The sequence below is a fragment of the Nonomuraea marmarensis genome (assembly GCF_043197025.1).
In the GTDB taxonomy this organism is placed as follows: Bacteria; Actinomycetota; Actinomycetes; order Streptosporangiales; family Streptosporangiaceae; genus Nonomuraea; species Nonomuraea marmarensis.
Genome location: NZ_JBICRM010000026.1, coordinates 1 through 55550 on the forward strand (window position 1 = coordinate 1; position 55550 = coordinate 55550).

General features: G+C 68.8%; 54 protein-coding genes and 2 pseudogenes (1 of these 56 running past the window's edge). 27 read left to right on the top strand and 29 right to left on the bottom strand.

Annotated elements, in window-relative coordinates:
- Window positions 1-122: 122 nt before the first annotated feature.
- Together ACFLIM_RS33535 and ACFLIM_RS33540 are read right to left on the bottom strand one after the other, a co-directional pair.
- Window positions 123-833 (bottom strand): dioxygenase family protein, encoded by a 711-nt coding sequence (locus ACFLIM_RS33535; protein WP_393172382.1) that lies wholly within the window; start codon window positions 831-833, stop codon window positions 123-125.
- Window positions 758-1096, bottom strand: a pseudogene (locus ACFLIM_RS33540) (dioxygenase); the annotation flags it as partial. The pseudogene ACFLIM_RS33540 and the gene ACFLIM_RS33535, both read right to left, overlap by 76 nt.
- Window positions 1097-1306: 210 nt before the next feature.
- On the opposite strand from ACFLIM_RS33540, the gene ACFLIM_RS33545 reads away from it, so the two are divergent.
- The 4 genes from ACFLIM_RS33545 (at window position 1307) to ACFLIM_RS33560 (ending at window position 4218) form a co-directional block, all read left to right on the top strand.
- Window positions 1307-1438, top strand: coding sequence for a hypothetical protein (locus ACFLIM_RS33545; protein WP_393172383.1), 132 nt, complete (start codon window positions 1307-1309; stop codon window positions 1436-1438).
- Between the two features lie 351 nt (window positions 1439-1789).
- Window positions 1790-2188 carry a hypothetical protein gene (locus tag ACFLIM_RS33550; RefSeq protein ID WP_393172384.1) on the top strand — a complete coding sequence of 133 codons (399 nt, stop codon included), beginning with the start codon at window positions 1790-1792 and terminating at the stop codon, window positions 2186-2188.
- Between the two features lie 333 nt (window positions 2189-2521).
- Window positions 2522-2911, top strand: coding sequence for a DUF2690 domain-containing protein (locus tag ACFLIM_RS33555; RefSeq protein ID WP_393172385.1), 390 nt, complete (start codon window positions 2522-2524; stop codon window positions 2909-2911).
- 497 nt (window positions 2912-3408) lie between these two features.
- Window positions 3409-4218: an SAM-dependent methyltransferase gene (locus ACFLIM_RS33560; RefSeq protein ID WP_393172513.1), complete on the top strand. Its 810-nt coding sequence runs from the start codon at window positions 3409-3411 to the stop codon at window positions 4216-4218.
- A 215-nt stretch (window positions 4219-4433) separates the two neighbouring features.
- Here ACFLIM_RS33560 and ACFLIM_RS33565 read toward each other — a convergent pair whose 3' ends face one another.
- Window positions 4434-6323 (bottom strand): hypothetical protein, encoded by a 1890-nt coding sequence (locus tag ACFLIM_RS33565; RefSeq protein ID WP_393172386.1) that lies wholly within the window; start codon window positions 6321-6323, stop codon window positions 4434-4436.
- A 471-nt stretch (window positions 6324-6794) separates the two neighbouring features.
- Here ACFLIM_RS33565 and ACFLIM_RS33570 point away from each other — a divergent pair, with 471 nt between their 5' ends.
- From ACFLIM_RS33570 to ACFLIM_RS33580, 3 genes are all read left to right on the top strand, one after another.
- Window positions 6795-7265 (top strand): hypothetical protein, encoded by a 471-nt coding sequence (locus ACFLIM_RS33570; RefSeq protein WP_393172387.1) that lies wholly within the window; start codon window positions 6795-6797, stop codon window positions 7263-7265.
- 331 nt (window positions 7266-7596) lie between these two features.
- Window positions 7597-7830 carry a recombinase family protein gene (locus ACFLIM_RS50385; RefSeq protein ID WP_449291489.1) on the top strand — a complete coding sequence of 78 codons (234 nt, stop codon included), beginning with the start codon at window positions 7597-7599 and terminating at the stop codon, window positions 7828-7830.
- 192 nt (window positions 7831-8022) lie between these two features.
- On the top strand, window positions 8023-8511 hold the full coding sequence (locus tag ACFLIM_RS33580) for a hypothetical protein (protein WP_393172388.1): 489 nt from the start codon (window positions 8023-8025) through the stop codon (window positions 8509-8511).
- A 356-nt stretch (window positions 8512-8867) separates the two neighbouring features.
- Here the strand turns inward: ACFLIM_RS33580 and ACFLIM_RS33585 are convergent, their stop codons facing one another.
- Entirely contained in the window at window positions 8868-9101 is a 234-nt protein-coding gene (locus ACFLIM_RS33585) for a hypothetical protein (RefSeq protein ID WP_393172389.1), read from the bottom strand.
- A 60-nt stretch (window positions 9102-9161) separates the two neighbouring features.
- Between ACFLIM_RS33585 and ACFLIM_RS33590 the strand changes: the two genes are divergently transcribed.
- The 3 genes and pseudogenes from ACFLIM_RS33590 to ACFLIM_RS33600 form a co-directional block, all read left to right on the top strand.
- A complete protein-coding gene (locus tag ACFLIM_RS33590; RefSeq protein ID WP_393172390.1) occupies window positions 9162-9635 on the top strand; it encodes a carboxymuconolactone decarboxylase family protein in 474 nt (157 codons plus the stop codon).
- A 154-nt stretch (window positions 9636-9789) separates the two neighbouring features.
- Window positions 9790-10713, top strand: coding sequence for an RNA polymerase sigma-70 factor (locus ACFLIM_RS33595; RefSeq protein ID WP_393172391.1), 924 nt, complete (start codon window positions 9790-9792; stop codon window positions 10711-10713).
- Between the two features lie 334 nt (window positions 10714-11047).
- Window positions 11048-12415 (top strand): annotated as a pseudogene (locus ACFLIM_RS33600) (ATP-binding protein); the annotation flags it as partial.
- Between the two features lie 1698 nt (window positions 12416-14113).
- Here the strand turns inward: ACFLIM_RS33600 and ACFLIM_RS33605 are convergent.
- The 4 genes from ACFLIM_RS33605 to ACFLIM_RS33620 form a co-directional block, all read right to left on the bottom strand.
- Window positions 14114-14950 (bottom strand): ABC transporter permease, encoded by an 837-nt coding sequence (locus ACFLIM_RS33605; protein ID WP_393172392.1) that lies wholly within the window; start codon window positions 14948-14950, stop codon window positions 14114-14116.
- On the bottom strand, window positions 14947-15930 hold the full coding sequence (locus ACFLIM_RS33610; protein WP_393172393.1) for an ATP-binding cassette domain-containing protein: 984 nt from the start codon (window positions 15928-15930) through the stop codon (window positions 14947-14949). The genes ACFLIM_RS33605 and ACFLIM_RS33610 overlap by 4 nt, the downstream gene beginning before the upstream one ends.
- 317 nt (window positions 15931-16247) lie before the next feature.
- Window positions 16248-16709: a cupin domain-containing protein gene (locus ACFLIM_RS33615; RefSeq protein WP_393172394.1), complete on the bottom strand. Its 462-nt coding sequence runs from the start codon at window positions 16707-16709 to the stop codon at window positions 16248-16250.
- A 325-nt stretch (window positions 16710-17034) separates the two neighbouring features.
- The gene (locus ACFLIM_RS33620; RefSeq protein WP_393172395.1) at window positions 17035-17625 is read right to left on the bottom strand and encodes a TetR/AcrR family transcriptional regulator; all 591 of its coding nucleotides are present in this window, start codon (window positions 17623-17625) and stop codon (window positions 17035-17037) included.
- 334 nt (window positions 17626-17959) lie between these two features.
- On the opposite strand from ACFLIM_RS33620, the gene ACFLIM_RS33625 reads away from it, so the two are divergent.
- The 4 genes from ACFLIM_RS33625 (at window position 17960) to ACFLIM_RS33640 (ending at window position 21626) form a co-directional block, all read left to right on the top strand.
- Entirely contained in the window at window positions 17960-18802 is an 843-nt protein-coding gene (locus tag ACFLIM_RS33625; protein WP_393172396.1) for an LLM class flavin-dependent oxidoreductase, read from the top strand.
- Between the two features lie 14 nt (window positions 18803-18816).
- Window positions 18817-19761: an alpha/beta hydrolase family protein gene (locus ACFLIM_RS33630; RefSeq protein WP_393172397.1), complete on the top strand. Its 945-nt coding sequence runs from the start codon at window positions 18817-18819 to the stop codon at window positions 19759-19761.
- Window positions 19762-20157: 396 nt separating this feature from the next.
- On the top strand, window positions 20158-21426 hold the full coding sequence (locus tag ACFLIM_RS33635; RefSeq protein WP_393172398.1) for a hypothetical protein: 1269 nt from the start codon (window positions 20158-20160) through the stop codon (window positions 21424-21426).
- The gene (locus tag ACFLIM_RS33640; protein ID WP_393172399.1) at window positions 21426-21626 is read left to right on the top strand and encodes a hypothetical protein; all 201 of its coding nucleotides are present in this window, start codon (window positions 21426-21428) and stop codon (window positions 21624-21626) included. The genes ACFLIM_RS33635 and ACFLIM_RS33640 overlap by 1 nt, the downstream gene beginning before the upstream one ends.
- 104 nt (window positions 21627-21730) lie before the next feature.
- Here ACFLIM_RS33640 and ACFLIM_RS33645 read toward each other — a convergent pair whose 3' ends face one another.
- The 4 genes from ACFLIM_RS33645 to ACFLIM_RS33660 all read right to left on the bottom strand — a co-directional run bounded on the left by ACFLIM_RS33645 (window position 21731) and on the right by ACFLIM_RS33660 (window position 27450).
- Window positions 21731-23914, bottom strand: a complete 2184-nt coding sequence (locus ACFLIM_RS33645; RefSeq protein WP_393172400.1) for a xanthine dehydrogenase family protein molybdopterin-binding subunit — start codon at window positions 23912-23914, stop codon at window positions 21731-21733.
- On the bottom strand, window positions 23911-24891 hold the full coding sequence (locus tag ACFLIM_RS33650) for an FAD binding domain-containing protein (protein WP_393172401.1): 981 nt from the start codon (window positions 24889-24891) through the stop codon (window positions 23911-23913). The genes ACFLIM_RS33645 and ACFLIM_RS33650 overlap by 4 nt, the downstream gene beginning before the upstream one ends.
- Before the next feature lie 12 nt (window positions 24892-24903).
- Window positions 24904-25419, bottom strand: coding sequence for a (2Fe-2S)-binding protein (locus ACFLIM_RS33655; RefSeq protein ID WP_393172514.1), 516 nt, complete (start codon window positions 25417-25419; stop codon window positions 24904-24906).
- A gap of 561 nt (window positions 25420-25980) precedes the next feature.
- Complete coding sequence (locus ACFLIM_RS33660) at window positions 25981-27450, bottom strand: YVTN family beta-propeller repeat protein (protein WP_393172402.1); 1470 nt, start codon at window positions 27448-27450, stop codon at window positions 25981-25983.
- A gap of 681 nt (window positions 27451-28131) precedes the next feature.
- Between ACFLIM_RS33660 and ACFLIM_RS33665 the strand changes: the two genes are divergently transcribed.
- The 5 genes from ACFLIM_RS33665 to ACFLIM_RS33685 all read left to right on the top strand — a co-directional run bounded on the left by ACFLIM_RS33665 (window position 28132) and on the right by ACFLIM_RS33685 (window position 31613).
- Window positions 28132-28920 (top strand): IPT/TIG domain-containing protein, encoded by a 789-nt coding sequence (locus ACFLIM_RS33665; RefSeq protein ID WP_393172403.1) that lies wholly within the window; start codon window positions 28132-28134, stop codon window positions 28918-28920.
- Window positions 28921-29104: 184 nt separating this feature from the next.
- Window positions 29105-30106: an IPT/TIG domain-containing protein gene (locus ACFLIM_RS33670; protein WP_393172404.1), complete on the top strand. Its 1002-nt coding sequence runs from the start codon at window positions 29105-29107 to the stop codon at window positions 30104-30106.
- 10 nt (window positions 30107-30116) lie between these two features.
- Entirely contained in the window at window positions 30117-30269 is a 153-nt protein-coding gene (locus ACFLIM_RS33675) for a response regulator transcription factor (RefSeq protein WP_393172405.1), read from the top strand.
- Window positions 30270-30327: 58 nt separating this feature from the next.
- Window positions 30328-30765, top strand: coding sequence for a MarR family winged helix-turn-helix transcriptional regulator (locus ACFLIM_RS33680; RefSeq protein WP_393172406.1), 438 nt, complete (start codon window positions 30328-30330; stop codon window positions 30763-30765).
- A gap of 41 nt (window positions 30766-30806) precedes the next feature.
- Window positions 30807-31613 (top strand): alpha/beta fold hydrolase, encoded by an 807-nt coding sequence (locus tag ACFLIM_RS33685; protein ID WP_393172407.1) that lies wholly within the window; start codon window positions 30807-30809, stop codon window positions 31611-31613.
- Window positions 31614-31690: 77 nt separating this feature from the next.
- Here the strand turns inward: ACFLIM_RS33685 and ACFLIM_RS33690 are convergent, their stop codons facing one another.
- The 4 genes from ACFLIM_RS33690 to ACFLIM_RS33705 form a co-directional block, all read right to left on the bottom strand.
- On the bottom strand, window positions 31691-32149 hold the full coding sequence (locus ACFLIM_RS33690) for a nitroreductase family deazaflavin-dependent oxidoreductase (RefSeq protein ID WP_393172408.1): 459 nt from the start codon (window positions 32147-32149) through the stop codon (window positions 31691-31693).
- 44 nt (window positions 32150-32193) lie between these two features.
- Complete coding sequence (locus ACFLIM_RS33695; RefSeq protein WP_393172409.1) at window positions 32194-32604, bottom strand: VOC family protein; 411 nt, start codon at window positions 32602-32604, stop codon at window positions 32194-32196.
- 10 nt (window positions 32605-32614) lie between these two features.
- Window positions 32615-33055 (bottom strand): helix-turn-helix transcriptional regulator, encoded by a 441-nt coding sequence (locus tag ACFLIM_RS33700; protein ID WP_393172410.1) that lies wholly within the window; start codon window positions 33053-33055, stop codon window positions 32615-32617.
- Window positions 33056-33216: 161 nt separating this feature from the next.
- A complete protein-coding gene (locus tag ACFLIM_RS33705; protein WP_393172411.1) occupies window positions 33217-34185 on the bottom strand; it encodes a helix-turn-helix transcriptional regulator in 969 nt (322 codons plus the stop codon).
- A 63-nt stretch (window positions 34186-34248) separates the two neighbouring features.
- On the opposite strand from ACFLIM_RS33705, the gene ACFLIM_RS33710 reads away from it, so the two are divergent.
- The gene (locus ACFLIM_RS33710; protein ID WP_393172412.1) at window positions 34249-35367 is read left to right on the top strand and encodes an epoxide hydrolase family protein; all 1119 of its coding nucleotides are present in this window, start codon (window positions 34249-34251) and stop codon (window positions 35365-35367) included.
- Window positions 35368-35679: 312 nt separating this feature from the next.
- Window positions 35680-36258 (top strand): dihydrofolate reductase family protein, encoded by a 579-nt coding sequence (locus ACFLIM_RS33715; protein ID WP_393172413.1) that lies wholly within the window; start codon window positions 35680-35682, stop codon window positions 36256-36258.
- Window positions 36259-36700: 442 nt separating this feature from the next.
- Here ACFLIM_RS33715 and ACFLIM_RS33720 read toward each other — a convergent pair whose 3' ends face one another.
- From ACFLIM_RS33720 to ACFLIM_RS33735, 4 genes are all read right to left on the bottom strand, one after another.
- A complete protein-coding gene (locus ACFLIM_RS33720; RefSeq protein WP_393172414.1) occupies window positions 36701-37285 on the bottom strand; it encodes a CGNR zinc finger domain-containing protein in 585 nt (194 codons plus the stop codon).
- Window positions 37286-37311: 26 nt separating this feature from the next.
- Complete coding sequence (locus ACFLIM_RS33725) at window positions 37312-38163, bottom strand: MBL fold metallo-hydrolase (protein WP_393172415.1); 852 nt, start codon at window positions 38161-38163, stop codon at window positions 37312-37314.
- Window positions 38164-38189: 26 nt separating this feature from the next.
- Window positions 38190-39086, bottom strand: coding sequence for an LLM class F420-dependent oxidoreductase (locus tag ACFLIM_RS33730; RefSeq protein ID WP_393172416.1), 897 nt, complete (start codon window positions 39084-39086; stop codon window positions 38190-38192).
- A gap of 140 nt (window positions 39087-39226) precedes the next feature.
- Window positions 39227-40645, bottom strand: a complete 1419-nt coding sequence (locus ACFLIM_RS33735; RefSeq protein WP_393172417.1) for an amidase — start codon at window positions 40643-40645, stop codon at window positions 39227-39229.
- A 298-nt stretch (window positions 40646-40943) separates the two neighbouring features.
- On the opposite strand from ACFLIM_RS33735, the gene ACFLIM_RS33740 reads away from it, so the two are divergent.
- Window positions 40944-41876: an NADP-dependent oxidoreductase gene (locus ACFLIM_RS33740; protein WP_393172418.1), complete on the top strand. Its 933-nt coding sequence runs from the start codon at window positions 40944-40946 to the stop codon at window positions 41874-41876.
- Between the two features lie 4 nt (window positions 41877-41880).
- Here the strand turns inward: ACFLIM_RS33740 and ACFLIM_RS33745 are convergent, their stop codons facing one another.
- Entirely contained in the window at window positions 41881-42636 is a 756-nt protein-coding gene (locus tag ACFLIM_RS33745; protein ID WP_393172419.1) for an IclR family transcriptional regulator, read from the bottom strand.
- An 86-nt stretch (window positions 42637-42722) separates the two neighbouring features.
- On the opposite strand from ACFLIM_RS33745, the gene ACFLIM_RS33750 reads away from it, so the two are divergent.
- Genes ACFLIM_RS33750 through ACFLIM_RS33760 form a run of 3 tightly spaced genes read left to right on the top strand, consistent with a single transcriptional unit; the run spans window position 42723 to window position 45288 of the window.
- On the top strand, window positions 42723-43790 hold the full coding sequence (locus tag ACFLIM_RS33750; RefSeq protein ID WP_393172420.1) for a cupin domain-containing protein: 1068 nt from the start codon (window positions 42723-42725) through the stop codon (window positions 43788-43790).
- Window positions 43787-44614 (top strand): fumarylacetoacetate hydrolase family protein, encoded by an 828-nt coding sequence (locus ACFLIM_RS33755; RefSeq protein ID WP_393172421.1) that lies wholly within the window; start codon window positions 43787-43789, stop codon window positions 44612-44614. Before ACFLIM_RS33750 ends, ACFLIM_RS33755 begins: the two co-directional genes overlap by 4 nt.
- On the top strand, window positions 44611-45288 hold the full coding sequence (locus ACFLIM_RS33760; protein ID WP_393172422.1) for a maleylpyruvate isomerase family mycothiol-dependent enzyme: 678 nt from the start codon (window positions 44611-44613) through the stop codon (window positions 45286-45288). Before ACFLIM_RS33755 ends, ACFLIM_RS33760 begins: the two co-directional genes overlap by 4 nt.
- Here the strand turns inward: ACFLIM_RS33760 and ACFLIM_RS33765 are convergent.
- The 6 genes from ACFLIM_RS33765 to ACFLIM_RS33790 form a co-directional block, all read right to left on the bottom strand.
- On the bottom strand, window positions 45231-45884 hold the full coding sequence (locus ACFLIM_RS33765) for a UbiX family flavin prenyltransferase (RefSeq protein ID WP_393172423.1): 654 nt from the start codon (window positions 45882-45884) through the stop codon (window positions 45231-45233). The two genes, ACFLIM_RS33760 and ACFLIM_RS33765, sit on opposite strands and share 58 nt — an antisense overlap.
- Window positions 45881-46723, bottom strand: coding sequence for an ABC transporter permease (locus ACFLIM_RS33770; RefSeq protein WP_393172424.1), 843 nt, complete (start codon window positions 46721-46723; stop codon window positions 45881-45883). Before ACFLIM_RS33770 ends, ACFLIM_RS33765 begins: the two co-directional genes overlap by 4 nt.
- A gap of 64 nt (window positions 46724-46787) precedes the next feature.
- On the bottom strand, window positions 46788-47585 hold the full coding sequence (locus ACFLIM_RS33775; RefSeq protein ID WP_393172425.1) for an ABC transporter ATP-binding protein: 798 nt from the start codon (window positions 47583-47585) through the stop codon (window positions 46788-46790).
- Complete coding sequence (locus tag ACFLIM_RS33780) at window positions 47582-48622, bottom strand: ABC transporter substrate-binding protein (protein WP_393172426.1); 1041 nt, start codon at window positions 48620-48622, stop codon at window positions 47582-47584. Before ACFLIM_RS33780 ends, ACFLIM_RS33775 begins: the two co-directional genes overlap by 4 nt.
- Complete coding sequence (locus tag ACFLIM_RS33785) at window positions 48619-50112, bottom strand: UbiD family decarboxylase (RefSeq protein WP_393172427.1); 1494 nt, start codon at window positions 50110-50112, stop codon at window positions 48619-48621. Before ACFLIM_RS33785 ends, ACFLIM_RS33780 begins: the two co-directional genes overlap by 4 nt.
- A gap of 182 nt (window positions 50113-50294) precedes the next feature.
- A complete protein-coding gene (locus ACFLIM_RS33790) occupies window positions 50295-51053 on the bottom strand; it encodes an IclR family transcriptional regulator (protein ID WP_393172428.1) in 759 nt (252 codons plus the stop codon).
- Between the two features lie 148 nt (window positions 51054-51201).
- Here ACFLIM_RS33790 and ACFLIM_RS33795 point away from each other — a divergent pair, with 148 nt between their 5' ends.
- Window positions 51202-52476: a flavin-dependent oxidoreductase gene (locus ACFLIM_RS33795; protein ID WP_393172429.1), complete on the top strand. Its 1275-nt coding sequence runs from the start codon at window positions 51202-51204 to the stop codon at window positions 52474-52476.
- Window positions 52477-52574: 98 nt separating this feature from the next.
- On the opposite strand, the gene ACFLIM_RS33800 is transcribed toward ACFLIM_RS33795, so the two are convergent.
- The gene (locus ACFLIM_RS33800; RefSeq protein ID WP_393172430.1) at window positions 52575-53579 is read right to left on the bottom strand and encodes a zinc-dependent alcohol dehydrogenase family protein; all 1005 of its coding nucleotides are present in this window, start codon (window positions 53577-53579) and stop codon (window positions 52575-52577) included.
- 130 nt (window positions 53580-53709) lie between these two features.
- Between ACFLIM_RS33800 and ACFLIM_RS33805 the strand changes: the two genes are divergently transcribed.
- Complete coding sequence (locus ACFLIM_RS33805) at window positions 53710-54279, top strand: CGNR zinc finger domain-containing protein (RefSeq protein ID WP_393172431.1); 570 nt, start codon at window positions 53710-53712, stop codon at window positions 54277-54279.
- 52 nt (window positions 54280-54331) lie between these two features.
- Here the strand turns inward: ACFLIM_RS33805 and ACFLIM_RS33810 are convergent, their stop codons facing one another.
- A protein-coding gene (locus ACFLIM_RS33810) for a PQQ-dependent sugar dehydrogenase (protein WP_393172432.1) crosses the window boundary here: on the bottom strand, window positions 54332-55550 show its 3' portion. Its footprint extends 464 nt past the window's final position; only the last 1219 of its 1683 coding nucleotides appear in the window; its start codon lies off the right edge, out of view — the gene reads right to left on this strand; its stop codon occupies window positions 54332-54334.

Here is a 55550-nt window from a genome sequence, read left to right on the forward strand (position 1 = left end):
ACCAACTCCTGAACCTGCTGAACGTCGACCCCACCCGCCCCCGCTGGCTGACCCTATGATCCACACACCATGATCCACACGACCCGTCAGCGACAGCGTTCACCTACATGCGAAGAACCGGGCTAGCCAACGACGGCGAGGCGGAAGATGTAGTCCACGCGGCGCCAAGGGCCGTTCACCGGACGGCCGTCGGGGGTCGGTCCCTTGTGCGCGGGGAGGTCGACGATCAGCTCGTCCTTGACGCCGAAGACGGTGTCGCCGTCGATGTAGTCGCCACCGGCGACGAAGAGCTGGGTGACCAGGGTTCGCATGCCGGGTGCGCTGATCATGAAGTGGAGGTGCGGGGCGCGGTAGGGATGGCGGCCGGTGTCCTTGAGCAGCTGCCCTACAGGGCCGTCGTCGGGGATGAGGTACGCCACGGGCAGGTCGGGGATGGGGTACGCCACGGGCAGGATGGTCCAGAAGGTCAGCCGGCCGTCGTCGTCGCTGGTGAAGCGGGCCCGCAGCACGGGGCCGTCCAGGTCGGGCAGCTGGACGTCGTAGAAGCCGTCGTCGTTGGACTGCCAGACATCGACGACGGCGCCCGCCAGGGGCGTACCCTCGGTGTCGGTGAACCCCCGTCGGCGATGTCGGCGCCGTGCTCGCGCGGCGGCGGTCCCCCGACGTAGAACGGGCCGAGCACGGCTGAAGGGGTGGTGCCGGGGGTGCGCGAGTTGGTGAGCAGGTCCACCGCGCTGGAGACGCCGAGGGTGTCCGAGAGCAGGATGAACTCCTGCCTGGTCGGGCTGCTGATCTGTCCGGTGCGGGTGAGGAAGTCGATGGCGTGGTGCCACTCGGATTCCGTCAGGTCGTTGTCGGCGGCGAAGCCGTGCAACCGGCGCACGAGGTCGACGAGCAGGTCGCGGGTCCGTGGATTCGGAGCGCGGTCGAAGCTGGCGGTGACCTGGCCGAGCAGGGCGTTCAGCTGCGCGGCGAGCGGGTTCGACGGCGCGGGGCGGTGGCCGGGCCAGGCGTCGGCCAGCAGGGCCTCGATTCCGTCAGGGGTGACCGTACGGGGGTTGGAGTAGGGCGCGGCGGTGGCCAGCTCCACAGCCACGATGGACAGAAGTTGAGCAGTGTCAGCTTCAACGGTTTGTCGATCTCATCAACAAGCCCGTGCGTCCTCGCTACCCCGAGATCGCTACACACTGTTACATTTCGGTCGCATCGCACGGTCGAAGCGACGACCCTGTGCGAGTCCTGGCGGATGTGCTTGCTCGGCCGCCAGGTCGGTGCCTGGACTGTGGTCCCGCCCCTACTCTGGGTCGTGGGCGTGGGAATCCTAGCTGCTGGAGTGGTCCTCACGGCCAACCGCTGGCCTGCCCTGTCAACCGAGCACAAGCGCTGGGCCGGCGTGGCCATCCCCACCGCGTTGTTCGTCGCCTACGCCTTCACATGATCAGAGACTGGTCACCGGCCAGCCGCAGCTTGCCTCACGTGCGGCCGCCGCCCTCCTGCGTCGCCCTCGGCAAGGCTGACCGTCCGCCCGACGCGCCCATTTGCGGTTTTGTCCAGGCCACGCCGTCAGGCCGCGCTCTGAACGCCCAAAGTCTTGGTGCTTACTCATGTCGAGCTCCAGTCGGCCGTACAGGTTCGCATGGGCGTCTCGGACGAAAAATAGTCCAGCGTGCATTTCGACACAGACTTTCGAGGCGGACGTCCAGAGGGTGGACAGTGAAACGGCGAATGCCCAGAGACGGGACAACGGGCCGGGCTACGCCAATCGGACAAGCAGGCCCGCCGTCATACCATGAGCAACAACACCGTTCCCTCCATCATCAGGAAGATGGCCGCCTTCGGAACGGGCGCTGCCCTTGCCGCCGGGATCATGAGCGGCACGGCCGAAGCAGCCCCAAGCACCACGACGGCCGCCAGCCAGACGACCAGCGCGAGCCAACAGGTAGCCGCCGCACAGTCCGTAAACCCGGCCGGCAAGGTCGGCGCAAAGATCCCCTGCTACGACCTCTGGATCGACAACGGTGGCTTCAACCGTGGTGTCAAGATCAAGAGCAAGTGCGGCAGCACGAAGCGAGTGAGGGCGATCGTCGACTGGTGGCCCGATGGACCGTGCTGGACTATTGGAGATGGTCAATATCGGGCCTTCTACTACAAGACGCCCGGCAAGTTCAACCATCTGGCGGCGTGTTGACGACAACCCTGACCTCACGGTCTGAGTGGCCCACGTCGTAGATCGGTCGGCGGGCCCGGAGGGGCCCCTGCTTCAAGCCGGCGTCGACAAATGGCCACGTGGTGAGTGAGGCATTTCAATCCGTCGGCGACGGTACCCGGGTTCGGATCGGACCAATCCACGGGGTCAGCGTGGGGTGTGGGAAGCCGTCGTCACCAGAAAGAGCCCTGGGCAATGCGGAGTGCTCTCTGGCCGTCCTCGCGTGCCCCGGGCTTCTCGGAAAGGAGTCGGTTCGACGTGAAGATCCGTGTAGCAGCGGTTGCGGTGTCCGTAGCGGTGATCTCATCGATCGTGATGACCACAGGACCAGCGAACGCTCAACCGTACGACGGAAAGGATCCCTACAGGACCGGGTGCGCCAACACCAAGGTGAACACCGGGAAGAAGGCCTCGCTGAAGAACGAAGTCGGTGACAGGCTGGGCACGATCCGGCTGTTCTACTCTCGTCGCTGCGGCACCAACTGGGGCGAGGTGTCGGTCTCCAAGAGCGGTTTCGGCGAGATCACGGTCTATACCAGCAAGAAGAGCAGATCCTTCAGCTACCGTCCCGGGAACGGCGGGCACCACTGGGGCAACATGGTCTACGCCCCCAGCGGCGTCTGCGCCAAGGCCACCGGCAGTGTGACGACCGGGGCCGGCCGTGCCAACAAGGGCAGCGGCACCACACCGAAGGCCTGCGGCTAGCACAGGCCGTCCGACCGCATCGCCCGTGGCTGTGGGTAACCATCTCGCCGTGGTGGGCTCGCGTCCATATCACTGCGGGAGGTTTGGGCACGCGGAAGGCGTCCGTTCAGGGCTTCAGACACGAATCCAGCCAGGCGTCGTCGCCGTCGAAGACTGGAGACCGTCACGTCCAGGCGCGCCGTGCCGTTGGAGTACAGCGTCCACGTGGCGCCGGGCTGGATCGTGCATGAGCCGGAGGACTGAAAATAGCGCCAGACGAACGTCTTCTGCTCCACGGCCGCCGCGCCGGCTGTCGCGGTGGTCGGGAAGTACGGTCACGCATTGGTGGCATTATGTTGCGCACCGCGACATACCAGCGGCTTTGACCGAGCCCACACGCGTCCTAGATCAAAAATCCACCCGGATACGTCGCGGAGTCCGCTGGCCGACGTTACCTCGGCCTACACTGAGAACCCGGCAATTTGGTGGCTTCCCCACAGTTCATGGAAGGGCTGATGATGACCGACGAATCCGTCATTACGGACAAAATCCGGTCACACGTGCCGCACACGGCACGGATCTGGAATTACTGGCTGGGGGGTAAGGACAATTTCGCCGCGGATCGGGAGGTCGGGGACCGGGTTCGGGAGATCTTTCCAGTGGTGATCGAGCTGGCGCGGGCCGACCGGCTGTTTTTGGGGCGGGCTGTGCGGTACCTGGCCGCCGAGGTGGGGATCCGGCAGTTCCTCGACATCGGCACCGGGCTGCCGACCCAGGACAACACCCACGAGGTCGCGCAGCGGGTGGCCCCCGAGTCGCGGATCGTGTACGTCGACAACGATCCGCTGGTGCTGGTGCACGCACGAGCCCTGCTGACCAGCTCCGCGGAAGGCTCCACCGACTACATCGACGCCGACTTGCACGACCCGGACACCATCCTGCGGGAGGCGGCCAAGACGCTGGACTTCTCCCAGCCGGTGGCGATCATGCTGCTGGGCGTCATGCATTTCATCAGCGATGACGATGAGCTGCAGCGGATCATCGACCGGCTGCTGGCCGCGGTGCCGTCCGGGAGCTATGTTGCGGTGGCCAACACCACCACAGCGGTCAACGGCGAGGCCACCGCCGAAGCGGTCCGCGTATGGAACATCGACGCCCAGCCGAAACTGAAGCTGCGGACCCCCGAGCGGATCGCCGAGTTCTTCGACGGCCTTGAGGTGGTGGAACCGGGCTGGGTCTCGTGCTCACGGTGGCGCCCCGAGCCGGAGTACGACGGCAGCCTGCCGGTCGAGGTCGACCAGTGGTGCGGGATCGTACGCAAACACTAGGCCCACGGGGTTAGGAGCATCGTGTGCGCCAGCCACGCCGCGTCGCCGGCAGCCGAGTAAGTCACCGTGGTGACCGTGGTGAGCGCGCGCTGTACCTCTGCGATCGCGGCGGCCAGGCGCTCACGCTCGCCGGCCTCCAAGGAAGGTCTCGCGCAGTTGGTGGGCCCGACAGATAGCGCAGCAGCGTGATGGTGCGGATCGCACAAAGTGGGGTTTCAAGCGTCGTCGGTTGGATCTTGTTTGGATGGGCGCTTCTTGATGTGCAGAGGTGCTTGGTGCAGCGGCCTGATCGTGCCGTCGTCGGCGAAGCGGAAGGCTAACGCCCATGTGCTAAGTCGGCTCGTCACCTCATCAGGATGGTCGGTCAGGTGCTCGAGCAGTTCCTGGGACATGTCGTGTTCCCCGTTGACGCGCGGCTGTGCGGTGACGAGTAGCACGTAGGCGGTTGCCCGGAAGACGGGGTAGAAGGCGGGCTCGCTGCGGTGTGGACTGTTGTACACGATCGCTCTGAGCGTCTTGTCCAGGCTGCGCCGGATGTTGTTCGCCTGGACCTCCGAACCAGTGGCACCGAAGCAGTCCGCGACGGCGCAGAGACCAGCGTGAAGTTCCGAGACTCGTGGCTTGGTCACGATCTGGTCGGTCGCTAGCGTTGTGTGGGCCTTGATACAGGCGTCCTTGAGGATCTCGACGACGCCGGCGTCGCGCACCTGTAGGAAGCCGAGTGCGAACAGTGCCCGGCAGCGAAGCCATGACTCTGCTTTCTCGTGCTTGAGCACGCGCTCCAGCGCTCTGGTAACCGGACGCGCCCAGCCGCCGGTCAGGAGTGTATCGATCGCCTGGCGGCGGTGCACTCCGGCATTTTGCAGAAGAGCATGCTCGAACAGTGTGATCGTGTTCTCGAGGATGTTGTCCGGTATGCCCTCCGTTTTCAGGTGCGCGGCTCCATCCGCCACCACCTGTCGGCACGGCGCGTGGCCCTCGGGCCAGGTGATGCAGACGGCCTCACCTGTGTCGAGCAGGTGCCGTAGGGTCGTGGCCACCCATCGCAGGCCGGTAGCGGCGCCTTTCTCTTCGGCCTCGTTCGTGTAGTCGACGATCAGTTTTTCGAGATGCTTTCTGACCTCGTCCCGATCCCCGGTCTGGTTCCTGACCGTCCGTTCCCAGAGGCCTAGTGCTGCGGTGCCTCGTTCGCGCACGGTGGCCTCGGTGTTACGCGCTCGGGCGAGCAGGACTGCGCCTGCCCAGTCTTCGCCTGGCGGCGACCACTCCAGCGGGACAGTGATCGCTAATTCCAGGTCAAGTGATCGTCCGGGATATAGGCTCACCTCCCTGAGCTCTTCCGCCTCTTCGAGATACTGCTTCACCCAGTATTTGAGCTCCTCGGGTTCAAGTTTCAAGCTCCTGCTCAAATGCACTAACTTCGTCACTGCGCGCCATGCGCGAAACCCCAGCGGCATGTCTCGCAGGGCCCACTCCAGGCCGGTCTGCAGACCAGTCTCGGGCAGATCGAAGGCGTGCGCGCCGATGCTGCCGAGCAGGACCAGTGCGTCGATGTTGCGGGGGGTCGGCGGCGATCCCCCGATGAGCAGTAGCTGATCAACCAGCTTCCTGATCTCCTCGCGATAGCGATCGATCATCTCCTTGGTGTCGATCCTGAACTTCATCCGGACCTCGTGCGGGGTGTCCTGCAATGCCCGGAACATCGACAGCAGCGCCGAGGCCTGGGTGAGCACCCCGAACTCGTCGTCGGCGGGTCGCTTCAGCAACTCCCTGGTCCAGGGTGCAGGGATCTCGGCACCCGTCCCGGTGATGTTCTCCAGTCCGCGCAAGCGCACGGCCAGCGAGCCGAGCCCGCCGGAACGATCCATCTCTGGGGCGAGAGCAATGATGATCGCGTCCAACTGCTTGGCCGTCTTCACGTCCATCTTGTGGATCTTCTTGGACAGGCCGCCCTTGTCCAGCACCAACAGCTCGGCGATGTTGTTCTGCGAAAAACCGATCTTCGCGAACTGCGCCTGTGCCGCGTAATGCAGGAGTTGATCAGCATCAGCGATATTAGTGATCTTCCCTTTAGGGAGGGGATCGACGGGGTCGGCGGAGAGCACTCCGCAAATCTACCAAGAAAAAGCAATCGAACTAAGAGAGGTGTTGCCGCCATTCAGAAAAAGTGTTGTCGCGCCCGCCGAATAGCCGTTGACGCGCGATTCATGATCGCGAGTTTCGATCACAACACAGGGCGCTGACCTGCACATCAGCCGAGATTTCGGCGAAAAGAGCACCCCCGCGGCCGTTGACGCACCATCCCACATAAGGCAGTGTGAGTGTCTTCAAACAAATAAAGCGGCCTTCCTGATCCACAATGGTCCGGAAGGCCGCTGCACAGAGAACCAGGCCGTGTCCGATCTCCACTCGGGCTCGACCTGAAGACAGATCAGCGCTGTGAAAGGGCCGCTAATATGTCACTCTCTAGGCTCGACGTTACCGCAGGCTGCCCCCCGGGTCCAGACGTTGAGTTTTCCCCCAGAACAATGTCCCCCACAGATGCCACTGGCCATGCCTCGTCCCCCGCTTCCCGAATGAAAGGGCTTTCCAAGGAAAGAACCACCTTTCAGGCGTGGGTGGCCCTTCAACCAGCGTGGCTGGCCAGCGGAGCGCTCTGGCCCGAGCAGGGGCGAATCACCGTCTATGCGTGCGTGCCGATCGGGATTGTGCTCGCCTGGGCGGCCAACCGCCTGAAGCTTCCCCGTATACCGACCCTTTTCGGCCTGGTCACAGCGACCGCCATGTACCTGTGCGCCGACAAGTTCGGTATCCATCAAGCCGCCGTGCTCGCCCTAGCCGATGCTCCGCACAAGCTTGTGGTGAGTAGCGCGATGATCACCATGTACGCGGCGATGGAGATCCGCATCTGGATACCCGGCCAGGTCAAGCGGATGGCGACCTGGTTCGCGCACCTCGTCGCCGACGCGCTGAAGGTCGAAATCCCTCACCCCCTGAGCGACACGAGTATCGCCGCGCCAGCCACCCCTGACGAGATGGGCACCTGAAACACCCTCCGCCGGTCCCGCCGGCGGAGGGCCGGACTCCCCGCCCCAAGGAAGGCTCGAACATGGACACTGACCAACGCCAGGCCGCAGAAGAAGTCCTAGCCACCCTCACTGCTTGCTCCACCGATCTTTGGCAGCTGGCCAGACGTATCTACCAGGCCGACTCGCGGATCGACCCCACGCTGCGGCCGAACCTCGACCAGCTCGCCCACCACGTCGGCGATGTCGCACAGGATCTTCTCCGACTACGCGATCACTTACACCTGACCGTGACTCCGGCAGCGGCTGGGTAGCAGGAATCACCGACCGGACGGGAGAGCCCCAATGGACCGTGGGCCACCAACGACTGCCAGCGCGACAACCCGCTGCACGGCATCGCGCGCTCGAGGCCGCCGCGCGGCGGCCGAAGAAACTCACCACCACCCCCGGCGGACGCCTCATCTTCCACGTCTTCGCCGCCCTGGCCGAGTTCATCCGCGAGCTCATCGTCGCCGGCACCCGCGACGGCTTGGCCGCCGAGTCGACGTGCACCTGCCCACCTACGCCACGGTGGAACAGGCCATGAACCTCTCTTAACGATCGTGTGCGGGGTGCGCCAGCGCACCCCGCGCCTCGGACGAAAAGGTGGCTCAGTGTGCATTGCGCCACAGACTTTCGAGGCAGACGTCCAGAGGATTGACAGGAAACGGCGAAAGCCCAGCGGCGGGACAACGGGCCGGGCTACGCCCCATCGGACAAGCAGGCCCGCCGTCACACCATGAGCAACAGCACGTTCAAGCGAATTCTCACGATCCTCACGGCGACAACGACCGTCTCGGCGGCGGCGATCGCGGTTCCCTCAGCGGCGAACGCGGGCGCCTACGGCTGCCGCGGCAGCCTCGTCGGAAGCTGGCGAGTGCCGCTGAAGGACCTTCTCACCGGCGAGACGTACTACCGCAGCGACATCAAGCTGTTCTACAACCCGGCCAGCGGCTGGAACTGCGCCGTCCTGGCCAAGCGCCCGGGACAGGCCCGCTACGGCGAGAAGACCCCGCTGTTCATCGAGATGTACAACGAGCGCTTCGCCGAGGATGCCGTGAAGAACAACTACGACAAGGAGCAGGGCAGTTTCAAGTACTATGCCGGCCCGATCAAGGTCTACGGCAAGAACATGTGCCTGAGCATCCACGCCATGCACGAGGACGCCACTGGCCCTCACGAGAGCTACAACGGTCGCCGTAGCCTCACCGGCGTCGCCTGCCACTAGCTCGCATGCCGGTTGGTTCCTTTCCCTGAGCCGGTACGCCTTCACCCGGCTCGCCCTGACCCGGACCGCCTCCGCCGCCGAGCGCGCACACCAGACCGGACCCGGGCGCTGCCCCGGGCTGAAGTGGAGGAGCTGCTGACCCACCCCGGCCTTCCCTGCGCGAGCGGGGGCTGTGGCAGCTGCCGTGTGAGTCGGCGGCCAGAGCGGAGGAGGTCCTCGCCCTGGACGTCGCCGACCTCGACCTGCGCAACCGGCGGGCGAAGGTAGGGCGCAAGGGCGGCGCGGTCGACGTCATCGTCGCGGGAGGCGCTGGCCCGCTGGCAGGAAAGCCGGGACCCGGCCGCCGCCGCAGGTGATCACGGTGCGGCGGCCGGGCCGAACGCGGGCTCGCCGCCAGACGCGACCAGCTCGATGCCCAGGTCGGCGCCATCGAGGTTGGCGGTGGCCGCCGATCGCCTCGCCCAGGCCCGGCATAGGGTGACCTGAGCTCGAGATGAGGCGGCGAAGCCGCGGGAGCGCGCCCAGCAGATCGACGCCGAGTTGACCGGGCTCGGCTGTCGGGAGACGCAGGTCACATTCGTCCATGTCACAGGGGGTCGGGCTACCTCGTCTCAGGGGTGTAGCCATCGACGAGCACAGAGGAGTACACCATGGACGCGCGACTGAACTTCTTCGCCGACCCGACCGCCGGCAAGGTCCTCAAGTACTTCATGTCGGCGGGCAAGGCGCTCAAGGACTCGCCGCTGCCGAGCGCCACGCAGGAGCTGGTGGCGCTTCGTGTCAGTCAGATCAACGGCTGCGCCGTCTGCATCGACATGCACACCAAAGAGGCCGCCGTTGCCGGCGAGACCTCGGTGCGGCTGAACCTGGTCGCGGCGTGGCGGGAGGCCACGGTCTTCACCGAGGCCGAGCGTGCCGCGCTGGAACTGGCAGAGGAGGGGACCCGGGTCGCGGATGCGGCCGGTGGGGTCAGCGACGAGGTGTGGGCGTACGCCGCCAAGCACTACGACGAGGAGCAGCTCACCGCCCTGGTGATCCTGGTCTCCTTCATGAACACGGCGAACCGGCTGAACATCATCACCCAGCAGCCGGCCGGCAACTACGAGCCCGGGCAGTTCCACTGAACGGCATCAGCAACTGGCTCGGAGCCCGGCTGCGGGCTCCGAGCCCCTGGCTCGGGGGCGTTACTCTGGCGTGCCAGTGGTCCGGATGATCCAGAAGGTGCCTGCGTCAGCGAGTACGGGCGGGTGAGAGGGGTTCAAGGGGAGGCGATTCGGCGTGAGCAAGGTCGAGGAGTTCGAGGAGTTGCGGCCGCTGCTGTTTTCGATCGCCTATCGGATTCTGGGCAGTGTGGGTGAGGCCGAGGACGCGGTGCAGGAGACATGGCTGCGCTTTGACGGCTTGGCGACCCGGCCCACGTCGACCAAGGCTCTTCTGTCGGCCGCGGTGACGCGGATCTCGATCGATGTGCTGCGCTCCGCGCGGGTGCGGCGGGAGCAGTACGTGGGTCCGTGGTTTCCCGAGCCGCTGCTGAGCGATCCGTATCAGGATCCGGCGCGGTCGGTGGAGCTGGCGGACTCGGTGTCGATGGCGGCGTTGCTGCTGCTGGAGCGGCTCAGCCCGCTGGAGCGGGCGGTGTTTGTGCTGCGGGAGGTGTTCGGCTTCGGGTTCGACGAGGTCGCCGCGGCGGTGGGGCGGTCGGAGGCGGCGTGCCGGCAGCTGCTGGTGCGGGCGCGGCGGCATATGGAGGCCGGGCGGCCGCGCTTCGAAGCGGTCCGCAAAGAGCGGGAGGAACTGGCGTCGCGGTTCTTCGACGCCCTCCGCGAAGGCGACGTCGCCGGCCTGCAGGAACTGCTCGCCGCCGACGTATCGATGGTCGGCGACGGCGGCGGCAAGGCCCCGCAGCTGGCCAGGGCCGTCATCGGCGCCGGGAACGTGGCCCGGCTGCTTGCCTCCGTCTTCCCCCGGATGGCCGGGATCGACGTGACGTTCGAGCCGCACGAGGTCAACGGCCAGCCGGGCGCGATCTTCCGCGACCGGGACGGCAAGGTGCTCCACATCCTGGCGCTCGATGTGCTCGACGGGCAGATCCAGACGATCCGCTCGGTGATCAACCCCGACAAGCTCGGGCACGTGGGCCCAGTAGCGGACGCCTGGGCCATCGACCGCGAAGTAAGACAGGCACGCCGGCCCACCGAATAACCGCAACAGCCGACCGCACCTCGAACCCCGTCCGGAGTGCACGCCGGCCGCACCGCTGCGGATCCTCTGAGTGTGCACCGCCGCCACGGTGACCCGCACTTTCACCGAGACTGGCGTCACCGTGGAACGCCTGTCACCGGCCGACCAGATGGGCCGACAGGACGCCCTGGCCGCACCATGCGCCCGGTGTCCTCGTACCAGATATAGCTCGATCCCGGTGAGTCGTCCGTAAGCTGATGGTGTGTCCCCCGTACTGGTCCTGCTCGACGGCGTCCGCTGGCGAGGCGCGCGCGTGGTCGGTGAGCGCGCGCCCACCCTGCTGGCCGTGCTCGCCATGCGCGGACGGGCGGGGGTCAGTGACGAACGCCTGGTCGAGGAGCTGTGGCCGGACGAGCCGCCAGCCAACCCCACGAAGGCGCTGCAGGTCGTCGTTTCCCGGACCCGGGCCGCGACCTGCGCCGACGCCGTGGTGCGGATCGCGCGCGGCTACCGGCTCGAGCTGGCCGATGAGCAGGTGGACGTGCTGCTGCTCGGCGCTCTGGTGGAGCAGGCGCGTGCCGCGCTGGGCGAGGACGACGTGGCCCTCGCGCGCCGCCGCGCCGAGGAGGCCTTGGGTCTCGTGGCCGGCGGCCCGGAAGGCGCCGCGGGCGCGCTGGCCGAGCTGAGGGACGTCGCCGCCGGGCGGCTGGCCGAGGCGCGGCGCGTGGCGGCCGTCGCGCGCGGCCGAGGCGGCGATCACGAGGGCGCTCTGCCGTTGCTGGAGAAGGTCGCGGCCGACCGGCCGCACGACGAGGAACTGCTCGCCTGCCTGCTGCGCAGCGAGGCGGCGGTGCGCGGCGCCGGCGCGGCGCTGGAACGCTACAAACGGTATCGCGCGGAGCTGGTCGAGCGTCTCGGCGCCGATCCCGGGCCCGAGCTCGCTCGCGTGCACGCCGAACTCCTCGCCACCGACCGCCCCGTACGCGAGGGCATCCTGTTCGACGGCTCCTCGCTGCTCGGCCGCGACGGCGACATCCGCGCGGTGCACGCCTTGTTGCGGACGAACCGGGTCGTCTCCATCATCGGTCCTGGTGGGCTGGGCAAGACGCGGCTGGCCCATGTCGTCGGCAGGAACACCGCGCAGCCCGTCGCTCACTTCGTCGAACTCGTCGGCGTCTCCTCGCCGGAGGGTGTGATCGGCGAGGTGGGCTCGGCACTCGGGGTCCGCGACTCGGTCAGCGGGCGCTGGGCGCCGACCGCCGAGCAGCGGTCCGACGTGCGCGCCAGGATCGCCCAGCATCTCGACCAGGCACCCGCGCTGCTGATCCTGGACAACTGCGAGCACGTGATCGAGGCCGTCGCCGACCTGGTGGCCTTCCTGAGCGTGACCACGCGCGACCTGCGGGTGCTCGTCACTTCCCGCGCGCCCTTGTCGATCCCCGCCGAACGCGTCTACCTCCTCGGCGAGCTGGACGCCGGCGACGCGGTGGAGTTGTTCCGTCAGCGGGCCACGGCGGCCCGCCCCGGTGTGCGGATCGACGAGCGGGTCGGGCAGATCGTCGCCCGCCTCGACGGGTTGCCGCTCGCGATCGAGCTGGCCGCGGCCAAGGTGCGGGTGATGTCCGTGGAGGAGATCGCGCGGCGCCTGGCGGACCGGTTCTCCCTGCTGCGCGGCGGGAACCGGACGGCTCCGGACCGGCACCAGACGCTGCTGGCGGTCATCGACTGGTCGTGGAATCTGCTGAACGAGCCGGAACGCCGGGCACTGCGGTGGTTGTCGCGCTTCGGCGACGGCTTCACGCTCGCCGCCGCCGAGCAGGTGCTCGGCCCCGAAGCGCTGCACGCCGTGGACGCGCTGGCCGAGCAGTCGCTGCTGAGCGTCCGTGAGACCGCTTACGGCCTGCGCTACCGGATGCTGGAGACCGTCAGGGAGTTCGGCCGGATGCGGCTGAAGGAGGCCGGTGAGGAGGCCCCGGCTCGGGCGGCGCTGCGGGCCTGGGCGACGGCGTACGCCCTCGAACACGCCGCCGAGATGTTCAGCCCGTCGCAGTTCGCGGCGGCCGACGCGTTGCGGGCCGAGGAGAGCAACCTGGCCGATCTGCTCCGTCAGGCGCTCGGTGAGTCCGACCCCGTCACCACGGTCCAGTTGCTGATCGGCGTCGGCGCACTGTGGTCGATCCGCGGCGACCACGCCAGGATTCTCGCGCACGGGGACGCGATCACGCAGGTTGTCGCCGGCTGGGTGCCGCCGCCGGAGCTCGTCGAGGTGACCCGGGCGGCCGTGCTGGTCGCGCTCATGAACATCATGATCATCGCCGACCGCCGTGGCGATCCGCTGCGCGACCTCCTCCGTGCGCTGCCCACCGACGACACGACGGATTCCCGGCTGGCGGCGACCACCACGGTGGTGCTGGCGTGCGACGCCCCCGAAGAGGCCGAGGTGCGCCGCCGGCTCGATGAGCTGTGCCAGAGCACCGATCGCGACGTGGCGCTGATGGCGTCGCAGACGTACGTCCATGCCCTGGAGAACGCGGGCGAGGCGGCGAGGGCGATCGCGGCGGCCGAGCGGACACTGACGCTGCTCCGCGACAACGAGGGACCGTGGTTCGGGGCGATCATGCACGCCGTGCTGGCCCACCTGACCATGCAGCTCGGTGACCGCCACCGGGCGGTCGGGCACGCGCGGACCGCCATCCCGGTGCTGAGCCGGCTCGGCGCCACGGACGACGAGACGCAGCTGCGCGCGGTGCTGCTGGTCTCCGCGCTCGCCGACGGCGACCTCGAGACCGCGGAGGCCGAGCTCGCCGAGATCACCCGGATTTACGACAACGAAGCGGTGCTCGGCGGGGTGGCGATCGTGTCGTTGTGCGCGGCCGAGCTCGCCCTCGCGCGCGGAGAAACGGCCGCCGCGCTCGCCGAATGCCGCGTGGCCGTCCAGCGGGCGCGCGACCTGCGCCTGCCCGGGGTGCCGCGGGTGGAGTTCGAGCCGTGGCTGGTCATCGCGGAGGCGCTAGCCCTGACGGCGCACGCGTACCACGCCGGGCCGGACGATCTCGGGTACGGCGAGGAGCTGTTCCACTCCTGCTCCACCGTCCGGATCCATGACGTGCTGACCGGGGGAAGCCCCGTGCTCGACTATCCGGTGTGCGGCTCGATGCTCTTCGCGATCGGCGCCTGGGGACTGTTGCGGGGGGCCATGGCCCCCCACCACGCGGTCGGACTGCTGGTGCTGGCCCAGCGGTTCACTTACAACAGCAGCATGCCCAGCATGACCTTCGAGCGGATCGAACCGTACGCGGAGAGAACCGCGCCCGGGATGATCGCCGCCGTACGCGCCGAATACGGCGATCGGCGCGGCTCCGACCTCCTCGACGAAGCGCGGAAGCTCGTCGGGGAGATCTCGGGCCGTGACGGATGGGGGTCACATGTGCCGCTTGTAGCTGCGTACCGACAGCGGCGCGAAGAGCGCGATGACGATCAGGGACGCCAGGATGGTCCAGGCCACCTCTCCGCTGACGAGAGCGTCGTTGGCGAGGTCGCGGGCGGCCGTGACCAGGTGTGAGACCGGATTTATCCGGACGAAGGCGGCAAGCCAGTCCGGCAGGGTGTCGATGGGGACGAACGCGTTCGACAAGAAGGTCAGCGGGAAAAGGATCATCATGGAGATGCCCTGCACGGCCTGGGCGCTCCGGGCGATCGTACCGACCCAGGTGAAGACCCACGCCAGCGACCAGCCCGTGAAGATCGCCAGCAGGATCGCGGCGAGCACGCCGCCCGCGCCTCCGCCGGGGCGATAGCCCATCAGCAGGCCCATGGCGAACGTCAGAGTGGCCGCGATGGTGTAGCGCAGCAGGTCGGCCACCATGGGGCCGGCGAGTGGCGCGATGCGGGCGATCGGCAACGACTTGAACCGGTCGAAAACTCCCTTCTCCATGTCCTCGCGCAGTTGCGTCCCGGTCGCCATGCACGTCGTCAGCACGGTCTGTGCGAGGATGCCGGGGATCATCAGCGGCAGATAACTCTCCACGTCGCCGGCGATGGCACCGCCGAAGATGAAGGCGAACATCGCGGTGAACAGGATCGGCTGCAGCGCCACATCGAAGAACTGCTCCGGGTTGCGGAGCATCTTCTTGAGGGCCCGCCACGCCATCGTCAGGGTCTGGGCGAACGTCTCCCCCATGGAGACGCGCCGCTTGGCGGTCGCCACGCGGTCAGCTGCCCGTACGGTCTCACGGGCCGGGGCGATCACGGTGCTCATCGGTTCTCCTCCGTACCGGTCTCGTGGCCGGTGAGGGCCAGGAACACCTCGTCCAGGCTGGGCTTGGCCACGCTCACCGACGAGATCGAGACCCCGGCGGTCCGCAGCCCGATCAGTACGTCGGCGGCCAGGTCGGCCTGTTCGAGGGCCACGTTCAGTCGGCCCCGCTCCGGGCTCAGGACGGGCTCGGAGCCGAGGACGCGCCGGATGACCTCCACAGCTGCGGGCACCTCGCCAGGTTCGGCGAGCAGCAACTGCAGGGTGGAGTTGCCGACCGCGGTCTTCAGCTCGTCAGGGGTTCCCTCGGCCACCTTCCGGCCGTGGTCGATGACGGCGACACGATCGGCGAGCTGGTCGGCCTCGTCCAAGTACTGCGTGGTCAGCAGCACCGTGCAGCCGTCGGCGACCAGGCCGCGGATGGTGTCCCACATCTGGCCGCGGGTACGCGGATCCAGCCCGGTGGTCGGCTCGTCCAGGAAGATCAGCGGTGGCCTGGTGATCAGGCTGGCCGCCAGGTCGAGGCGCCGGCGCATGCCGCCGGAGAACTGCGCGATCGGTTTGTCCGCCGCCTCCTCCAGGCCGAACTGGCCGAGCAGCTCGGCGGCGATCCGCCGGGCGCGCGGTGCGGCAATCCCCTGCAGGCGGCTGAAGAGCCAGAGGTTCTCGCGGGCGGTCAGGTTCTCGTCGACCGAGGCGTACTGTCCGGTGACGCCGACCAGTTGCCGGATCACGTGCGGGTTGGCCGTCACGTCGACCCCGAAGACCTCGGCGCGACCGGCGTCGATCTTCAACAGGGTGGCCAGCATCCTCAGCATGGTGGTCTTGCCTGCGCCGTTCGGCCCGAGGACGCCGAAGATCTCACCGGGGCGCACGTTCAGATCGATCCCGTCCACGGCCCGGTGCTCGCCGAACGTCTTCACCAGCCCTTCCGTACGTACGGCCAGATCGGCTCCCCCGGCACGGGTTTCTGTGATGCTCATGGCCCCACTTTCGGCGGCGCCGGTTTCACGGTGCCCTCGACCCGGTTTCACCGCCGGGGGCCGCGCCTTCGTTCGGTGTCATGGTGGAGCTGCGGCTGCGCGCGGGAACATCCGCCCAGGTCATGATCGCTCTCCGGAATACCGCCATCGCCGTCTTGCAGCTGGCCGGATTCACCGGCACCGCCCCCGGACGACGCTGGGCCGCACGTAATCCCGCCCATCGCAGCCCTCCATCTGACGTTACGCAAATGGCCAGAGCCCTATGCTCACCGCTGCCCGGACGGCATGGCAGCCAGGCATACGGCCTTCGGGCTTGGTCAGCCGGGAGGCAGAACGGTGACGCCGTAGCGGGCGGCCGCGGCGGCGACCGCCGCCACGTCGGGGGTGGCGGGCTCGGGCAACTCGCTGCCGGGGGCGGGCTGGCCGATGGCGGCGAAGAACTGCTCAAACCCGGCCGGGGTGAGCAGCACCAGGCAATGGACCTCAGCGGTCTGCACGTGCAGGCTGTGCGGAACCCCCCGGGGCAGGAATACGAACTCCCCCGGCCCGGCGGCGACCGTGGTGTCATCGCCGATGGTGGCCGCCAGCCGCCCGTCGAGGACGTAGAACGCCTCGTCTTCGTTGGCGTGCACGTGGCGGGGCGGGTCACCGGCCGGGCTGAGGCGCTGCTCGAGCACCGCGAGCCGGCCCCCGGTGTCCGCGGCCGTCGCGACATACCGCATCCAGGTGTTGTGCGTCCAGATCATCTCGCCCGTGCGGGCGGTGACATCGTCAGTCACGGCGCTGCCATCCCTCTCCTTCATAACTGCCCTGTGCAGTAGGCACTCTTTCAGTGCCCCCAGCACGGCAGGGCCAGTCTTCCCAGTCCTCGGTCAGGGTGTCGTCGGCCCCCAATGCACGAGGCTGTGGAATCTGTGCACAACCCGGTCCGCACAGTCCCGGGAAACCGTAAGGCGCCTGGTTGCCGCACGGCCGGACGCCCCCGCCCGGCCGCGACCGGCAGCAGCGGCTCCAGCACCTCCCACTGCTCATCACTGAGATCCCCACGCACCCGACGATCATGAACATCTCAGGTCACACGAAGATCAATATCGAAAACAGGCTCTAGTGCGGCAGGCGGAGTCCTGAGATGAGGAATTCGACCAGCCGCCGCGCGTCGTAGTGGGGATCGTTGTCCGCGCCGATGCAGAGGTTCCCGACGCCGCGCATGAGTTCGAGGGCGTCGACGTCGGAGCGGATCTCGCGGGCGGCGGCCGCGGCTTCGAGTAGTTGGGCGCACACGGGCACGAGCCGGTCGATGAAGTAGGCGTGCAGCGTGTCGAAGCCGGCGTCGTCGGAGTGGAGCACGGCGGCGAGTCCGTGCTTGGTGACCAGGAAGTCGACGAACAGGTTGATCCATCGCCCCAGTGCGGCGTAAGGACTCGCTACGCCCGCCAGCAGGGCTGGACCAGCCTCGGCGCAGGCCTCGACCTGGTGCCGGTAGACGGCGATGATGAGATCCGCTCGGGTCGGGAAGTGGCGGTAGATCGTGGCCACCCCAACTCCCGCCCTGGCCGCGATGTCGCGCACCGGCGCCTCGACGCCCGAGGTCACGAAGACGGCTGCGGCGGCGTCGAGCAGCGTCCTCTCGTTGCGCCGGGCGTCGGCCCGCTTACGGGGGGCCGCACGCCCCGCGCCTCCGTCGCCGTCGTTCACCGCGCCGCTCCCTCCATTGCCGGACTTGCGAAACGGAACCAGGTTCCCTATCGTAGCCGGAACCAGATTCCGTTTAGCTATGATGCCAGAGCACCGGCAGACGACCAAGCCGCGCATCGCCACCACGTTTCACCCACAGTTCTCCCACAATGGAGAGAACGCGGCCAGGCCTGCGGATCGCACCGGCATGCGGGTCAACCGATGCGATGAGCGTCGACCCCCGCACACCGGAAACGCGTTCCGTTTACTCCTCGGCAGCGCCCCAGTCGGCGCGGCCGGTGTCGAAAGGACCAACGCCCCAATGCCGCACACCACCCGGCCTCGCTTCGGGATCATGACCGCCCCATCACAGGTCGACTACCACGACGTCCTGCGGGTCTGGCGCGAGGCAGACACGATCCCGGAGATCGAACACGCATGGCTGTTCGATCACCTCCTGCCCATCTTCGGCGACCCGAACGGAACGACCTACGAAGGCTGGACACTACTCTCGGCCCTCGCCGCACAGACCCGACGACTGCGGCTCGGCGTGCTCGTGACCAGCAACCGCATCCGACCGCCCGCGATGCTGGCCAAGATCGCCACGACCGTCGACATCATCTCCGGCGGACGGCTCGACTTCGGCATAGGCGTCGGCTCACGACCCAGCTCGCCCTTGGCCCGGCGCGAGTACGAATCACATGGCCTGCCCTTCCATGACGCCGCCCACGCCGTGGGCAGCCTCGCCGAAGCGTGCACGGTGATCCGGCGGTTGTGGACCGAGGCTGAACCGTTCGACTTCCACGGCACCTACGTCCAGGTCACCAGCGCGTTCGGCAACCCCAAGCCCGTCCAGCGCCCCCACCCGCCGATCCTCATCGGCGGACGCTCGTCTGCGACGCTGCGCGTGGTCGCCGAGCACGCCGACCTGTGGAACATCCCCGGCGGCGACATCGACGACGTCGTCAGCCGCAGCGCGCTGCTGGACCGCTACTGCACCGAGATCGGTCGCGACCCCGCCTCGATCACCCGCTCGATCCACCTGCCCGTCACCTACGACCAGCCCGGCACCACCCGGGACGCGATCGGCGAAGCGATCGACGCCGGCTTCCGGCACATCGTCCTCGGGCTGTCGGCGCCCTATCCCGCCGACGTCGCACGGTGGGTCACCGACGAGCTCATCACTGAAAATCGCTGAAGGAGAAACCATTCATGATCGAAACAGACATGGCGATCACGGACGTGGCCGTCACTACGCCTGCTCCAGTCGTCTCGGTGAAGCCGGTGCTGCTGTCGACCCCGGGCCGTGGTGAGGATCTGCAAGTGCGCGTGTCCGCGCCCGCGGTCGGGCGCGAATTGCCGGTCATCGTCTTCTCGCACGGCTTCGGCTGGTCGTTGGACGGCTACGCCCCGCTGGCCGACTTCTGGGCTGCTCACGGCTTCGTGGTGATTCAACCCACCCATCTCGACTCCAGGACGCTGAGCCTCCCTCCAGAAGATCCCCGTACACCACTGATCTGGCGTTACCGGGTCGAGGACATGAAGCGCGTCCTCGACCAGCTCGATCTCCTTGAAGCTTCCGTTCCCGGCCTCGGCGGGCGCCTCGACCGCAGCCGCATCGCCGCAGCCGGGCACTCCTGGGGCGGCCAGACGGCGAGCATGCTGCTGGGCGCGCACGTCCTCGATCCCGAGAGCGGAATGGAAGAGGACATGTCCGACTCGCGGATCAAGGCGGGTGTGCTGCTCGCCACGCCCGGCCGGGGCGGAGCCGACCTGAGTCCGATCGCGGCCGAGCACTTCCCCTTCATGAATCCGAGCTTCGCGGACATGACCACGCCGACCCTCGTGGTCGCGGGGGACCGAGACCAGTCCCACCTGACCGTTCGAGGACCGGACTGGTTCACCGACCCCTACTTCTTGAGTCCGGGCGGCAAGAGCCTGCTCACTTTGTTCGGGGCGGAACACTCGCTCGGCGGAATTTCCGGGTACAACGTCGCGGAGACGACGGACGAGCACCCCGGACGCGTCGCCCTGATCCAGCGGCTCACGTGGGCCTACCTTCGCCATGTCTTCTACCCCGAAGACCCCAGCTGGCTCGCAACGCGCTCCGCGTTGGCGGACGAGCCTGAGCCGCTGGGGCGGGTTGAGAGCGGCTGAAGCGGCCCGTCGCGATCGCCGACCGCGGCGAAGATCAGTGACGATCAGCGGGAATGCCGTCAGTCTCCGGCGAGCCGGATCCGGGTCGGACTGCGCGACGCAGGTCAGGCATCCGGATTGCGGCCGAGGAAGGCGATCGGCCGGTCGCTGGGATTGGCCAGCTGCGATACCGAGGCCGGGGCGGCGAAGAGCAGCCGGCGGGTGGCCTCGGTGACCAGGATCGCCGTGACCGTCGATCAGGTTTTCGGCTCGGGCGCGCTGCCACTGCCATGACGTCGTGGGATCTTGCAGGTCTTCGGTGGATACGCGGCCTGCGAATGCGAATCGGAGCATCTACCATCGTGCGCGGCGCGAACCCCACCGTTGTGACACCTTGGCGCGATAGTCTCACCAACTGTGACCCCTACCGATGACTCTTTCGGCCAGGAGGAGTTCCCTCCCCTCGTTTCGCTTCAACCTCCGGTACGGCTGGCGCCCGGCGCCGAGCTGGCGCGGATGGTGCGCGAGACCGCCCTCGTGCGCGCGTTGACCGGGATCGCCGAGTGGACCGGAGGCTCGCGGCAGGTCACCGAACACGCTCTCCCGGTCGCGGACGAGATAAGCGATGCCGTCACCGAGCTCGGTCTGCTCGATGCGGCGCAGTTCGAGCGCCTGTGGTGGATCGCCCTGGACAGCGACCTGGTCGACATCGACGAGGACGAGCTGACAGCCGAGATCGGCCCGGCGCGGGCGCTCCTGGACCAGGGCAGCGACGAGGATGCGCTGGAGGTCTGGTCGGATATCGCTCACGCCTTGATCACCGTCGATGCCGACGGGACGGATCTCGATCCTCGCCTGGCGGTGATCCTGCAGTTGTTCACCCATCGCGAGGCGATGAGGTTTGACGAGCCGCAGGACATGCTCGCTCACCTGGAGCAGGCGGGGCTGATCAAACGGTCGGGCCCGTTGGCGTCCTTGACCGCCCTCGGCCTGTGGACCGGCCGCCGCTTGTTTCAGGACATCCTCGGACAGCACGTACCGGTCTTCGGATCGACAGCGGGCGCCAACGCCCGGACCTTGCTACCCGCTCTGCGCTCCTACAACGACCGGGAGCTGGCCGAGGAGGTGGCGCTCTGGCTGACCGGGCGCGACCCGGAGCAGGCCGCCCAGGAGATCGCCGAGGCGGTACCCGAGGTGAGCCCGCTGAGCCGGGCCGTAGGGCTCACGATTCTTGATGAGCGCCTGGGAGAGCCCGGCCGCCGAGCCCTGGCGAGCCTGCGCAAGCTACCGGGGGTGGGCGCGCTCGTCCTGTCCCGGCTGATCGAGCGGGGAGAGGAGCGCGATGTCCTGCCCGACCCGGAGGACATCGCCTGGGTCTCTGTGGACATGACCGTAGCGGCCATGGAGATCGGTGGGCCGCCCGAGGAGATCCTCACCACGCTCTCCGGAGACATGACCGTCGACGACGTGCTGAGCATGATCGACATGTTGGACTACAGCGACCACCCCCACACCGAGCTGATGCTGCGGTTCCTGAAGGAGCACCACCCGGAGCGCCGGGTGGTCTCGGCTGCCCGCGCCATGCTCAGAGACAGCGACGAGCCTCCCGGAGCGCGCGGACGTCGGTCCAAGAAGCCCAAGAAGGTCGGCAAGAGCGCGGGATCTCGCAAGAAGCGGCGGCGTTGATGGATCTCATTGACCGGGTGGGGACGCTCAAGGGAACGCTGGTCGACTTCGCACTCTCCCCGCGCTTCGCCCGCGAACTGGACGCCGTGTTCGAGCAGAGCTTCCCTGACGGCGTCATCACCGATGAGGCGACCGCGACGATGGTCGCGAGCGCTCAGGTGACTCGCGGCATCGTCGACCGTGCAGGTGATCTTCCGTGAGCGAGTAACGCTAGATAACCTCAAGGCGGCCGTGTCCCAAGTCCTGGGTTTCACCCGCGCTCGGGTGGAGGCTCCGCTCTGCAGCCCGTTGGGTATCCCGGTGTTCAAAGCAGGGCTTCAGCGGTAATGGGGAGCTCGCGGATGCGGCGGCCGGTGGCGTGGAAGACGGCGTTGGCGATGGCGGGCGCCACGCCGAGATGAACCACCTCGCCGAGGCCCTTGACTCCGATGGGATCGGCCTCGCGGTCCTCGCCGTCCAGGTAGATCGCCCGCAGGTCGGGGACGTCGGCGTTGACCGGGACGAGGTAGTCGGCGAGGTTGGCGTTGACGATCCTGCCGTCGCGGTGGTCGGTGACCGTGTGCTCCAACAGGGCAGCGCCGATGCCGCCCACCATGCCGCCAAGCGCCTGACTGTCGGCGAGCTTGGGACTGATGATCCGCCCCACGTCGTAGACGCCGAGCATCCGCCGGACCCGGACGAGGCCGAGACGGCGGTCCACGGCGACCGCGGCGAACGTCGCGCCGTAGGCGTAGGTGGAGAACCGGGACTCCCCCGGCTCGAATGAGCCGAGCGCTTCCAGGCGGGAACGGTTGTTGCGGGCCAGGAGCTGCTGGTAGGTCTCCCCGCGTGCGGGGTCATCCTTGACGTGCAGCCGGCCGTCGCTGACCGCGACGTCGCCGGCGTCGACGCCGTGCAGCGGCGATCGCTCGTCCCCGACGGCCAGCTCGATCGCCTGGCGCCGCAGCTTGTCACAGCCGTCCTGGACGGCGGACCCGACGCTCGCCATGGTCTGCGAGCCGCCGTGCGCCGGCGTCGGCGGCATGGTGGAGTCGCCGAGCCGGAACTCCACGGCCCGCACGGTCAGCCCGAGGGCGTCGGCGGCGACCTGGCTCATGGAGGTGTACGTGCCGGGGCCCATGTCGCTGGTCGCCGCCTCGACCAGAGCAGTGCCACGCGCGTCGAGCCGGACCCGGGCCTGGGCCGGGTTCCGCAGGGTGCCGTGGACGCCGGCGGCCATGCCCATGCCGATCAGCCAGTCGCCGTCGCGGGTGGAGCGCGGTTTGGGGGCGCGCCGGTCCCATCCGAACTCACGGGCGCCGACGGTGTAGCACTCGCGCAGACGCCGGGTGGAGAACGGCATCCCGTTCGACTCGTCCTTGGCGGGTTCGTTGCGCCGGCGCAGCTCGATCGGGTCGATGCCGAGTTCGTGGGCGAGTTCGTCCATCGCCGACTCGATGACGTAGGCCGCCGTGGCGTGACCCGGGCCGCGCATGTACAGCGGGGTGTTCACATCCAGCGGCACGGTCCGGTACGACTGGCGGACGTGGGGCATGCTGTAGAGCATCTGCCCCGCCGCCAGGACGTTCTCCTGGAAGTTCTCGTACGACGAGGTCTCTGCCTTGATGTCGTGGACCATCGCGGTCAGCCGGCCGCGCCGGTCGCTGGCCAGGCGCACCCGGTACTCGTACGCGGGCCGGTAACCCGTCCCGGAGTACTGCTGCTTGCGGGTGAGGACGAGCTTGACCGGACGGCCCACCTCGCGCGCGGCGAGGGCCGCGATGGTGACGTGCGGCCAGGCCCGCAGGCCGCTGCCGAAGGCCCCGCCCACGAACGGCGAGATGACCCGCACCGCGTCCTGCTCGATGCCGAACACGGCGGCGAGTTCCTTCTGCGTGCCGACGATCCACTGGGTCTTGTCCCAGACAGTGAGCCGGCCGCCGTCCCAGCGGGCAATGGTGGCGTGCGGCTCCATCGCGTTGTGGTGGTTGCGGGCGGTGCGGTACGTCATCTCCAGCCGTACCGCGGCGGACTGCATGGCCCGGTCGGCGTCGCCGCGCGCGTAGGTCTCGGGGTCGTGCGCGGGGGTGCCGGTCAGGTCCGTCGATGGCTTCTCGGCGTCGTAGCGGACCTCGACCAGGCGCGCGCCGTGCTGAGCCGCCTCTGGCGTCGTGGCCACCACGACCGCGACCGGCTGCCCGTGGAAGAGGACCTTGTCGTCCTGGAAGACGTGCAGCCGCTTGCCGCCGCGCGGGTTGTTCGATTTCAGGTTGGGCCTGTAGGCCAGCTTGGGCGCGCTGAGGTGGCTGATCACTTTCAGGACGCCGGACAGGGCCAGGGCGGCGCGAGCGTCGATCCCGGTGATGCGTCCCCGGCCGACGGTGCTGCCGACGATAGCGGCGTGCACGACCCCGTCGGTGGGGTGGTCGGCGGCGTACTTTGCCTGTCCGGTCACTTTCAGGCGCCCGTCCACCCGGGGCAGCGGCGCCCCGACGGCTTGCCGGCTCATTCGGTGCCTCCCACGATGCGCAGCTGGCGTTCGACGGTGCGCTTGAGCAGTTCGATTTTGAACTTGTTGTGTTGGAGCGGGCGAGCCCCGTCGGCGGCGTGCGCGGCCGCCTCAGCCCACAGCGCCTCCGACGGCCGTTCGCCGATGAGGCGGCGCTCGACGGCGGGCAGCTTCCACGGCACGGTGCCGACGCCTCCGGCAGCCACCTTCGCCTCACGGATCACACCGCTGCGCACGTGCAGCGCGACCGCCGCCGAGGTCAGCGCGAACCCATACGACTGCCGGTCGCCCACCTTCAGGTATCCGGACCTGAGCGGGCGCGGAAGGGCCGGAATCTCAACAGCGCTGATCAACTCGCCTGGCCGCACGGCCTGTTCCCGGTGCGGTGTGCTGTCCGGCGGCAGCAGGAAGTCGGCGAAGGCGACGCTGCGCTGCCCGTCCGGGCCCAGCAGGTGGACGCTCGCCTCCAGCGCGGCGAACGCCACGGCGACGTCCGAGGGGTGTGTGGCCACGCAGTGATCGGAAACACCGAGGATGGCATGGGTGCGGTTGAACCCGCTCAGCGCCGGACACCCCGAGCCCGGCTCGCGCTTGTTGCAGGCCGCCGTCACGTCGCGGAAGTACGTGCACCGGGTGCGCTGCATGAGATTGCCACCGATGGTGGCCATGTTGCGCAGCTGGGCGGAGGCGCTCAGCTCCAGCGCCTGCGAGATGACGGGGAAGATGGCGCGCACCTTGGCGTGGGCGGCGGCCTCGGCCATCCGTACCAGTGCGCCGATGCGCAGGCCCCCGCGCGCGGTGGCGGTGACTTCGCGCAGCGGCAGAGCGCTGATGTCGACCAGCGTGGCGGGACGCTCGACACTCTCGCGCATCAGGTCAACCAGCGTGGTGCCGCCTGCGATGTAGCGGCCACCACGACGCCCGGCCGCGAGCGCGCCGGCGATGTCGGAGACTTTGGTGTAGGAGAAGGGGTGCATAGGAGCCGGATCTCACTTCCTACTGACGGCCTGCTCGACCGCTCTGACGACGTTCACGTAGCAGCCGCAGCGGCAGATGTTGCCGCTCATCCACTCCCGGATCTCCTGGGGAGAGCCGGTGTGGCCCTCTCGGATGCAGCCGATGCCGGACATGATCTGGCCGGGGGTGCAGTAGCCGCACTGGAAGGCGTCCTGCTCGATGAAGGCCTGCTGCAACGGGTGCAGTTCGTCGTTCTCGCCCGGGGCGAGCCCTTCGATGGTGGTGACCTCGGTGCCCTCCAGCCGCACCGCCAGCGTCAGGCAGGCGTTGACCCGGCGGCTGTCGACCAGGACGGTGCACGCCCCGCAGGCGCCGGCATCGCAGCCCTTCTTGGTGCCCGTCAGCCCGAGCTGCTCGCGGAGCAGATCCAGCAGCGAGGTCCGGTTGTCGATCAGCGCGGTGTGCCTCTCACCGTTGACCGCCAGCGAGACGCGACCGCTGAGCGGCGCCTCGGCCGGCTCGGTTTCGAGCGGAGACGGTCCCGGCACCAGATCGCCCGTCGTGACCACACCGCCGACAGCCGCCGCCGTCGCCGCCGCGGTCGCCGTCGCCGCGATGAACGTACGCCGAGACAACCTCGACGCAGGCTCCCCCTCGGGCGGAACACCTGAGTCCGGGGGTTCGGAAGGCATATGCACCCCTCTCGATTCGGCGAAGGAGCGGCGTTTTCACTCCTCAGCGTGCCCCGGAGGCATGCCCGCGTAAGCACTGCGTTATGCCGCGTAAGCATTGCGTTATGCCACGCCACCAAGGAATCCGGCGCCGCGGCGGTCGCCCGTGTCCGCGCCGAACAGTCGGCGGGAAGAGACGGCGATGCTGACCACGTCCCTGGGCCAGACCCATAAAACCGCTGGTCAACGGCCTGTATGAGGGCCTGTTGAGACACGTACTGACGGGGCGGGGCACCGGCGACCTCTGGTGAATGCATCAGCCTTCTCATCCTGCGCAGCGGCCCGCACAGGGGCTTATGTGCTGGCCTGGCGCCTGCTCAAACCGCTGGAACGCCGTCGCTTGGCTAACTCGCAGGCGACCAGGCCAACACGATCCCGTCAGCGGGAGCGCCTGCGCTTGGTCGTCCTGTCCTTGTACGCGATTTCGACGTCGACGTGTGAGCTGCTGTGCTGCGCGGACCCACTGGTTCCTCTGCTGTGCCCCTCGGACCCCCTGGTTTCTCCGCTGTGCCGCGTGGACACGCCGGGTCCTCTGCCGTCCTCCCGATCGGGCTGGTCGAGCCTGCGCTTTCCCGGCCTGGCCCGTCCGGGGACCGGGCCCCCTTCCCCCTCGATCTGCCCGACGGCCACACCGAGGGGAACGTCGCCAACATTGATCGTGTTGAGAACGGCGTTGGTGGCGGTGTCGATCACCGACACGCTGCCCGAACCCCCGTTGGCCACGTAAAGGCGGGTGCCATGCAGTGAGATCGCCACCCCGACGGGACTCACGCCCACCGGGATGGTGCCGACGACGCTGTTGGTGGCTGTATTGATCACCGACACGTCGGTGGTGAGGGAGTTGGTCACGTAGGCGCGGGTGCCGCCGGGGCTGATCACCACGCGCTGAGGATCACCGTCCACCGGGATGGTGTAGACGACGGTGTTGTCGTCGGTGTCGATCACCGACACGGACGCGGACCCGAGATTCACCGCGTAGACAAAGGCGCCGGAGGGAGTGACGTCCACCCCGGAGGGATTGTTCTCGACTACGACGTCGTCGATGACGGTGTTGGTCTCGGTGTCGATCACCGAGACAGTAGTGCCCCCCGTATTCGCTACATAGGCGCGTGTGCCGCGCGGACTGAACACCACCCCGACAGGGAAGTTGCCGACCGGGATGGTGGCGATGACGGTGTTGGTGGTGGCGTCGATCACCGAAACGTTATTCGAGGAAGAGTTGGTCACGTAGACGCGGGTGCCGTTGGGGGAGACCGCCACCCCGAAGGGGAGGGTTCCAACGGGAACGGTGCCGATGACGGTGTTGGTGGCGGTGTCGATCACCGACACGCTGTCGGAACCCCCGTTGGTCACGTAGACGCGGGTGCCGTCGGGGTTGACCGCGACCTCCTGGGGGTTCGTTTCCACGGTGATGGTGTCGACAACGGCGTTCGTGGCGGTATTGATCACCGACACGGTATTCGAGGAAGAGTTGGTCACGTAAGCGAACTCCCGAGGCGGTGCGAGAGCCCCTTCCGAGGCGGAGGCGGCCACCGGCGCCGCCAACCCGACTATGGCCACCCCTATCACTGCTGCCCGGATACGGGACCGCCATCCCCGGCCATGGCGTTGACCCGGCAGTGCCGTAGGACGATTCTCGGTCACCCTTCTCAGCCGAAGCCGCAGCATTGGAACCTCCATATCTACGATCAGATGGTTCCGTTCTACATATGTATGGCATAGAGCCGAGAGACGCGGCGCGCCAGCTTGCCTCTTGCCGGGTGACGAATTGGCACATTCATGGATTGCCGACCGGATCGGATCGTTCTTCCGCTGTTCGGCACCAACACCCGCAGAGAGAGAGGCCATTTGCCTGAAATATCCCTTTCGGGATATTCGTATAGCAAATCACCTGAGATGCCGCAGCCATTTACGTCATGATCGGGCGTTGTGCAACATATTTGGTAGATCTCTTCACATATCTCTTTACATATATCCGTAGGAAGTATTTAATCAAGCTGTCAGCAAACGCTCTCGATCGAAATAATTGAACCGACTCCAGATCATTCAAAGGGCCGGGCTTCGATCGGCTGGGAACCGCATGAGCGGCACGGCGACAGAGCGCGCTGACCACACCGATGGTCAGCGATCAACATCACTGCCGGGGGTGAGACACAGAATTCCTACATCAGCACGCGATTACCCATCCACCGCACGCCTCGGCTCCGCAACCAGGAAATGTCGCCGGCCATCAATCCCGTAACCATAGGGAAGACGGCGATTTGTCATAGCGGAGGCTAGAAGCCGGTACTGGCGAGTCTTCATCGACTCCCGCTCGGTGCCCGTCTAAGCGCTTCGTCGTGGGTGACCATCGATCCACTACGCGCATCGACGTTCGCCGACTGCGTGATCCACGAAATTCACGCGCGGCGGCACGCCATGCGCTACCCCGTCCCAACGCCTCGAGTCCTGCCCTGCCTACCTAAGGAGGAACCCCTCATATCCCACTCCTCATAGAAGCCCCTTGCGTTCGAGAGAAGGAATAGTCAAATGGCACCAGTCCTCACATCGATCAGTGTCGCACCGCAGAACACCAACCAGGGAAGCTACGGCCAGACTCTCACCGTCAACGGCACCGGTCTCGGCACCATAGCGACCGCCACCATCAGGGTCGGAGCCAAGAGCATCACCCCCGCCACGAACACCGGCACGGTCGCCACTTGCGTACTTCCCTCCGGGTGCGGACAGGTCAGCGTCAACGTCGTCGTCAGCGGCGCCGGCGGTGGCACGAGCAACGCGCTGCCGCTGTACTTCATCGGGTCCCCGTTCGTCGCCGAGGTCACACCGTTCGAAGGTTCGGCCACGGCGCCCTCCGCTGTCACGCTCGCCGGCGAGGCCCTGCTGACGACGAACCAGGTCCAGTTCCAGGGCGTAACAGCGACTCTCACCCCTCCCACCAGCGACACCCAAGTCACGGCGACCCCCGCGGCGATAGCCGAACTCGATGCCGCGCCATGGTTCCAGCTCAGGAGCGCCTCAGCGCGTACGGCAGGCGGCACGTTCACCGTCCCCAACGCCGTGGCACTCTACGACACTCCTGTGATCACAGATCTCGAACCGGACACCGGCCCGGCCGGCACCGAGGTCATCATCACGGGCACCGCATTCGTCGGCTCCGCCATCAGCGTCACCTTCGGCGGCGTTGACGCCGACTTCACCTCCATGTCCGACACGCAGATCCTGGCCACCGCCCCCACCGGTCCCATCGCCGGCGCCCAGGATGTCATCGTCAGTTCACCAGGCGGCGACAGCGTCGCCGCCACCTTCACCTACGTCTGAGCCTCGGCAACGACATCCAACCGTCGGGGCAACGCGATCAGGCGTTGCCCCGACGCCATCAACGTCAACGCTCAACCGGACCCGTAACCAACACCGACAGGCCAGCGCGAGCGGGAGAGGCTCGGACTGGACGTCTCCGGCCACCACGCTCCGGACGTGCGGCCAAGCGAGAGGACGTGACTACATGGCCCCCGTCGTCAACAGCGTGACTCCCAATCAGGGTTCCTCCGCGGGTGGCACCAGCGTCACCATCTCCGGGACCGGGTTCATCGGGTCCACCGCTGCGAGATTCGGCGGAACACCGGCCGCCGGCTTTGTGCTGGTCTCCAACACCAAGATCACCGCCATCTCCCCACCAGGCGTGGGAACGGTTAATGTGACGGTGACCGGCCCCACCGGTGGCAGCACCCAGAGCATCCCCTACACCTACGTGAACGCACCCGCCCCAGTCATCGCCGCTCTGGTGCCGAACACGGGTCAGGAAACAGGCGGAACCATCGTCACGATCACAGGCAGCGGATTCACCGGCGCCACCCAGGTACGGTTCGGAGAACTGACGTCCACCTTCACCATGATCTCCGGCAGCCAGCTCACCGCCACGGCCCCGGCCGCCGGCGCGGGCCCCGTTCTCGTCACGGTCACCACCCCGGCAGGCACCAGCAATCCGGCACCGTTCTGCTATTTCGCCGCAACCGCTCCTGTCGTCACGGACATAGATCCCAGCCAAGGCCCTCTCGCCGGAGGCAACACCGTCACGATCACCGGGTCCGGATTCACCGGCGCCACCCAGGTACGGTTCGGAGGACTGACGTCCACCTTCACCGTGATCTCCGGCAGCCAGGTGAACGCCACGGCGCCCGGCGGTTCCGGCACCGTCCCGATCACCGTAGTCACGCCAGGAGGATCGAGTACGGGCGACGTTTTCTACGACTACGTCGCCGCCCCGGTGATCGTGAGCCTGAATCCGAGTGAAGGACCGTCTTTCGGTGGTAACTCCGTCACCATCGTTGGGACCGACTTCACCCACGTCACGGATGTGTTCTTCGGCGCCTCCCCCGCTCCGTTCTCCATCGTCTCCGACACCCAGATCGTGGCCACCCCGCCCGCGGGCGCCGGCACGGTCGTGGTCACGATCGCGTCAGCCGGCGGCCCCAGCTCTCCCGGCGCGCCCTACACCTACCTGTGACGCCCGCGGTATGTCCAACGCCGAGATCGCCGGAGAATTGTTCATCAGCGTCGCCACCGTCAAGGCGTACGTCACCCGGCTGCTGACCAAACTCGACGCGCGTGACCGGGTCCAGCTCGTCATCCTCGCCTACGAGGCGGGTCTGGTGTCACCGTCCAAGTGAGCTTCGGGAATCTTCGGCATTAACTTGCAATTCTAAGTTTGCATGCTAAGTTACTGGTGTGGAACGCAACCTGGCTCTCAACCTGCATGTGCTCACCGCCCGGCTGGACCGGGCGGCTGACCAGATTCTGCGGGCCGAGCACAACGTGTCCTACAGCCGTTTCCTCGCGCTGACCCTGGTCGGCGAGCTCGGGGCCTCGACGCAACGGGCCCTCGCCGACGGCCTCGGCGTGACCGAGCCGTCGGCGAGCCGCACGACCGGCGTCCTCGCCGCCGCGGGCCTTCTCGACGTCCAGTCCGACCCGGCCGGCGGGCACCGCCGGCGGCTGAGCCTCACAACCAAGGGCAAGCAACTCGTGGCCGCAGGCCAGAAGACACTCGACGGACGGCTGGCCGCCCTCCTCGCACACAGTGGCGTGCCGTACGCCGAGTACGTCGAGCAGACCGAACGACTACTGGCGGCCCTCGACCGCCCCGAAGGGAAGATCACCAAATGAGCCGAAGCATCCAAGCCCCGCCGCCCGTACACCAGCACACAGTGCACTCCTCCGACGGCACACCGATCGGTATTCACACGCTGGGCGCCGGCCCAGGCCTCATCGTCGTGGTCGGCACCCTGCGAAGCGCCGAGGACTACCTGCCGTTCGCCTCCGCGTTGGCCGGCTCCTTCACGGTGCACATCGTCGACAGGCGCGGGCGCGGCGCCAGCGGCCCGCAGGGACCCGACTACGGCCTGGCCAAGGAAGTGGAAGACCTGCTCGCCGTTCAGGCGGAGACCGGGGCGCGATTAGCGTTCGGTCACAGCTACGGCGGACTCGTCATCCTTGAAACCGCCCGGTCGTCTCAGCTGTTCGACCGGATCGCGGTCTACGAACCCGGCGTGCCCACCGGACCCGTCCCCACCGGCTGGATGGGTCCATACCAGGAACGGCTGGCCGCCGATGATCCATATGGCGCGTTCGTTCACTTCATGCGGGGATCAGGCGGTGCGCCGGCCATCGTCACCAAGATGCCGTATTGGTACCTGCGCGCTGTGATGCGCATCGGCTACCGCGGTCGCGGCTGGCAGCGGATGCGGCCTCTTCTCCAGGCCAATCTGGCCGAGCACGAGCAGCTAGCAGCCCAACAGGGCCGCCTTACCGAGTTCGCCGCCGTCATCACTCCCGTGCTCCTCCTGTGCGGCGGCCGCACCGCGCAGATGGCCGAAACCGGGCCATTCGACGCTCTCCGCGACACCCTTGCCAACGCCACACTTCAGACGTTGGACGGTCTCGACCACATCGGGTGGACGCACGGGAAATCCGCCGCGGTCGTGGCCCAGCGGGTTCAGGCGTTCCTCCTCTGATCGTTGCTCTTCCGTCGGAGACACCTGCCGTGTAGCTACGGCGAACGGACATGTAGTGCAACCGCGGGCGTATGCAGTCACCGCAGGGTGAGTCGGATCACCGGGTATTCCCGGTCGGATTTGCCTTGGTACTTCGCGTAGCGGGGCTGGGCGGCGGTGATGCGCTGCCATGCCTGCTCACGGTCGGCGCCGTCGAGCCGGTGCGGTGTCACCGGCTCGGCGTCGTGGCCGGGCAATTCGATCGACGCCTGGTCGGGGTGCCCCATCAAATTGAGGTACCAGTCCGGATGCCGGCTCCCACCGCCCGATGCGACGATCAGCCGGGCGTCCTCACCGTCGGCGAACCACGCCACAGGCGACTGCCGCGGCTGCCCGCTTCGGCGACCCACCGTGTGCAGGATCAGTACGTCCATGCCCATGAAGCTGCCGCGGCCGCGTCGGATACGGGTGTTCGTACGGGCGTTCATTCGCCGCTGCACCCACCGGGACACCGCCCCGGGCGAACCGCGACGGCCTGCCTGCTGGTTCTGTGTCATTGGCTACCTCCAGTCAGTTCGAGAGGCGCTCGAACGGCCGAGCGTTACGCCTTGGCCTCCTGCTGGATCCGCATCATGTTGCCCGAGGGGTCGCGGAATGCACAGTCGCGCGGCCCCCAGGGCTGATCGATGGGCTCCTGCAGTACCTCGGCGCCGGATGCCCGTACCCGCTCGAAGGTTGCGTCGAGATCATCGGTGCTGTAGACGGTCATCGGCAGGACGCCCTTGGTGAGCAGTTCTTGCAGGGCGTCTCCGTCGGCCTGGGAACGGCCGGCGTGCGGTTCCGAGAGCACGATTTGGAGGTCCGGCTGAGTCGCGCTGCCGAGGGTGACCCAGCGGAATCCGCCGGAAGCGACGTCATTGCGCACTTCGAGGCCGAGCGCGTCGCGGTAGAAGGCGAGCGACTCGTCCACGTCGTTGACGGTGATGTGGCAGTACTGGAGTGCGATGGTCATGTCGCCAACGTTAGGCGGCGGCGGCGCGGCCCGCTTCTCGAATCCTGACCGGTTGATTTCTCGTCGGGCGGGTGCTCACCTTCGCCACGCACGCGGGCATCGCCGCCTCGGCGCGGTGCTCCCGGCTGCGGTACGCGCTCGGCGTCTCCCCCACGAGCTCGCTGAACCGCGAGCTGAACGAGCCGAGCGAGGTACAGCCGACCGCCATGCACGCGTCGGTCACGCTCATACCCCCGCGCAGCAGCGCCATCGCCCGCTCGATCCGGCGGGTCATGAGATAGCTGTACGGCGTCTCGCCATAGGCCGCCCGGAACCGTCGCGAGAAGTGCCCCGGCGACATGAGCGCGTGGCGGGCCATCGTCGGCACATCGAGCGGCTGTGCGTACTCCCGGTCGATCAGATCCCGCGCTCTGCGCAGGTGCGCGAGATTGGCGAGCTCTTCCGGGGTCATGCGACGACGCTACCACACGAGTCCTGAAATAGCCGTTTACCTGCATGAACGGGACTTGAGACGGCGGGCGACGGCGTCGCTCCGGAGCCGCGAGCTCCGATGGTCCGCCGTAGGGAGGGGTGCGCTGGTGACGACCGTGAGCCGGGTCTCAGGGCCGCGGGTCACCGAAACGCCGTCGGGCGTGCCGTGGCGTCGGCGAGTCGGGCGGTGAGCGCGCGGATACGTTCGACCAGCTCAGGCGGCTCGTGAACGGTGAAGGGCACCCCTGTCAGTGCCACCCACAGGGCCAGTTCGTCGAGCGAGTTGGAACCGCAGGTCAGCATGCACGTCCGCGCGTCGATGGGCTCGACCGTGCCTGTCGTCGGGGCGATGCGCTCGGCCACGGCCGCGGCGGGCGCGCGCATGGTGAAGCGGCCCTGGTAACGGTAGGGCGCGCTCGATATCGCGTGGGAGGCGTATCCGGCGAGGTCGATGGCGGGTGGGTCGCGTGGGACGAAGCGCGGGCCGTTGGGGGTGTGGAGGGTGAGCCGGTCGAGGCGGAAGGTGCGCCAGTCCGCACGCTCGGTGTCGTAGGCGACCAGGTACCAGCGGCGGCCGGTGGCCACAAGGCGGTACGGCTCCGCAAGGCGTCTGCTCTGGCCGCCGTCATGGGTGCGGTAGTCGAACCGCAGGGTCTCGTGGTCGCGGCAGGCCGCCGCGACCGCGGCCAGGGCGTCCGGATCGACTGCGGGCCCACCGGCCGTCATGGGAACGGTCATCGATTGAAGTGTGCGGACGCGACGGCGCAGCCGGGACGGCAACACCTGCTCCAGCTTGGCCAGCGCTCGCACCGAGCTGTCCTCGATGCCGGTCACGGTCAGGCCCGCAGCGGTGCGCAACCCCACAGCGACCGCTACCGCCTCCTCATCATCCAGTAGCAGCGGCGGCAGGTCGGATCCGGCGCCGAGCCGGTACCCCGACACCCCGGCGGTGGCGTGCACGGTGTAGCCGAGTTCGCGCAGCCGGTCGACGTCGCGGCGGACGGTACGCGGGCTCACGCCGAGCCGGTCAGCCAGTTCCGCGCCGGACCACTGGCGATGGGTCTGCAACAGCGACAGCAGCCTGAGCAGGCGGGCCGAGGTTTCCACCATGTCTTCCACTGTGCCGTACACCTAGGACTCATCCTGTCCTAGGCGGCTCATAGCGTCTGCGACATGAGCAACGACGTCGAGATCCGCCCCTTCCACATCGAGATTCCCCCGGCCGAGCTGGACGACCTGCGCGACCGGCTCGCCCGTACCCGCTGGCCGAGCGAGATCGGCGGCCAGGAGTGGAGCCGAGGAGTCCCGGTCGGCTATCTGCGGGAGCTCGCCGCCTACTGGGCCGACGGCTACGACTGGCGGGCCTGGGAAGCGAGGCTGAACGCGTACCCGCAGTTCACCACCGAGATCGACGGACAGAACCTCCACTTCCTTCACGTCCGCTCCGACAGGCCCGACGCCCTGCCGCTGATCCTCACCCATGGCTGGCCCGGCTCGATCGTGGAGTTCCTCGACCTGATCGAGCCGCTGTCGCAGGACTACCACCTGGTCATCCCCTCCATCCCGGGCTTCGCCTTCTCCGGCCCGACCCGCGAGCCGGGCTGGACGACCCAGCGCATCGCCGCGGCATGGGCCGAACTCATGCGCAGGCTCGGCTACGACAGGTACGGCGCCCAAGGCGGCGACTTCGGCAGCGGGATCTCTCGCGCGCTTGGCTTGGCCGCTCCCGACAACGTCGTCGCGGTGCACGTCAACGGCGGGACGACCTACCCCAGCGCCGGCGAGGACGACCCCACGCTCACCGAGCGCGAGCGCGCCAGGGTGCGGCGGATGAACGAGTTCATGAACGAGGCGGGCGGATACATCGCCATCCAGTCCACCAGGCCGCAGACCCTCGCCTACGGCCTGACCGACTCACCCGCCGGCCAGCTCGCCTGGATCATCGACAAGATCAGGGACATGACCGACCTGGCCAAGGAACTCCCGCACGAGGCGATCGACCGCGACCTGCTGCTCACCCACGTCACGATCTACTGGCTGACCGGCACGGCGGGCTCCTCGGCGGCGCTCTACTACGAGGACGGGCACGCATGGGGTGAGCAGGAGGCATCCCCCACGCCGATGGCCGTGGCGCTGTTCACCGTCCAGGATATCGCCCTGCGCCGAGATGAAGAGAAGGTCAACAACGTCGTGCGCTGGTCCGACTTCGACCGCGGCGGACACTTCGCCGCGATGGAGGCACCCGACCTGCTGCTCGGCGATATCCGTGAGTTCTTCGCCGCCTACAGGTGAACAGCCAGAGTTGATCAGCGGGCCGTCTTGTAAGGCGCGGTGGCGTGACCAAGTCTTGCTCGAACGGCTCGATCACCGGCGCACCCCTGGCGTCGGTGTTCGGTATCGATCCCAAGACCGCGAACGCGTCCCGGTCTGGCAACGCCAAGAAATTTCTCGGGGTCGTGTCGATTCCGGCGGCGCGCGATCGACGCGTTGGTGAGAGGACAGGCGAGCGGCCCGGTTCACCCGGTCCCGTCTGGAGAGCCAACGGGCTCGCCGAACAAGCACGACATGAGCAAGGTCAAGCCCTCGGAACACTTGGGAGATGTGATGAGCACCGTGGTGATGCACAACGTCGTGTCGGTGGACGGCTTCATCGCCGACACGCAGGATCAGGTCGGCCCGCTGTTCGACTGGTACTCCAACGGCGACGTCGAGCTCGGCGAAGGTGGCATAGGGAAGATCTCGCAGACCTCGGCCGAGTACGTCAAGCCGATGTGGGCGAGCATCGGGTCGACGGTGATCGGACGTCACCTGTTCGACATCACCAACGGCTGGGAGGGGTCGCCGCCGGCGGGCGAACACGTGGTCGTGGTGTCGCACCGGCCCAAGCCCGACGGGTGGCACCCCGAGGCGTCGTACCACTTCGTCGACGATGTGGCGCAGGCGATCGCGAAGGCCAGGGAACTCGCGGGGGAACGCACCGTCGCCGTGGCGGCAGGCGACGTCGGCGGGCAGGCGTTCGCCCTCGGCCTGGTGGACGAGGTGGCGATGGACGTCGTGCCGGTGGTCTTCGGCTCGGGCAAGCGGTACTTCGGGTCGGTTGATGCCCAGCATCTGCTCGAGGACCCGCACACGGTGATCCAAGGCGACCGGGTGCTGCACCTGCTCTACCGAGTCCGCCGCTAGCGAGCTGCCGCGTGGTCAGCGTGAAGCCGTGTGCAATTGGCCTCGCCGCGATCCGGACATCCGGCCGTGGCGCGGTAGCCCCTCGCTGCAGCGCTCAAGATGATCGGAGTGCCGTACGCCTGGGGCGGTGGCGGCGGGAAGGGCCCGCACCAGTTTGCGCGGGCCCTTCCCCTCTTTGAGGGCTCGATCGGCCTAGGGGCCGGTGTGGATGAGGGCGGCCCACAGGTCTGGGCGGCCGGGGTGGCGGGCGCGCAGGTAGGTGCTCGCGCTGTGCACGGCGGCGGGTATGTGGTCGCCGGGCGGGGCGGTGGGGTCCAGCAGGCCGCGTGATCCTGCCCCGGCTGGCCAACCTGCCGACGCCGGACCGCGCGCAATATCTGCTCAGCCCGATCTTCTTCCCGATCGAACAGCCACCCGCGGACCCCGAGACCGATTGAAGCGCTCAGCGGCTGCGCCTGCGGGCGCGATGGGCTCGCAGGTTGGCTGCGTTCCCGCAGACGCGCAGGGAGTGCCACACGCCGCTGTTGTTCCGTGAGCGGTCATAGAAGGCCACCCGGCAGCGGGGGTTGTGGCACGTCTTGAGACGGCGTCTGATGTCCGTCTGCTCCGCCTCGAAGAGAGCCGCGAGCACCAGAGAGGCCAGCAGCCGCCACCCCGTCCCTCGCGGTTCGAGGCGGACGGTCCCGTCCGCACCGAGCCGCAGAGCGGCGGCGGCTGTGTGCGGCACGGCCGGGCCGCTCCCGTCCGCCGGTGCGGCGGTCACCCTGTGTACGGTGTCGCGGAAGGCCCTCAGCTCCTGGAGTTCGTCGCCGTCCAGCGCCACCTCGGGGATGGGCTGCCCGGTGGCCGCCGACCATCGCGCGGTGACGTCGTACACCCATGTTCGAGCGCTCTCCACGTCGGCGAGCAGGTCCGGCTGCTGCGGAACCCCCGCCGAGATGGTGTTGAGCAGATCCTGTACGAGTCCGAGGCCACCCGGAGCGCAGTCGAGGTCGTAGCGGCCGGTCGCGGGCCATGAAATGGACACATCACCTCCTGGATGGGATTCCGCCGTCATTCTCCGAGCAGGGCGACCGCTCCGTACCACACCGGGCCCGGGTTGAGCCGGTCCGGATAGAGCGCCGTCATCTGATCGTAGAACTCGCGGGCGGTCGGCTTCTGGTCGAGCAGCCGGACCAGGTCCCGCAGGTACTGCCGGGTCTCGTCGATGGCCGCCGGGTCGTCGGGGCGGTCCTTGTTCTTGTGACCCGCGACCACGGCGCGCGGCTCGAGCTCCGCGACCCGGTCGAGGGCCTTGATCCAGTCCAGCAGGCCGCCGTCGGCGCCCTCGATGAAGTACTGGTGTACGCCGTTGTAGACGACGTCACCGGCCACCACCAGCGCGATGGAAGGCACATGCAGAACCGAGGTGTCGTCGGTGTCGGTGTGCCCCGTCTCGACGGCCTGGACGAGATTACCCTCCAGCAGGAACCCCTCTTCGGGAATCGGCACGGCGACGACCGGCGACTCGGGGATCAGGCCGGGGAAGACCCGGTCGAACAGCTGCTCGCGCCCCACCGTGGCCTGCTGGCGCATGACCTCGATGGTGCCCTGAGTGGCGTAGGCGATGGCGCCGGGGAACCGCTTCAACAGCTCCCCGCTGCCGAACCAGTGATCGCCGTGCCCGTGGGTGGCATAGATGTACGCCAGCCGCTTGCCGGATCGCTCGATCCAGTCGCCCACCTGCTGGATCTGCTCGCGGGTGAACGGCGGATCGACCAAGAGGGCGTCCTCCTCCCCGAAGATCAGCGTGGACGACAGCGGCGACCACGAGATCGGCTCCCCGCTCGGCAGGCGCTGGTCGCCGGCTCGGGTGGGACCGTCAGAGACGAAGACCTCGTAGGACAGGACTGTTGTGGTGGTCATGGAAACCTCCCCGAAGGCGGGCAATCTCATGAAAGAACCATACCAGGTTTACCTCTTTCATCGCGTCCGGCCGGGGTGATGGCGGAGATCCGGGTGGCGAGCTCGGCCAGGTGCGCCAGCCAGGCGTGGTCGGTGGGTTCGGGGACGGCGACGATGACGTGGTCGATGCCCAGGGCGGCCAGCTCGGCGCAGCGCTGGACGCTTTCCTCGACGTGCTGGCCGTCGGGGATGCGCATGTGGAGGGTTTTCTCGATGTCCTCGTAGGGGCGTCCCAGCCGCTCGCAGTGGGTGCGCAGCACGGCGAGCTTGTGCCGTACGTCGGCGCCGTACAGGAAGTTGCAGGCGTCGGCGTACTGGGCGACGAGGCGGAGAGTCTTCTTCTCCCCGCTGCCGCCGATCAGGATCGGCGGTCGCGCCTGCGGCGCGTTGAGCGTTCGCTCGAGCCTGTAGTGCGAGCCCTCGTACGGTTTGTCCTCCTCGCTCCACATCTGCTGGGCGATCTGGAGGGTCTCCTCCAGCCGCTCGAACCGCTCGGCCAGGGGAGGAAAGCGGAGGCCGAGGCCGCGGGCCTCCGCCTCGTACCAGGCGGCGCCGATGCCGAGGACGGCGCGGCCGCCCGAAAGCGCGTCCAGGGTGCTGACCTGCTTCACCAGCAGGCCGGGTTCGCGGTAGACGGCGCCGGTCACGAGGGCGCCCAGGGTGACCCGGCTGGTGAGGGCGGCGGCGTAGGACAGCGCGCCGTACGCCTCCAGCATCGGATCCGCCACGGAGCCGAAGTTGGGGATCTGGAAGAAATGGTCCATCACCCACAGGCTGTGCAGACCCGCTTCGTCGGCGCCGCGGGCGACGGCCGCGAATCGCCCTGCGATGGCGCCGTCGCCGCCGGGCCAGGTGAAGCGGGGGCAGGTCAAACCGAGTTTCATGAGCACTCCTTGGTCGGGTGGGGCGCGCCTGCCGCGGAAGCGGTTTCGGGCATGAAAAAACCCTCTCGCCCGGGCTGTTGCGCCCGAGGCCGAGAGGGCTTCGTAAGAATGATTATCTCATGTGCCGCGCAGCTTCCCTGTCAGGGGTTCGCCACGAAGACCGGCGGAGTCCGGTCCTTCCAGGGCATGCTCTGTTCCAGGTGGGCGGCGATCTGGAACAGCAGATCCTCGCGGCCGTAAGCAGCGACGATCTGTACGCCGATCGGCAGCCCGTTCTCGCTCTGGCCCAGCGGCAGGCTGATCGCGGGCTGACCGGTGATGTTGAACACCACACTGAACGGCCCATAGTCGGACAACGCCCGCAGCCAGCTGGTCATGGTGTGGCTGGGATCGTCGTACCGCAGGGTGCCGTGCGGCGCCGGAAGGCGGCCCAGCGTCGGGGTGACGAGCAGGTCGTACTCGGTGAAGAACGCGCTCACCGATCGGGTCACCCGGTTCTGGGCGTTGCCGGCGGCCAGCAGGTCCAGCCCGGTGTACTCCCTCGCCACCTGCAGGAACTGCCTGGAGACGGCCTCCATGCGGGCTGGGTCGGGTTGCCTGGGGGCCAGGAGCAGCATGGAGGCGACCGCGACCCCTTCGGCCACCGATGCCTGCATGACGGCGTCCCAGTCGACGAGCGGACCGGCCTCGGACACGGTGTGCCCCAGCTGCTCCAGCTCCCGGCCGACCCGGACCGCCGCCGCGGCCACCTGGCCGTCGACCACCGCACCCGACCAGGCCTTGGTGGTCACCGCCACCCGCAACCGGCCGGGGTCGGTCCCGATTTCGTCCGCATACGGGCGGCGCGGGGGTGGCGCGGTGTACTTGTCGCCGATCCCCGGTCCCTGGACGGCGTCCAGGAGGTGGGCAGCGTCGCGGACGGTGCGCGTCAGCGCGAACTCGTACGCCATGCCCAGCATCGGTTCCCCCAGGTCGGGCCCGGACGTGACCCGGCCGCGGCTCGGCTTGAGCCCGACCAGCCCGCAGCAGGAGGCCGGAACCCGGATGGAACCGGCTCCGTCGCTGGCATGCGCGACGGGTACGGCCCCGGCGGCGACCAGAGCGGCAGCGCCACCGCTGGACCCGCCCGCACCCCTGTCCAGATCCCACGGGTTGCGGGTCGGCCCGAACCTGACCGACTCGGTGGAGAGGCTGACACACATCTCCGGCACGGTGGTGAGGCCCAAGGTGACCAGGCCGGCGGCACGGAAGCGGGCCATCAGGTCGGTGTCGTGCTGGGCGACGACGCCCTGCAGGCTTCGGCTGCCGAGGAAGAACGGCACCCCCTCGGCCACCGGCCCATGATCCTTGATCAGGAACGGCACCCCGGCGAACGGACCGTCCTCGGCATGGTCGAGCGCCGGCGCGAACACCGGCAGCGCCAGGCCGTTCACCTTCGCGTTCGCCACGGTCAGGGCCCGCCGGGCAGCGGCCTCGACCTCGTCGGCGGTCACCTCGCCGGCCCTGATCAGGTTCCGGATTCCGACAGCGTCGTACCTCGCGTACTCATGGAGTTCCATGAAGAGTCCTTTTCTCGGCGTCCTCGACGCCCGCACATCGATCACAGGCGGATCCGTCGGATCCGTTCGTTCAGAGGTGAGCAGCGAGCCGCCGCCCATGACGAAAGCCTGAACGGGCGATGGTCGCCACACCGGGCCATCGGGCTCCGGGGACCATCCCCTGTCAGTGATCGAGGTGTTTCTACGCTCGGTACATCACGACCCATGCTGACAGCAGCTGCCCCAGCCGTCGACCGAATTTTCGAGTGGCGTTGAACGGGCAACACTGACCACGTCCGCAATCGTTGAGGAGATGGCCATGAACCAGCCACGGGCGCGAGCCGTCCGGTTCGACCGCTACGGCGGGACGGACGTGCTCTACGTCGCCGACGTACCGGTGCCCTCCCCGTCTGCCGGCGAGGTCCTCGTCGAGGTCCGCGCCGCGGGCATCAACCCCGGCGAGGCCGCGATCCGCAGCGGCGCGATGCACGAGCGCTTTCCCGCCACGTTCCCGTCCGGCCAGGGCAGCGACCTGGCCGGAGTCGTCACCGCCCTCGGCGCGGGCGTCGGGGACTTCGCGATCGGCGACGAGGTGCTGGGCTACTCCTGGCAGCGCTCCAGCCACGCCACCCACGTGAGCGTCCCGGCCACCCAGCTCATCCGCAAGCCGCCCCGGCTCAGCTGGCCGGTCGCCGGATCCCTGTACATCGTGGGCTGCACCGCCCACGCCGCCGTCCATGCCGTGGACCCCGAGAAGGGTGACACCGTCGCGGTCTCCGCGGCCGCGGGCGGCGTCGGCACGGTCGTCATCCAGTTGCTGGCGGTGCGCGACGTCCGCGTCCTGGGCATCGCCTCCCCCGCCAACGGCTCCTGGCTCGCCGCGCACGGCGTCACGCCGGTCAACTACGGCGAAGGGCTCGGCGAGCGCCTCACCGCGGCGGCGCCCGACGGCATCGACGCCTTCATCGACCTCTTCGGGCCCCAGTATGTCGAGCTCGCCGCCGGTCTCGGCATTCCGCCCGACCACATAGAGACCATCGCCGCCTTCCAGAAAGGGAGTGAGCTCGGAGCCAGGACCCGGGGCAGCCGGGACGCCTCCAACCGTGAAGTCCTCACCGAGATGGCCGGCCTGGTGGCGGACGGGACCATCGAGATCCCCATCGCCGCCACCTATCCCCTTGACCGCGTGGCCGACGCGTTCGGCAGGCTCGAACAGCGACACACCCGCGGCAAGATCGTGCTCCTGCCTTGAGACCCTAACCCGCCAGGGCCGCCGTGATGCTGGTGACGGAGGCGAGCAGGGGGACGGCCAGCTCGGCGAGGCGGCGTTTGGGCCAGCGGACGCTCGGCACCGCGACAGCGGCGGCGGCGACCGCGCGGCCCGCGCCGTCGCGCACGCAGGCGCCCACCGCGCGCACCCCGCGCTCGCTCTCCTCGCTGTTGACGGCGTAGCCGCGGCGGCGGGCGCCGTCCAGCTCGCGCCGCAGCGCGGCCAGGTCGCCGATCGCGGCGGCGCCGCGGGACACGCCCTTGGGGTAGAGGGCGCGCAGCTCCTCGTCGGGCAGCTCGGCCAGCAGCGCCTTGCCGCCGGAGGTGGCGTGCGCGGGCAGCAACATCCCGATCCGGCTGCCCACGTGCAGCGCCTGCGGGCCCTCGACCCCGTCGACGAACCGGACGCCGTTGCCCTGGAGCATCATCAGGTGGACGGTCTCCCCGACCTCCAGGTTGAGCGCGCGCAAGTGCGGGTGGGCCGTGGTGACCAGGTCGGGCGGGGCGACGCCGGGCTGGCCCAGCGGGCTCAGCGCGGGCCCCGGGCGGTAGACGCGCCGGGCGTCCTGGATCGCGAAATCGTGGAAGACCAGCATGGCCAGCACCCGGTGCGCGGTCGAGCGGGCCACCCCGAGATGCTCGGCGACGTCGGCCACCCTGACGTCCCCGCGCTCCTGCAGGAACTTGAGCGTCACCAGCGCGTTCTCCACCGCCTTGAGCGGGTAACCGGGCTGATTCTGCATTCTGGAATGTTAACAGAGCCAAGTTCCACCCTGCGAGCACCTGTATTACGGTCGAAGCGCGTTACGCACATGAAGGAGTGAACTCCATGACCACGATCGACCAGGATCAGGTCGCGCTCGACCAGCTCTACCGAGATTTCAGCGCGTACAACCTGATCCCCCTGTGGACCGCCAGGGACGACCTGATGCCGTTGACCCCGCGGCCGGCCGCCGTCCCCCACGTGTGGCGCTGGTCCGACCTCTACCCGCTGGCGCAGCGCTCGGGCGACCTGGTGCCGGTGGGGCGCGGGGGCGAGCGCAGGGCCATCGCGCTGGCCAACCCGGGGCTGCCCGGCCTGCCGTACGCGACCCCGACCCTGTGGGCCGCCATCCAGTACCTCGGTCCCCGCGAGACGGCGCCGTCGCACCACCACACGCAGACCGCGTTCCGGTTCGTGATCGACGGCGAGGGCGTCTGGACCAACGTCGAGGGCGACCCGGTGGCGATGCGCAGGGGCGACCTGCTGCTCACCCCGAGCTGGGCCTTCCACGAGCACCAGAACGTCACCGACAACCCGATGGCCTGGATCGACGGGCTGGACATCCCGCTGGTGCACCAGCTCGACGCCGGGTTCTTCGAGTTCGGCCCGGACGAGCTCTCGGTCACCGAGACCCCGGACCGCTCGCGCAACGAGCGGCTGTGGGGCCACCCGGGGCTGCGCCCGATCGGGGCGCCGGACCAGCCCAGCTCGCCGCTGATGGCCTACCGCTGGGCGCACACCGACGCGGCGCTGACCGCGCAACTTGAGCTCGCCGACGAGGGGCACCCGGTGGCCCTCGGTCCCGGCCACGCCGGGGTGCGCTACACCAACCCCACCACCGGCGGGGACGCGCTGGTCACCATCCGCACCGAGTTCCACCGGCTGCGGGCCGGGGTACGCACCGAGCCCGCGCGCATCGTCGGCTCGGCGGTGTGGCAGGTCTTCGAGGGCGAGGCCACGGTCACCCTGGGCGAGGAGCGGTTCGCGGTGAAGAAGGGTGATCTGTTCGCCGTACCTTCCTGGTGCGAGTTCTCATTGGAGGCGGTGACGCAGGTGGATCTGTTCCGCTTCAGCGACGAACCCGTGTACGACGCGCTCGGCTTCACCCGGCTTGCCCGGCAGGCCACCCGATGAAGCTCGCCACCATCCGCATCGGCGGACAGACCCGAGCGGTGCGCATCGACGCCGACGCCGCGATCGAGCTCGGCGCCGCCGACCTGGTGGAGGTGCTGCGCAGGCCGGACTGGCGCAGCGCCGCGGCCGTCGCCGACGGCCCCGCCCATCCGCTCGACGGGCTGGACTACGCGCCCCTCGTGACCGCGCCCGAGAAGATCGTCTGCGTCGGGCAGAACTACCGCAACCACATCCTGGAGATGGGCCGCGAGCTGCCCGACCACCCGACGCTGTTCGCCAAGTACAGCCGCTCGCTGATCGGCGCGAACGACGAGGTCGTGCTGCCCGCCGTGTCCGAGGCGATGGACTGGGAGGCCGAGCTGGCCCTGGTCATCGGCACCGAGGTCAGGAACGCGGACGAGGACGAGGCCAGAGCCGCGATCGCCGGTTACGCCGTGCTCAACGACGTGACCGCCAGGGACTGGCAGTACCGCACCCTCCAGTGGCTCCAGGGCAAGACGTTCGAGGCCACCACCCCGCTCGGTCCCTGGCTGGTCACGCCGGACGAGGTGCCGGGCACCAGTGGCGAGATGCGCTGCGAGGTGGACGGCGAGGTGATGCAGAGCACCGACCTGGCCGACATCCTCTTCACCCCGGTGGAGCTGGTCTCCTACATCTCGAAGATCATCACGCTGGCGCCCGGCGACGTGATCGCCACCGGCACCCCCGGCGGGGTCGGGCACGCCCGCAAGCCCCCGCGGTACCTGGCCGACGGCACGGTGCTCACCACGAGCATCGACGGGCTCGGCGAGTGCCGCAACGTGTGCCGGCTGGAGAAGGCATGACAGTGCCCGAACTGGTCTGGGTCCAGGAGGGCACCGCGCTGTTCGAGCAGACGCTGCGCGGGATCGACGACGCCGGCCTGCACGCGCCCTCGGCGCTGCCGGGCTGGCGCCGCCGCCACGTCGTCGCGCACGTCGCGAGCAACGCGGACGCCCTGGTCAACCTGCTCGACTGGGCCCGCACCGGGGTGGAGACCCCGATGTACTCCTCGCCGAAGCAGCGGGCGGCCGACATCGAGGCGGGCGCCGCGCTCCCGGCCGGCGACCTGCGCGCGAAGCTGGCCGCCGCGCACGCCCGGCTCGCCCGGGAGCTCGCGGCGATGCCGGCCGCCGCCTGGGACGCCGAGGTCCGCACCGCCCGGGGGCGTACCGTACCCGCCTCCGAGGTGGCGTGGATGCGTACCCGGGAGGTGTGGGTGCACGCGGCCGACCTGGACGCCGGCACGGGCCTGCGTGATTTCCCCGCCAGCGTCCTCCGCGCGCTCGCGGAGGACGCCGTGGCGGCGTTCTCCGCCAACCCGGACGCGCCGCGCGTGACGCTCATCGCCACCGACACCGCCGACCGCTGGGAGCTGGGCACGCCGGAAGAGGTGCGCGGGGAGCTGGCGGAGGTGACGGCCTACCTGCTCGGCCGCCCGGGCGCGCTCGAAGGGCCGCCGCTGCCGGCCTGGCTGTGATCTTCCGTACGCGCCGCCGAGGCGGGAGTCCCCTGCCACGGCGGCGCGCCGGGCACGTGCACGCCGATCAGTGACAACGCCCGGGCCACGATGTGGTCCACCACATCGTCCAGCGACTCCGGCTGGGCGTAGAACGCGGGCATCGGCGGCGCGATGATCGCGCCGATCTCGGTCGCGGTGACCATCGCCCGCAGGTGCCCCAGGTGCAGGGGCGTCTCCCGTACGCACAGAACCAGCCGCCGGCGCTCCTTGAGCGTGACGTCGGCGGCCCTCACCAGCAGGTTCTCCGACACCCCCGAAGCGATGGCGCCCAGGGTCTTGACGCTGCACGGGATCACGATCATCGCGTCCACCGGGTAGGAGCCGGACGCGATGGAGGCGCCGATGTCCCGGAAGTTGTGCACCACCTCGGCGTCGAACGCAGCCTCCGGCATCTCGTACGCGGCCGTGCGCCGGGCGGCGGGGCTGATCACGAGATGCCGTTCCACCCCCGCCGCGCCGAGCAGTTGCAGCGCCCGTACGGCCAGCGCGGTGCCGGTCGCGCCGGAGACGCCGACGATGACCCGGCGCGGCGCCCCGGCGATCGGGGTGTTCAATGCGCACCCCCGGCGATCGACCGGTTCCACGGGGCCAGCCACCGCTCGATCAGGCCGATCAGCCCGGTCAGCGCGACCGCGGCGAGCATCAGCACGACGACCGCGGCGAACATCCGGTCCGGCTGGAAGCTGTGCCCGGCGTCCACGATGACCCCGCCGACCCCGCCGATCGCGGTGAAGAACTCGGCGATCACGATGCCGACCACGGCCTTGCCGATGCCGATCCGCAGCCCCGTCATGATCGACGGGATGACGGAGGGGATCACGATCTGGCGCAGGATGCGCGGCTGGGAGGCGCAGAAGGCGGTGCCGACCTCGATGATGCTGCGGGGCACGTTCTGCACGCCGTTCCAGGTGTTGATGGAGATCGCGAAGACCGTCATGGTCATCACCATCGCCGCCTTGACCGCGAAGCCCAGCCCGAACCACAACATGAAGACCGGGGTCAGCGCGATCATCGGCATCGCGTAGCCGGCGATGACCAGCCAGCCGATCGCCGCCTCGACCACCCGGAACCGGCCGATGAGCAGCCCCACCGGCACCCCGACCACGATGGCCAGCAGGTAGCCGACCAGGAACGGCTGGGCGCTCTCCCACACCGCCTTGGGCAGCGAGCCGTCCCCGATCATGCTGATCAGCGCCTCGAACACGGCGCTGGGCGGCGCGGCCAGGATCGGGTTGACCTGCCGGGCGGCGATCTCCCAGATGATCACCAGGACGACCACACCGCCAGCGGTGATCAGGCGGTCCCGCCCACCGCGGCGCCGGGATCGGATCTTCCTGGACAGCGCGGTCTCGTCGTCGACGGCCGGCGCCGCCGGGTCTGCCAGGGCGGTCATGAGACCTCCTTCGCCGGCCTCATGACCAAGGTGCTGTGCCTATTGATTCCCTCGCTGCGCTCGGTCATATGGACACTCCATCCTGCTGCTGGATCTCCCGGCCGTGCACGAGTTGCAGCAGCTCGTGGCGGCGTACGGCGAACTCCGCCGAGCTGCGGCGCTCGTCCAGGGACGCGGAGCCGCCGAAGGCGGTGTCGAGCACGCCGTGCACCCGGCCGGGGTCGGGTACCAGGGTGACCACCCGGTCGGCGAGCAGGACGGACTCGTCGATGTCGTGGCTGACGAAGACGATGGTCTTGCCGGTCCGCTCGTGGATCTCCAGCAGCTCGCCCTGCATGTTCTCCCTGGTCTGCGCGTCGAGCGCGGAGAAGGGCTCGTCCATGAGCAGCACCGCGGGGTCGATGGCGAGCGCGCGGGCGATGCCGACCCGCTGCCGCATGCCGCCGGACAACTCGTGCGGGCGGCGACCGGCCGCCTGCTCCAGCCCGACCAGCTCGATCGCCCGCTCGGCCGCCTCCCGCCGCTGCGCCTTGGGCACGCCGCGGGCCTCCAGGCCGAACTCGACGTTGCCGAGCGCGGTACGCCACGGCAGCAGCTCGGCGTTCTGGAAGACGATGCCCCGGTTGAGCCCCGGGCCGCGCACCGGGTCGCCGTCCACCACCACCGTGCCGGACGTCGGGTGCTCCAGACCCATGATGATCCGCAGCAGCGTGGTCTTGCCGCACCCGCTGCGCCCGGTCAGCGCCACGATCTCCGAGCGGCGCACCTGGAACGACACGTCCCGCAGCGCCTGCACCTCGCGGCCCTTGTCGTCCCCGAAGACCTTGGACACTCCCCGCACGTCCACCGCGAGGTCGCTCATTTGGCGTCTCCGTAGTAGGTCGACGGGACCTGGCCGAGCTCGGCGACGGCCTTCTGGCGGTAGCTGTCGTCCACCATCGGGTCCACCGGGATCGCCGTCTTGGTGATGCCGAGCTTCACCTGCAGGTCGGCGAGGTACTTGATCTGCTTGACCGGGACCTCACCGTTCATGGCCAGGTAGCCGCCGTCGTGGAACTCCTTGTACGTCTCGGCGACCATCGGGTCGGTGGCCGCCACCTTGAGCGTCTTGGCGGCCAGCGCCTGGGCCTCGTCCGGGTGCGCGTCGGCGTAGCGGATGCCCTCCACCAGCCCGGCGATGAGACCGGTGACCGCGCTGCCCTTGGCCTGGAGCACGTCGTCCCTGGTGATCAGCGCGTACCTGGGGAAGTCGGGCACCAGGTCCTTGGCCCGGCCGAGCAGCTTGACGCCGTCCTTGGCGGCCTGCCCGGTGTAGTCCAGCGGGGCGGAGGCGACCTGGATCTGCCCGGCGACCACCGCCTTGTACCGGTCGGAGGCGCCGCCGGCGTTGACGAGCTTGACCGAGGAGGGATCGACGGAGGACTGGAGCATCATCGCCTTGGCGACCACCGCCGGCAGGCCGGTCGGGGTGGAGATGCCGAGCGTGGTGCCGGACAGGGCGGACATGGAGGCGATGTCGCTCTTGGCGTAGAGCGCGTAGTTCTGTCCGGGCATGGTGGACCCGACGAACTTCAGCTTCGCGCCCTTCTGCGCCGCGAGCAGCGCCTCGCTCGGGTTGCCCTGGATCACGTCGACCTGCTTCGCCAGCAGCGCGGGGAACGCCTGCTGGGCGCTCTTGAGCTGGACGACGTTCACCTTGACGCCGTGCTTGGCGAAGAAGTTCTTCTCCTGGCCCATCAGCAGGTAGCCGGAGTCGGCGCCGGGCTCGTAGATGCCGTAGTTGATGGTGGCGCCGTCACCGCTCGCGGTGGCAGCGGTGTCGTCGCCGCCGCACGCGGTGAGGCCGAGGGCCAGGGTGGCGGTCACCGCGGCGATCGCGGCCAGGCGGAGCCTGCTCATTCTGCTTCCTCCGGTTGCTGCAAGTGGGGGGATGTGGCGCCGAGCCCGGCCAGGACGCCGGCGAACTTGCGCGCGACCTCGTCGCGCAGCTCCGGACTCGCCTCGGCGACGGGCGGGAAGTCGGCGAGGCGGTGGTACGGGCGGACGGCCGAGATGACGGCCCGCGAGTTGTGCGTCTGCCCGTGCGGGATGCGGGGGTCGAGCGGCCCGCTCCACGCCCGGCGGATGATCTCGATGTCGTCCACCGGGTCGCACCGGGTGGACATGGCCCACAACACGTCGAAGGTGTTGGTCGGGTCGATGTCCTCGTCCACCACGACCACGAAACGCCCGAGGTAGGAGCCCGACTGGCAGGACGCGGCGAGCAGCCCGGCCTGCTTGGCGTGCCCGTCGTAGGCCTGCTTGATGGAGATGACGTTGAACAACCGGGCGGCCCCCGCCTCGTGGCACCACACGCCCTGCACGCCGGACAGCCCGGCCCGCTCCACCTCGTCCCAGATCATCCCCGCCTTCATCACGCACTTGCTGTAGGAGAAGTTCGAGGGGGGCCTGATCGGGGAGGCGACCGTCACGATGGGGTCGTTGCGGTGGTAGATCCGGCGGACGCGCACCACGGGCTGGTCGGAGCGCCCGCCGGCGTAGTAGCCGGTGAACTCGCCGAACGGCCCCTCGGGCGCGACCTCGCCCGGGTACATCTCGCCCTCCAGCACCAGTTCGGCCCTGGCCGGCATGGGCAGCCCGTAGAGCTCGGAGGCGACCACCTCGAACGGCTGCCCTCGGTGCCCGCCCGCGTAGTCGTACTCCGACAGGCCGTAGCGCAGCTCGTTGCCCGAGGCCAGGAAGAGCAGCGGGTCGTGGCCGCAGGAGATCAGGACCGGGCAGGGCTCGCCGCGGGCGAAGTACTTCTCCCTGATCTGCCTGCCCTGCTTGCCGGGGGAGATCCACAGGCCCACCCGGTCGGGGCCGTGCACCATGCTGCGGTAGGTGCCGATGTTGACCCAGCCGTCGTCCGGGTCGCGCATGATGACCAGGTCGTCGGTGCCGATGTAGCGGCCGCCGTCCCTCTCGTGCAGGAAGGGCGCGACCAGCGCGGTCACGTCCACCTCGTCGTCGCGCAGGACGTTCTCCAGCACCGGGCCGTGGTCCACGGTGACCGGGGGGATGGGCTTGTGGGTCTTCATCCGGTCCCGGTAGGCGCGTACGACGTCGAGCGGATGGCCGGGGGCCGGCAGGCCGAGGGTGAGCGCCAGCCGCTCGGCCGAGTTGGTGGCGCCGGAGAAGGCGCGATGGCCGGGCTTGGCGTCCACGAGGTCGTCGAACAGGACGGCCGGGCCGCCCTCACCGCCGCGGTGCGCGATGAGCTCGATCAGGGTGCCGAGCTCCAGGTGCGGGTCGACGCCGCCCAGCCGCACCAGTTGCCCGGACCGGTCGATGCGCTCGATCAGCTCGCGCAGGTCGGCGTGCGGGCCGTCGTAGTCGTTGTAGCTCACCGGCGCCGCCCGCGCGGAAGCACTATGACGCGACCGTTTTCATGCTTAATCATGACATATACCCGTTTCGTGGCACAGCGCCCGGATCTCTGGCTCGTTGCCAGAAGTTACGGCGAGTTTTCACAAAAGGGAATCGAACGGTCATAGATTCTGCATGCCAGAACAACTTGGCTACTGCCGGATCACAGATCCTGGCTGATGGCCTCGGCTGCGGTGCGCAGCAGAGGGAGCATCATGTGCAGGTTGCCCTGGGTCATGCGCTGGTGAGGCAGGCTGACCGCGAGCGCGGCCAGGGCGCGGCCGAGATGGTCGCGGACGCACACGGCCACCGCGTCCAGCCCGGCGGCGCTTTCCTCGTGATTCACTCCGTAGCCGAGGTCGCGCACACTGCGCAACTCCGCGCGCAGGGCGTCGGGGTCGGTGATGGTGCGGTCGGTGACCCGGGTGAGGCCGTCGGGGAAGAGCGCGAGGACCTCCTCGTCGGGCAGCTCGGCGAGCAGGACCTTGCCGCCCGAGGTGCTGTGCGCGGGTAGCAACGTGCCGGTACGGGAGGAGACCCGCAGCGGCCGGTCACCCTCCACCCCGTCGATGAACCGGGCGCCACTGCCCTCCAGCACGATCAGGTTGGCCGTCTCGTGCAACTCGGCCGCCAGCCACTCCATGTGCCGCCTGGCCTTGCGCCGCACGTCGAGCCCGCCCACCGCGGACAACCCGATCTCCACCACGACCCGGCCGGCGCGATAGGCCCGGCTGACCCGGTCCTGGGCGACGAAACCGCGGTGGGCCAGGGTGAGCAGCAGCCGGTGGGCCGTGGAGCGGGCGACCCCCAGCTCGTCGCTGACGTCGGTGACCCGCACCTCCCCGCGCTCTCGGATCATGAGCAGGATGAGCATCGCCTTGTCCACCGATGCGATGGCGTAAGGGGGGAGTGCGTCAAGCATGTTGTTCTGTATAGCAGAAAAAAGGATCCAGGATCGTCCACACTCAACAACGCGATGGCACCATGTGCTCGCGCCCAACCAGGCGCCAGTGCCGGTACGGCCCATCCCCCGCCGGCCGGCGCACCCAGCACAGGAGCCAGGAGTCTTCATGCCGCGACGGTCCACCGATCCCGCCAGCCCCTCGGTCGAGGACGAGGTCCTCATCGTCGGCGCCGGCATCGCCGGCCTGGTGCTCGCGCTCGAACTGCGCGACGCCGGAATCGGCTGCCGCGTCTACGAGGCCGTGCCCGAGGTCGGCGCGGTGGGCGTGGGCATCAACCTGCTGCCGCACGCCTCGCGCGTCCTGCACCGGCTCGGCCTCGGCGAGGAACTGGGCAGGGTCGGCGTCGTCACCCAGGAATCGGTGTTCTTCAACCGCTTCGGCCAGCTCATCTACCGGGAGCCGGCCGGCCGGCACGCCGGGTACGAGCATCCGCAGTACTCGATCCACCGCGGCGACCTGCACGCGGTCCTGCTGGCGGCGGTGCGGGAGCGGATCGGCGCGGACGCGGTGGTGCTCGGGCACCGGTGCGTACGGGCGGAGCAGGACGAGAGCGGCGTGACCGCCCACTTCACCGGGCCCGGCGGCGACGAGCTGCCCCCCGTGCGGGCCCGGGTGCTGGTCGCCTGCGACGGCATCCACTCGGTGCTGCGCAAGCAGTTCCACCCGGACGAGGGCGAGCCGCGCTACTCCGGCATCAACATGTGGCGGGGAGTGACCAAGGGCGGGCCGTTCCTGTCCGGGGCGAGCATGGTGCGGGCCGGCTGGATCGATCAGGGCAAGCTCGTCACCTACCCGATCAGGAACCTGCCGGACGGCGACCAGCTCATCAACTGGGTCGTCGAGATCCAGACCCCGCGCCACCTGCAAAGGGACTGGAACCGGCGCGGCCACCTGGAGGACTTCATCGGCGCCTTCGAGGACTGGCACTTCGACTGGCTCGACGTGCCGGCGATGATGCGGGCCTCCGAGACCGTCCTGGAGTACCCGATGGTGGACCAGGACCCGCTGGACCACTGGAGCGAGGGCCGGATCACCCTGCTCGGCGACGCCGCCCACCCGATGGTGCCGCGCGGCTCCAATGGCGCCGGCCAGGCGATCCTCGACGCCAGGGCGCTCCGCGACCACCTGACCGCCGCGCCGGACCCGGTGACCGCGCTGCGCGCGTACGAGGCGGAGCGGCTGCCCGCGACCGCCCAGGTCGTGCTGGCCAACCGGACCATGCCACCAGACGTGATCATCCGGGAGGTGTGGCAGCGGACCGGGGACCGGCCGTTCGACTCCATCGACGACGTGATCAAGGTGGAGGAACTGGCCCAGATCTCCCGGCGGTACAAGGAGATCGCGGGCTACACCGCCGAGGCCCTGCGCGCCGATCACTGAACCTGTTCCACCCCGCGCAGCCCAGATCGCGCCGTCGAGGCGGTACGTCCGCAGCGCGACCGCCACCGGCGGGTCGCGCTGTGGATGGTTTCGGCAGGCTATGCGGCCGCGCGGCCGGGCGTGAACAGGATTTTCCCGGAGCGCTCGGCCCGCTGGGCGTGGGCGAGGGCCTCGCGGTACTCCGGCAGCCGGTAGGTCGCCTCTACCGTGGCGCGGATCACGCCTTGCTCGGCGAGGTCGGCGAGTTCGCCGTAGATGCGCTCCAGTTCTTCGTGCGGCGTGTCGCGCAGCCAGTTGAGGATGAAGAAGGCACGCAGTGAGATCCCGCGGTAGATCAGGTCGGGCAGCGGCAGGGCCGGCGCCTGGCCGGTGGCCGCGGCGAAGGTGACCACGCTGCCGCCCGGCTCGACCGCGCGCACCAGCTCGGCGACCTGCAGGGGGTCGCCGGTGCCCTCGAGGAGCAGGCGCAGCTGCGCGCCGTCCAGGGCCTCGGCTATGCGGTCGCCGAGGTTCTCGCCGTCGATCACCACGAGGTCGGCCCCCAGCTCCCGCACGCGCTTGGCCGCCTCTTCCCTGCGTACCACGGCGAGGGTCTTGACCCCGGCGCGCTTGGCGAGCGCGATGACGTACTGGCCGACGGCGGAGTTGGCCAGGTTCAGGCCGATCCAGTCGCCCGGTTCGAGGGAGACGTAGTCGTGCAGGAGGGCGTGGGCGGTCGCCGGGTTGACGGGCAGCATGGCGAGTTGCAGGGCGTCGGCCCGGTCGGTCACGGGGACGACGTGGCCGGCGGGCACGACGGTCTCGTCCGCCCAGGTGCCGTGCTGGAACGTCGGCAGGACGAGCACGCGCCGGCCGACGAGCGCCTGGTCCGCCCGGGGGCCGGCGCGCAGAACCCGCCCGACGCCCTCGGCGCCCAGCGCGCTCGGAACCTGCGGGTAGACCCCGAACCAGCCGGCCGCGAACAGCACGTCGGCGTTGTTGATGGGGGCGGCCTCGATCGCGACGAGCACATCTTCGTCGCCGAGCGTGAGGTCGTGACGGTCGTCCAGGCGGACGGTCTGGTCGAAGTCGGTGCCGACCTCGGTGAGCGTGAGCTTGCTCATGGTGGTGGTGCCCCTTGAAGATCACACGAGCCCGTAATGGGCTTCTCATAAATGACGATTACAGATGTACCACGCGTGCGCTCCGCTCGTAAAGGTCTTCGGTGGTTAGATCCTGTCGTAGGATGGCGGGGTGGCTGGTAGCGAGACATCAGGCGGCTCGGCGGCTCGGATCCCCGCCGCCGCGGCGGCGATCGTCGACCTGCTCAACTCGCGGCCGCACGCCACGCCGCTGCTGCCGGACACCCTCGACGACCCCGAGACGGCGGGCGCGATCCTGCACCCCTTCGGCCAACCGGAGGGGGTGCCGCCGGCACCGCGGCGGCTCGACGAGATCCGCGCACTGCGCTCGGACCTGATGGCGATCATCGCCGAGCCCAACACGGAGCGAGGGTGGGCCGACCTCACCGAGCACATCTCGGAGGTCACGGTCAGGCACGCCTTCTCGGCGCCTGGCCAGGTGCGCTTGCGGCCGGCGTCCGGCGATCCGGTGGCCGGCGGGATCACGCTGGCGGTGGCCGAGCTCATCGCCGCCGGCTCCTGGTCCCGCATCCGCGCCTGCGCCAACGATCTGTGCCGGCACGTGTTCTACGACACCACCCGCAGCCGTACCCAACGCTGGGACTCCTACGAGACCTGCGGCAACCGGTCGAACGTGGCCGCCTACCGCGCGCGCAAGAACGCCGCGCACAGCGCGGACTGACCCGCCGCCGCGATCCCGGGCGTAGAGGGTGGTGCCGTAGTGCGCTTTAAGGTCAGGGGCTCGTGCATTGGTAGCCGGAGGGCGTCTGGGCGTTGCCGTTGGGGCGGCTGGCCTGGAAGCCGAACGTGGTGCTCTGGCCGGCGGCGAGCGTGCCGTTGTGCCCGGCGTTCCTGGCCGTGACGGTCTGGCCGCTGATGGTCAGTGCGGCGTTCCAGGAGCCGGTGATGGCATGACCGCTGGGCAGCGTGAACGTCACCGTCCAGCCGGTGACCGCGGACGTGCCGGCGTTGGCGACCGTGACCGGTTGGATCACGTAGCCGTTTCCCCACTGGGATTGGGTGGTCGGTGTCGCCGTACATCCGCCGGTGGTGGCGCCTGAGGTGGTGACCGTGACCGTGTTGGACACCGGGGACAGGTTGCCTGCCGCGTCGCGGGCGCGGATCTGGTAGCGGTAGGTGGTGTTCGGCGTCAGTCCGGTGTTGGTGAACGAAGTGGTCGCCGAGGTGCCCGCCTGCGTGAAGGCGCCGCCGGAGGAACCGGGCGCGCGCAGGATGTCGTAGCCGGTCACGCCGACGTTGTCGGTCGAGGCGGTCCACGCCAGGGTGGTGCTGGTGGAGGTCGTTCCCGAGGCGGCCAGGTTGCCCGGCGCGGTCGGCGGGGTGGGGTCGTTCTGGCCGGTGGCCGGCGGGATGCGGATGATGCGGTCGTCCTGGGCTACGGGGGTGCCGCGGCCGTCCCGGTTGCTGGTGGTCACCCAGAGCCAGCCGTCCGGTCCGGCCGCGACCGCGCGGAGCCGTCCGTAGGCGGACTGGAGCTCGGCCAGCGGTGTGCCCGCTGTTCCGCTGCTGGTCAGCGGCACCGTCCAGAGCCGCTGACCGCGCAGCCCGGCGGCGAAGAGGGTGTTGTTGGCGTAGGCCAGTCCGCTCGGCGACGCCTCGGCGGTGGTCCAGGTGACGATCGGGCTGCGGAAGGAGGTGTTGCCGCAGGTGCCCTCGCAGGTGGGCCAGCCGTAGTTACCGCCTGGGACGATCTGGTTGATCTCGTCCCAGGTGTTCTGGCCGAACTCGGCGGCGTACATCCTGCCTTGGGAGTCCCAGGCCAGACCCTGTACGTTGCGGTGCCCGTAGCTCCAGACGCGGGAACCGGCGAACGGATTGTCCGCAGGGATCCCGCCGGTGGGCGTCATGCGCAGGATCTTCCCGGCGGGAGTGTTGAGGTTCTGGGCGTTGCCGGTGTTGCTGGCGTCGCCGGTCCCGATGTAGAGCATGCCG

Bases quoted from the DNA above. Each gene is read 5' to 3' on its own strand.
- ACFLIM_RS33550 (WP_393172384.1), top strand. From the start codon at position 1,790: ATGAGCAACAACACCGTTCCCTCCATCATCAGGAAGATGGCCGCCTTC.
- ACFLIM_RS33555 (WP_393172385.1), top strand. From the start codon at position 2,522: ATGACCACAGGACCAGCGAACGCTCAACCGTACGACGGAAAGGATCCC.
- ACFLIM_RS33560 (WP_393172513.1), top strand. From the start codon at position 3,409: ATGACCGACGAATCCGTCATTACGGACAAAATCCGGTCACACGTGCCG.
- ACFLIM_RS33570 (WP_393172387.1), top strand. From the start codon at position 6,795: ATGAAAGGGCTTTCCAAGGAAAGAACCACCTTTCAGGCGTGGGTGGCC.
- ACFLIM_RS33580 (WP_393172388.1), top strand. From the start codon at position 8,023: ATGAGCAACAGCACGTTCAAGCGAATTCTCACGATCCTCACGGCGACA.
- ACFLIM_RS33590 (WP_393172390.1), top strand. From the start codon at position 9,162: ATGGACGCGCGACTGAACTTCTTCGCCGACCCGACCGCCGGCAAGGTC.
- ACFLIM_RS33605 (WP_393172392.1), bottom strand. From the start codon at position 14,950: ATGAGCACCGTGATCGCCCCGGCCCGTGAGACCGTACGGGCAGCTGAC.
- ACFLIM_RS33610 (WP_393172393.1), bottom strand. From the start codon at position 15,930: ATGAGCATCACAGAAACCCGTGCCGGGGGAGCCGATCTGGCCGTACGT.
- ACFLIM_RS33625 (WP_393172396.1), top strand. From the start codon at position 17,960: ATGACCGCCCCATCACAGGTCGACTACCACGACGTCCTGCGGGTCTGG.
- ACFLIM_RS33630 (WP_393172397.1), top strand. From the start codon at position 18,817: ATGATCGAAACAGACATGGCGATCACGGACGTGGCCGTCACTACGCCT.
- ACFLIM_RS33640 (WP_393172399.1), top strand. From the start codon at position 21,426: ATGGATCTCATTGACCGGGTGGGGACGCTCAAGGGAACGCTGGTCGAC.
- ACFLIM_RS33645 (WP_393172400.1), bottom strand. From the start codon at position 23,914: ATGAGCCGGCAAGCCGTCGGGGCGCCGCTGCCCCGGGTGGACGGGCGC.
- ACFLIM_RS33650 (WP_393172401.1), bottom strand. From the start codon at position 24,891: ATGCACCCCTTCTCCTACACCAAAGTCTCCGACATCGCCGGCGCGCTC.
- ACFLIM_RS33660 (WP_393172402.1), bottom strand. From the start codon at position 27,450: ATGGCCTCTCTCTCTGCGGGTGTTGGTGCCGAACAGCGGAAGAACGAT.
- ACFLIM_RS33665 (WP_393172403.1), top strand. From the start codon at position 28,132: ATGGCACCAGTCCTCACATCGATCAGTGTCGCACCGCAGAACACCAAC.
- ACFLIM_RS33670 (WP_393172404.1), top strand. From the start codon at position 29,105: ATGGCCCCCGTCGTCAACAGCGTGACTCCCAATCAGGGTTCCTCCGCG.
- ACFLIM_RS33675 (WP_393172405.1), top strand. From the start codon at position 30,117: ATGTCCAACGCCGAGATCGCCGGAGAATTGTTCATCAGCGTCGCCACC.
- ACFLIM_RS33690 (WP_393172408.1), bottom strand. From the start codon at position 32,149: ATGACACAGAACCAGCAGGCAGGCCGTCGCGGTTCGCCCGGGGCGGTG.
- ACFLIM_RS33695 (WP_393172409.1), bottom strand. From the start codon at position 32,604: ATGACCATCGCACTCCAGTACTGCCACATCACCGTCAACGACGTGGAC.
- ACFLIM_RS33700 (WP_393172410.1), bottom strand. From the start codon at position 33,055: ATGACCCCGGAAGAGCTCGCCAATCTCGCGCACCTGCGCAGAGCGCGG.
- ACFLIM_RS33705 (WP_393172411.1), bottom strand. From the start codon at position 34,185: ATGGTGGAAACCTCGGCCCGCCTGCTCAGGCTGCTGTCGCTGTTGCAG.
- ACFLIM_RS33710 (WP_393172412.1), top strand. From the start codon at position 34,249: ATGAGCAACGACGTCGAGATCCGCCCCTTCCACATCGAGATTCCCCCG.
- ACFLIM_RS33715 (WP_393172413.1), top strand. From the start codon at position 35,680: ATGAGCACCGTGGTGATGCACAACGTCGTGTCGGTGGACGGCTTCATC.
- ACFLIM_RS33725 (WP_393172415.1), bottom strand. From the start codon at position 38,163: ATGACCACCACAACAGTCCTGTCCTACGAGGTCTTCGTCTCTGACGGT.
- ACFLIM_RS33730 (WP_393172416.1), bottom strand. From the start codon at position 39,086: ATGAAACTCGGTTTGACCTGCCCCCGCTTCACCTGGCCCGGCGGCGAC.
- ACFLIM_RS33735 (WP_393172417.1), bottom strand. From the start codon at position 40,645: ATGGAACTCCATGAGTACGCGAGGTACGACGCTGTCGGAATCCGGAAC.
- ACFLIM_RS33740 (WP_393172418.1), top strand. From the start codon at position 40,944: ATGAACCAGCCACGGGCGCGAGCCGTCCGGTTCGACCGCTACGGCGGG.
- ACFLIM_RS33745 (WP_393172419.1), bottom strand. From the start codon at position 42,636: ATGCAGAATCAGCCCGGTTACCCGCTCAAGGCGGTGGAGAACGCGCTG.
- ACFLIM_RS33750 (WP_393172420.1), top strand. From the start codon at position 42,723: ATGACCACGATCGACCAGGATCAGGTCGCGCTCGACCAGCTCTACCGA.
- ACFLIM_RS33755 (WP_393172421.1), top strand. From the start codon at position 43,787: ATGAAGCTCGCCACCATCCGCATCGGCGGACAGACCCGAGCGGTGCGC.
- ACFLIM_RS33760 (WP_393172422.1), top strand. From the start codon at position 44,611: ATGACAGTGCCCGAACTGGTCTGGGTCCAGGAGGGCACCGCGCTGTTC.
- ACFLIM_RS33770 (WP_393172424.1), bottom strand. From the start codon at position 46,723: ATGACCGCCCTGGCAGACCCGGCGGCGCCGGCCGTCGACGACGAGACC.
- ACFLIM_RS33775 (WP_393172425.1), bottom strand. From the start codon at position 47,585: ATGAGCGACCTCGCGGTGGACGTGCGGGGAGTGTCCAAGGTCTTCGGG.
- ACFLIM_RS33780 (WP_393172426.1), bottom strand. From the start codon at position 48,622: ATGAGCAGGCTCCGCCTGGCCGCGATCGCCGCGGTGACCGCCACCCTG.
- ACFLIM_RS33790 (WP_393172428.1), bottom strand. From the start codon at position 51,053: ATGCTTGACGCACTCCCCCCTTACGCCATCGCATCGGTGGACAAGGCG.
- ACFLIM_RS33795 (WP_393172429.1), top strand. From the start codon at position 51,202: ATGCCGCGACGGTCCACCGATCCCGCCAGCCCCTCGGTCGAGGACGAG.
- ACFLIM_RS33800 (WP_393172430.1), bottom strand. From the start codon at position 53,579: ATGAGCAAGCTCACGCTCACCGAGGTCGGCACCGACTTCGACCAGACC.